This window comes from Pedobacter riviphilus (assembly GCF_014692875.1).
In the GTDB taxonomy this organism is placed as follows: domain Bacteria; phylum Bacteroidota; class Bacteroidia; order Sphingobacteriales; family Sphingobacteriaceae; genus Pedobacter; species Pedobacter riviphilus.
Map to the genome: position 1 here is coordinate 5131105 of NZ_CP061171.1, position 57671 is coordinate 5188775.

A 57671-nucleotide genomic window follows, 5' to 3' on the forward strand; every position below is an offset into this window, starting at 1 on the left:
CATCTTTAGGGTAGTATTTCGTTAACAGATAAACGAAAACCGAACCCATTAACAGGTAAAAAATACAGCAAATAATATAACCCCAGGGCATAAAATTAAAGTTCAGAAAACCTAAGAAACCGGGAACAGCTAAAATAATACCGATGAGCAGAACACTTACGATAAGTCTTTTGTTATTAAGAAACTGGTTCTTTTTATTGATAATAGAGAGTACTGCCGTTGAGACGATGAATATCAACGGAAATAAGAGAAAGCGAATAAAAAATGATTGAACGTCCATTAAATTTGATAGATGTGATGTACTGCAAATATAGTATCTTTAGTATTTGATTATAATCCTAATTTTTTTCGATAATACAAATTTAACCTATAACAAATAAGCAAGCTTAAAGTTTAAATGAAAAAAGAAACTTTGATTAATAACGAACTCTTTACAGATTACAAGGCGGTGGCTCATGCTGCCGATTTAATAGAGCGTAAGGTGATAGATGCCGATCGTATTGAAGTTATTCCTGTAGGCCCTGATAAGCGCGCTTTTGCAAAGGATATTGAAAATACAACTACCTACTATACAGAAAAAAGAAGGCACGATCGTATCCGCATCAATACCAATAGAGAGAGTTTATACGATATGCTGCCTGAAGGACTTTTTCATAAGCCGCCAACAGGCAGTGCCGGGATGGATGAAGAATCGATGATTAAGGATATCAGGGATAGGAGAGAAGAAGAAAAACACGCCAGGTTGTTTTTTACTCCATTTGATGCTGAAATTAATCATGTAAGGATTATGACCGAGCTTTATGAAAACAGGCTCGATAAAAAAACTACTTATTCGGATTTAAGCCAGATATTCGAATTCGGCTGGGATGAATTTAACTTGTTGAATAAAGAACAGAGTATTATTTGGATGCACCTGTTGCCCGAAATCCAACAAAAAAGAAATGATATTGCTTTTGTATCTAAGGTGCTTACTGCCTTGTTTAATTTGCCCATAAATCTTGTTGATACCACTGCCAACATTAGCCCTTTAAAAATTGCGGATGAACTGCAGATGCAACTTGGTGCCAGCGCCTTGGGCATTGATACCATTATTGGCGATAGTTTTATGCCAGAGCATGAGGCCTATAACGTTAATATTGGCCCCACCACTCCGCAAGAATTGATTGGCTTTATTCCGGGCCAAAAGAACAGGGCTATTTTGGATATGGCGATGAGTTACCTGATGCCGCTTGATGCAGAAATAAATGTTGATTTGCTTACCGCAACCGATTATCAGGAAACAGTGCTGAGTACAGATGGAGAAAGCGCTTATTTAGGGTATACTGTATATATTTAATTGCGAGAAGGAACAACAAGCATCTCTTTAAGTTTGCTTATTGAACAATAAAAATAATCGATTTCAGGTTATTTGGAAATGAGCGCTTTGTGGTTCTTGGCAATTGCAGCCCCGCTTTACGCTTTACTCCGTTACACTCCGTGTTCGCTGCAATCGGGTTTAGAAACAAAGGTTTTTGCGCCCTGCAACCCAACAAATGAAATACTGCTGTAGCCACCTAGCCCCGGTTGAAGCGTTACCCTGCAGCAACGAGGTACGAGGTGGCGAAGCGTAAAAGCGCAAAACGGGAAGGAACTTTTTGTTCTGCACAAGTATTGCGCTTCAAGTGATGTTAGTGTTTTAGGATTAGGAAATAAGCGCTTTGTGGTTTTTGGCAATTGCAGCCCCGCTTTACGCTTTACTCCGTTACACTCCGTGTTCGCTTCAATCGGGTTTAGAAACAAAGGTTTTGCGCCCTGCAGCCCAACAAATGAAATACTATTGTGGCCACTTAGCCCCGGTTGAAGCGTTACCCTGCAGCAACGAGGTACGAGGCAGCGAAGCGTAAAAGCGCAAAACGGGAAGGAACTTTTTGTTATGCATAAGTATTGCGCTTCAAGTGATGTTAGTGTTTTAGGATTAGGAAATAAGCGCTTTGTGGTTCTTGGCAATTGCAGCCCCGCTTTACGCTTTACTCCGTTGCACTCCGTGTTCGCTGCAATCAGGTTTAGAAACAAAGGTTTTTGCGCCCTGCAACCCAACAAATGAAATACTATTGTGGCCACTTAGCCCCGGTTGAAGCGTTACCCTGCAGCAACGAGGAACGAGGCAGCGAAGCGTAAAAGCGGAAAACGGGAGGAAACTTATGGCGTTGTAGAGCCCTTGCGCTCCAAATATGAAGCGCTTTTATTAATAACCTAAATTCTATATTTAAGCTGTTGATAATGAAATAACGTACTTCACGCAACTCTCAAAAACTAACCCTCTGGTTCGCTATGACGACTTTTTTATTTACCCTTAATTCGGTAACGGTTTACAAAAACTTAAACCATTTTATATACTGTTGGCTTTAATAACATGCGGTAATGTACATTCATGGTACTTCTTAAGTTTAATTTGGCCAAGGTAAGGCCAAGCAGTTCTTCCCAGTCCGGCACAGTGAGCTGCAGGTTATCTGCTGGCTCAATTATAATATCAGTGGTTTTAATAAATCCAGCATTGGGTTTATTATCCATCACAATGCCTTTGGCTAGGGTAATGCCTTTAAGCTTTTGGCCTAATTCGTATCGGCAAAAGTTAATCACATCTGCCTTGGTAATAATCCGGTCTGCAGTGGTTAGCCCATACTTATAAGCCTGTACCCTGTTGGTTGCATTCAATCTCGACCGTCCGCCTTTTGTTTGGCTTAATAAAAAGATGCTTTCTGCATTTACCTTATTGTTTTCGTATACCACTAAACGGCTACCGGCATTAATGTGGTTAGCCTCTTCAGCTTGTGTAACCCAAATATCTAAAAACAGAATATCGGCATCATCAATCGGTTTTAATACAATATAGCTTGGTAATTCTTTGATGTCTTTTAATGCCGAGCGACTCTTCTGTTCAATAAGGGCAATATTCTGTTCTAAATTTTTAAGCACGGTGCTTAAAAAATCGGGGCCATAGGCAGAAAAAGAAGCCTTCTCATCTCTGAGCAGTTCAAACAGATAATCGACCAATTCTTTTGCATTTCTGGTATCGAAGCGCTCGGTGCCCCCATACCTGATCGAGAAGGAACCGTCGCCTTTATCGTTCTCATTGGTGTATGGAATTTCGTTATAACTTTTGCCTTTATTGTCTTTCAGATTTTCTACAGCCAGCATTTGGTCTATAGCTTCGGTTTTAATCGGGATGATATTATTCATCGTTTTAAGCCGGTGTTTGATCTGGCTTAACTTTTTATTTACCACCGGAAATGCATTGGTATAGATATGAAGCTCATTCAGCATTTCCTGATTGATGGCCGCAGGAAAAACCACTTTAAGCCATTTTACTTTTTCATCAATCTGGTTTAAGCTTGCTGGCTGAAAAATGTTTGCAAAGGCAGCAGGCAGCTCCTTACTTTCATCAATATTAAAATCATTAAGATCGCCAAGGGTAATAAACCTGTTGCTATAAAACTGGAGCACATCAGCCTTAATTAGATTAAGCAACTGTTTATGCTGAAAGGGCGCTTCGTGTTTTCCGGTTAATGGCTCATCCATAAAACGTTCGGTATAGGCACTAAGCTCATTATCTTTATAGAACCATTTTCCCAAGGATAACAGATCGTAAGTGTTCTCTGGTACCGAATAGTTTTTCCAATCAAAAAATAAATTTAGTTTGTTAAAATCCATCCAGTTTTTTATCCCATTAAAACCGATGTAGATGGTGTTTTTTTCTATTGCTGATCCAGGTAAAGTATTTAAAATAGGTTGCCTGCTTAATTGTTCTACATTAAAAAGGGTAGTTCCGGTTGCGATATATTTTATAGCAGCATTTTGAACTTTTACATGATGCAAGGGGCTGAAGAAAATGTCTATTTTTTTTGCCTTATCATTTTCTTGCTGGATGTTTTTCTTAAAAGCGAACTGTGTATATGGAGAAAGGTAATCTTCGTATTCAATTGGCCTGGCGTGGACAATGGCGTGCGCAGGTAACGATGAAGTTAAATGATCGGGAGCTAAAATGCGGCTAATCTTATCGAAAATTCTATTCTCAAGATTTTTAACATCATTGGCCACATTAAAAAGTTCGTTACTTAAGGCTTCAATAATTAATTTTACAAGCGGATCAAAATCATTACTATCCTTAACGTTCCAAAAATCTTCAGCATTTTTTAAAATTCTGTTCCGGATCTCATCTTTTGATGAATAAAAAACTGGTTTCATGTGTAGAATATTTTGGGCGTTTTAGATTAAGTTGATAGCGGGCTAAGAAATAAAGCGGTGTTGAAAAAATATTTTTCTCCTGTGGTTTTTATTAGTGCCCTAACACTAATATCTACCTTTTTTTTAATCTCAGTTATCTTACGTAGCGGATATACGTTTTCTACTTCAGTAATACGGACCTCTACCTCGGTATTATATATCCGAAATTCACTATTGGTTATGGATTTTAGCAACGATTTGCGGAATTTTTCCTCCCAAATGCTCTCGCTCACGATTAACTCAAAATCCAGGTCCCATATTTCACATCCAAAATCATGATGGAATCTATGCTCTCCAAACCGGGTAAAAATAATCAATTCAATGTGGTTAGAAATCGATTTTCCTAGGTCTGTTGCCTGTAGGCCAGCACCTGAAAATACGGCGTTAAATCTGAAGGGTTTGTTGAAAAAATTTTCAGACATGGATGTTTGGCTTAAAGTTTGTTAAAAGTAAAATAAATAAAACCGTTTTAATAACCAAACAACAAATATTAAAAATTGTTATAGTACAATGTTAATTTGAAAAGGTTTGTGTGATTCTTAGTGAGGTTGATTGTCGGATTAATTATTAGGCTATTGCTATGTGAAACTATTAAATCTTTATGAAACCCATTAACGCTACCGAAATTAGGAATTCATACACCAAGTTTATTTTAAACTTTGTTTTCCTAACACTCTTCTCTATTCTTTGCATTTATCTCTTTTTTGCAGCTTCTGATTACGAGTACACGCTACTCGATAAAAAAGTAAAAGAAACCGAAAAATTATCCTATTTACGAAAAGATATCAATACCAATTTCGATCTCATTTTAGTCCGCTTTAAAGAGCTTGCCCAATACCGTGATTATAATGCAAACGAAATGAGCAAACAGAGCATTTTACTTGGCGATATTCAAACCGCCAATAACAGGATAAAAGATTTAATTACGAAGAAGACCGAATCCAGTCCCAGTTTCGACCTATATGGGAAACTGAATAACAATGTTGGCGCAATGGCCGATTTACAAGATTCTCTTATTAAATCAAGAGGTGATATTCAAAGATACAAGGAACAAATAAACGACTGCCATCGTGCAAACCAATCAGCAGCTAACAAAATTAGAAATGGTAGGTTCGGCCGATAATTAAAGATTATGATAAAACTTAGCATAAAAGAAAGACGGGAACAATTCTTGTTTTTTTTAGCCCTGTTTGTTTTTACTGTTGGGCTTTTAAGCTTTGGGATTTTTTACAGTGGTACATCCCGGTACGAAATTTCTAAAGAAGAACTTGAAGTGAAGATCCGTGAAAATGATGCCTTTGAAAATATGGTGAAAGAAACCATGCCTACTGTTGATACGACTTTTAAGCAGATTACACGCTATAACCCAAATGTGCAAGCGGTATTTTTAAAGAACGATATCCAGCTTTCGTTGGGCTCCATTAAAGCTGCGTTTGATCGAAAAGCATCAGATTCGAGATATAAAATCTTCGTTCAAACCTCACAACTGTACGACAGGTTATTTTACGATAGACAAGAACAAAATAGAAATATTACAGATATTGAACTGCACAAAAGGCAATTAGACGACTGTATTACCAACAGGCGTCAGCTGCAGCAAACAATATCTGCAAGATAAACATCCTACAACCTATAAAAAACGCTACCTATGTCTGACACAAACACCAAGCAAGTTAACTCAAATTCGCAAGGCTACGTTATCCTTTACATCCTTTTGGCTGTATTGCTCTTAACAGGCCTGATTTTTTTATTTAAAAGCTCTTTGTTCGAAAAAAGAGCCATCGATGCAAGAATCCTCAAAGATGAAATTTATTTAAACGAGGATTTAGTTTTTACTGATAATACACCTAAAGCCACTAAATGGTTATGGGAATTCGGTAATGGCGAAAAAGCGACTACAAAAACCGGTTCCTATCATTACACTAAGCCCGATACTTATATTGTACGTTTAACCGTTGATGGCGAATTACGTCAGGAATTTCCAATAACCGTGCGCGATACTGTAAAAGCAGCAGTTGTCGATAGCGTGCTCACCATAAGCGGGCCAACTGCCGGTCTGGTTAATGAAGAGATCAGGCTGGAGGGCGATGGAGAAGGAAAAGATTTCGAATGGTCTTTCGGCGAAACCGGCCGTGTAGATGTTAAAGGAAAAACCGCTTTATACACCTACCGTGCACCTGGGAAATATGTAGTACGCCTTCGATCGGATAAAGCACGTAAACCAGCTTTTTTAAATATCCTGATTACCGATCCTAATGCCGAAATAGTGGAAGATCTGGTTGCACCCGGAGATGGAGAACGTAAAACCATTGATGATATCAGAGCCCGCCTACAAGCTATTGCAAATGGTGCTGATTTTAACTCCAACTATTATTATCTCATTAACAAATACATGTGCAGCAACGAAAAAGTAACTGTAAATGTGGAGATGAACGGAAAGAAAAAGCAGACTGATATTTACTCTTATTGCATGGGCTTAACTTTTGGCGGCGAAATCGCGGTTGACGAAGCGCAGTTAACCATTAAGCCAAATTCTACCTGCGCCAGTTTGTTAAACATTAAGCAACATTCTGGAACAGTCCAGCCTGCAGCAACAGCAACTACCGATGCTCCGGCAAAAACAAAATAGATTAACATCTGAACCTAATTTTAAAGCTCATCTACAATATTATGAAAAAATATTATGCCTTATCCATCCTGTTCTTAGGAATATCGTTTGCCTATGCACAATCACCGGCATCCTTTGGCAAAAAAGTGAAATACATGCCCAAATCGTATGAAAAGCCAGCCGAAACCATAAACATTAACGATAATACCAGTAGCAGCAGTTTACCCTGGATTGTTTTTTCCGATCGCGAAGACAACTATACCACCACTGCTCCAGGTGGAAGCCTGATTATGAAAAAAATCAGCTTCATGGAACCTTTTTATGTTTCAAAGGAAGAAAACGGATACCTGAAACTGATCAAGTATAAAGCAGGAATGATCAGAGGAAGAAAAATTAACGATAAAAAGAGCGCCATCAGTTACGGCTGGATAGCAAAATCTAAACTTCTTTTGTGGCAGCGTGCTTTTTCTAACCAAAAAACAGGTTATGCCGAAAAAGCTATTGGCATTATAAACGGTAAAAACGCACTTACAGAGCCAAAATTTTATTTCGATACTACCGACTCCATTTTGGTTTACAACACACCCGAACTTAAAGACAGGCGCACCAAAGTAAGGTTGCATGAAATTGCTTATATCTATAAAAAATCAGAAGATGGCAAAAAATATCTGATCGGTTCTGATGATCAGTTGGTTGCTGATACAGCTTTAAAAAGTATTTATGGATGGGTTTCTGCTGAGGCAGTACACAGTTGGGGAGATCGGCTGTATATAACATCTGTTAAGCCTGGTAATTACGATAACGATGATTCTACTTCAACGGCTATTAAAAATGGAATAAACAATGGAACAGCTTTCGTGGTTGATCCTCTATTGCCAAGAGAAAACCTGATTTTAAGAAGTGTTCCTGTAGTTTCTGATGATGCCGGTGCGTATGCTGTGGGGATAGCAGCCGATGTTTACAATAAAAAAGACAACAAAATATTAACCATTAATGGTTCAGCACTTTCTTATCAGGATTATGTGAATCTGCGTAAAAATAAAAATAAGGTTAATGTTGTTTTTGTAGTTGATGGTGGAAGCCCGATGACGAAGTATCTTTCCGGAATGACCAATACTATTGCTTCTTTTGAAAACATAATGGGCGATTTTGGTAAAGGGACTAAAGTAAATTATGGCGGTGTAGTATACCGTGGCGAAACGGGATGCTCATTACAAGGGATTTTTGTTAGTCCGATTCAGGATGATTACCGACAGTTGATGACTTTCCTGTCTAACCAGGCAAAAAATACACTGAGGTGTAACGGCGAAATTGCCGAAGAACCTGTATTTGCGGCATTAAAGGCCGGATTAAATTTGTTTAAAACGAAAAAGAACGAAACCAATTTAATTGTTTTGGTTGGTAGTACGGGTAATGTTGGCGGTACCAATAATTATCTTATTAACGAACTGAGTGAGCAGGTTGCACTTGCCGATGCCCGAATTTTAGCACTACAAGTTTATAGCGATTTTAACCAGTCGTTTAATGATTTTGTAATTCAGTCGCGAAAACTGGTTTCAGAATCAGCTATCCGTGCTGCCGAATACAGAAAAAAAACCATGGTTAAAGGAGAAGGTTTAAAAAGCTTCCAGCCTTATAACACCAGCCTCCAGGATTCAATTTCTTATTATTTAGATTATCCTAAAAACAGTTTAATACAAGGTGGGGTGGTTTTCCCAACTAAAGGTTCAGTAAATTCAAACCAGAGCATGACCATCGCTTTGCGCCGTTTTGTGAAAGAAACCAATATGGATATCTACAACCAGATCAGCTCTTTGGATAGCGCATTCCGTTTAACAGGTATATCGCGCAAAAACTTATCAGCTGATGTAGAAGGCTTACTACCAGCGCCGGTTGGCGCAGAAGTAGCTGACCGTATGCCGCACAATGCCTTTAAATATTACAGTACCGCCAACGTATCAGCCGATGTTGTAAAAAACAACCGCTCTACGCTGCAGTATGCCATTGTATTAAATAATATGGAATACAAGCAGATTGTAGATGTTTTTTCGATTATGTTGGGGCAAAACCTACAGGCAGATCAGTCTTCTTTCAGAAGCAAACTCGTTAAAAACTACGTTAAAATGCCTAAACAGCTGTTGGGGATGAAAGTATCTTCAGGAGATATTAAAGCAATGACTTTGGCCAGCTACATCAAATTGGTAACAGGTTTACCTTTAAATAACGAGTTTTTGTCAAAATATACTGTAAACGATTTAAAAAGCACCTCTAGAATGCCCCTCGATCAGTTTGAGAGTTATATCAAGATGTTAAATCAATCGGTACAACAGATCAAAAGGGCGACACAGATTGAACAACAATTTGTATCAAACGGAAAAATATATTACTACATCACCGAAAATAATTTTAACCCGGCAGTTTTGCCTACAACCAACTAAGGGCTATGGCAGTTACAAATTTAAGCGAATCGGTTAAAACGGCCTTGCATATCGCACAGTCATTAGCAAAAGAATACAGAAATGAAACATTTTCTGCAGCTCATTTGCTCAAAGGCTTAATGCATAAAGATGTTGGCTTACGGTCGTTTATCACTTCAATTGGGAAGGATGAAGAATATATTAGTGAGTGGGCGGAAGTTCGGATTGATGAACAGACAAAATCTGCAAGTTTTAGTGATTCTGTTAGTGGTGCACCAGAAATTGCCGTTATTTTTGAAGAAGCTGATAACGTACGCATTAAATTAGGGCTGGATTTAATTACGCCTGTGTGTGTGCTGACTGCATTGGCTAAACCTGGAATCGGTTTTCAGCCCGATCAGTTAAAATCTTTTCCAATAAAGGAACGCGAAATTTTAGACCTTTATGTAAAGGATGAAGAAATTTCGAGAGCTGTTTCTCCAGGTCAGGCAACTTCATCTGTAGAAAATAAAAGTACAGGCAACGCATTATATAAATACTGTATAGATCGGTTACAGATGGTTCGCGATGGTAAAACCGATCCGATAATCGGTCGGGATAAAGAAACCAGGATGATGATGGAAATCCTTTGTCGCCGCACCAAGCCAAATGTAATTCTTACTGGCGATGCCGGTGTGGGTAAAACCGCACTTGTTGATGGATTTGCCATTGATATTGTAAACCAGAATGTGCCAGAAAGTCTTAAACCGGTACAGCTTTTTGAATTGGATCTAGGCTCGTTAATAGCAGGAGCATCTTATAAAGGAGAGATTGAAGACCGTTTAAAAAACATCATCAAAGAAATAAAACAGTTCGAAAAAGCAGTGCTCTTTATTGATGAAATCCATACGTTATTGGATAGCAAAGGCCCATTGGGTGCCGGAATTGGCAATTTGCTAAAGCCAGAACTTGCCCGGGGCGAAATCACGGTAATTGGCGCAACCACTATTGACGAATACCGCAAAATTATTGAACCTGAACAGGCTTTTAGCAGGCGGTTCGAAGTGCTTCAGGTAAATGAACCGAACGAGGAAAGCACGATAAAAATGTTGCAAAAACTGGCAGTAAAATATGAAGAACATCATATTTTAACGATCGAACCTGATGCGTTGGGCGAATGCGTTCGTTTAGCCAAGCGGTATATGAAAGATAGACGTCTCCCTGATTCTGCTTTCGATTTATTGGATAGAACCATGGCGGCAATGAAAATGATGAATGACACTTCCGATCAGGTAATTGAAAGCCTGGAAGCTGATCTGGAAACATTAAATGCCAATACGGAACAGGCGGAGACAGCGAAATTTGCAGATTATAAGTGGCTTTTTTCTTTGCTTCAAAATAAATTAAGTCCGGTTTTGTTAGGGCGGTTAACCGACGAAACGCAAACAGATACTTTCGAAACAGCGGATGAATATCAGGGTTATATCAATAGTAGCCTGCAGGAATTAAAAAAATATGCGGCAGAAAAAAGCGACCGCATTACCAAACAGGACATCGCTTCCATTGTGGCCTATAAAACAGGTATCCCAATGGGAAAACTTCAAGCTGGCGAAAAAGAAAAACTGCTCAATATGGAAGCTTACCTGAAAAAACGGGTTGTAGGGCAGGATCAGGCCCTTAAAGCGGTTTCTGATGCGATATTGGAATCGCGCAGTGGCTTAAATAAAAAAGGACAGCCCATCGGATCTTTCTTTTTACTGGGTCCAACCGGAACAGGTAAAACCGAACTGGCTAAATCAATAGCAGAATTTCTGTTTAATGATGAAAAAGCCATGATCAGGTTCGATATGTCTGAATTTAAAGAAGAACACAGTGCGGCATTGCTTTATGGTGCGCCTCCAGGATATGTGGGTTATGAGGAAGGCGGTTTGTTAGTAAACAAAATCAGGCAACAGCCTTATTCGGTATTGTTGTTTGATGAAATTGAAAAAGCTCACCCTTCTGTTTTCGATACTTTTTTGCAGATTTTGGATGAAGGCCATATGCATGACCGGTTAGGGAAAGAAGGCGATTTTAGTAATTCGCTGATTCTTTTTACCTCGAATATCGGTAGCGAATGGATAGCAGAGCAAATCAGTAAAGGCGTTATTCCGGCATCGAACCAATTGATGGAGGTAATGGCCGGACATTTCCGCCCCGAGTTTTTAGCCCGGATTTCGGAAATTGTTCCATTTGCACCGATTAATGAAAGTAATGTGGTACGCATCTTTGAAATTCAGCTGAGCAGTTTGGTGCAATCGCTGAACAAAATGGGTATCGAATTTGAAATAGCAGATGATGCCAAGAAAATGATTGCATTAGACGGTTTTACCCCAAAATATGGAGCAAGACAGCTATCGGCAGTGATCAGAAATCTTTTACGCAGGCCAATTTCGAAATACATCATTTCTGGCGAACTTAAAAAAGGATCAAAGATCCAGGTAAGCAAACATCCCGAAGAAGATACATTGAAATGGGATATTATTCAGCCAGAAGTTGTTACATTGGAACAAAAATTGAGCTAAAACGTTAACTATTATATTATTAGAATAAATTAATCGTAAATCTAAATCTACATACTATGTTTAATTATGAAATTGGTGGTAATGAGCGAAAAATCGACACCTCAGAAGCTTTCGCAGAAATTGCCCATAACAAAACGCTTTTTGTACAAAAACTTACCGATAACGACCCAATCAAACCAGAAAAGGTAGAAGGATTAAAAACGGTAAAAGAGGTATTCGAACATTACAAACCAAATGTTAAGGTAGCTTTCGAAAAGCAGGATGGATCTACCGTTGGCGAAACCCTAAGCTTTAACGATCTGGGCGATTTCGGTGTGAAAAACATAATCAACCAAAGTAACTACCTCACTAATGTTAACATTGAGAGAGAGATGTCTCTAAATGTAATTAAACAGTTAAAATCTAACAAAACCTTAAAAGCTACGCTTGATGATGAAGAAACTAAAGCTGCATTCATAAGTGCTTTAAAGAACTTTGTTGATGAACTGGAGCAAAATAAATAATCTAAACGCTGAGAAAACATGTCAAATCCTCAAGAATTAAAAACAGACCAAAATACAGCTCAGCCTGGGTTTAAACCCGCTGAAGGCAAAACCATAGAAAAAACATCGCTTAAAGATAACTTAGAAAAACTGGCCAGGGTTGGTGGTTTCGATCTGTTAGAAGCAACTGTTGACGGACTTCAGAATTTAAATCCTGAAAGAAAAGCCAGAAAGCAGATTTTTTTAACTGGTGATGAAAAAAAGAAAGAACGTGAAGAGCTGAAAAAGAAAATTCAGCTTTGGATAGATGTGCTCGAATCTTCCACCTCTGTAGCAGATATGGTTGAAAAAAGCACTGAAAAACTGAACGCCGCTGAAGAAAACTTAAATAAAAACATTGGTACAGCACTCGAAAGTACCAGAGAACTGGAGCAGGCTTATAGATCGGTGCATTTATTCTATAAAAATACCGAATCTGACAAACTGAAAAATGTGGTGCTGTTAAATGCATCAATGGACCAGATTAAAGATCTCGATAATCCTCGTTTTATTGAATATGTTGATGATGAATTAAAGCAGAATTACGATCGATTAGATCTTCGTAAAAATTATTCATTAATGGTTGTTCCAGGCTATATGGGCTCTAATAAAGTATTAGAAAGATGGGCCAAAATAGCACACAACAATAAAGCGATGCTGGTAACAGATTTTGCCGATTTAGATCAGCCTGATGATGTACTTGATTTATTTACTGCTGCTAATTTTACAGGTGGCGATGCATTTAGATCGAACGTTATCATGACCTGTAACTGGCTGGTAGGCCGCGGCAAAGTGGCAGAAGTGGGTGAGGAAGATGACCTTACCGTTCCAGGATCGGCCGCTCTTGCAGGTAAAATGTATTACACACTAATGTCGCAGGTTACCGCAGGTAAAAAACATGGTGCTATAAATGAAGTAGATGGCGTAAAATTCGATTTAAAGAAAAGTGAAATCTCTCATTTAGAACGTGTAGGTTTAGTGCCAATGGTTAATGAATACGGTAAAGTAATGGCTTTTTCGGCTAAAACCTTGTTCAATGGCGATAATATTGGTTTACAGACTTATTCAGTTGTTCGTGTATTCGATTACATTACCAAAGTATTGTTCGATTTCTTAAACAGAAGAGCTTTCGAAAACTGGACTTCTAAAACAGAACAGGATTTGCGTGGTCAGATTGTTAAGTTTTTGGATGGTATCCAGGGAGCAGATCGTTTAATCGAAAGATTTAAGATTATGCGTTTCGAAAGAGATGAACTTCAAAAAGACAGAATCCACCTTGATATCCACATTACACCGTATTTTCCGGCTAAAAGTTTTGTGGTAAAACTAGACGGCCATAAGGGTGAAGACGAGAATACAACCTGGAATACAGAGTATAACCAGCAATAGTTTTTGATTACTGAAATAAAAACCCAACCCTAGCGTTGGGTTTTTTTATGGGTTATGCATAACACTTAACAAATTCTTTATAATTTTGTAATGCATCGGCCAGATCAGATTAATCAAAAAAAATGAAGCAAGTACTTATCCTGAATGGGGATATTGAAAAAAAACGCATCTACAAATTTCCTGATTAACGCATATAAGCAAGGTGCTGAAAGTGCTGGTGCAACGGTAAGAGAGTTGGCCATCATCGACCTCATATTCAACTCGAACAAACAGTTCAATAACAGGCAAATTGCCGAGTTAGAACCCGATCTGCAAAAAGCTTTAACTGCAATTAGGCAAAGCAACCATGTGGTGCTTTTTTGCCCTGTATATGTAGATCATATTCCGGCAAAGATTAAAGGCTTTTTTGATCGCTTATTTATGCCCGACCAGATTTTTACTACCCAGCAGCAAAACGTAAACAATAATTTTAGTGGCCGTTCGGCACGGATTGTGTCTATTTTAGATGAGGCAACTTTTAAAGAATGGAAAGCAAATAAGAAAACAACTTATCTATCTATTAAAAAAGTTGTTTTTGAGAAATGCAGAATGAGCCCCGTACTTACCAATACCATTGGCGAATTACACTCTCTTGAAAATCATTATAGCCAAAAATGGGTGGCTAAAATGGAAAAATTTGGTGCGCAGCTAATTTAAAACTCAAGTAAACAAGTATTTTTTTGTCCAAAAATGCTACATATTGGGTAATATCACTACAGTTATGTAGGTTATTCGCTAGTATGCTGTATCAGTAAGACTAAAAATATCTTAAAACTTTTCCACACCTTTTCCACAATAATAATTCGTTTAACTAATCGTTTAGTGCGATTTTGGGATTTTACCTGCATTTCTAAAATAAGATTATTCACTATAGCTGAGCTATATACACAATAATTGGCTTAATTATTGGTTTATGTACAATGTAGCGGAGGCTACATAAAATCAATTTTTTTAACCTTTAAATTTTAAAACTATGGCTTTCAAAGCTAGATTAAATTTTTCGGGCAAGGAGTACGATGTGCTTCATTGTGCCTATGCGTTAAACCGCGATGTAGATGCTAAAGGAAGACCTTCTTCCGGAGTTTACGGCGGTACCATCGACATTGAGATCGAATCAACCGAAGACACCTCAATTATCGAGGCGATGGTAAACAACCAGTACAAACCTATCACAGGAACCCTTCTGATCAAAAAAACAGAGGAAGATGCCAAAATGAAAGAAGTTAACTTCGAGGATGGCTACATTGTTAAGTATTCCGAAGGGATCAACATTGTAGGCGATCACCCGATGACGCTTAAGTTCCAGATTTCAGCGAGAAAGCTTAAATTAGGCAATGCCGAGCACCTTAACGACTGGCCTAAAGCCTAGTTGGGTATAAGGCGTAAGGTTTGGGGTATTTAAATGCCTGACGCCATGCGCTCTGCTCTAAACTCATTTCATTTTCAAAAACATTAAAACTTTACTACAATGGCATTCAAAACCCGTTTAAACTTAGGATCAAAAGAATTTGATGTACTACAGTGCAGCTTTTCATTAAATAGAGATGTTGACGCAAAAGGCCGTCCATCGTCAGGTGTTTATGGTGGCACCATCCACATCGAAATCGAATCAACCGAAGATACTTCTGTAATCGAATCGATGGTTAACAACCAGTATAAACCACTTTCAGGTAACATCGTTTTCAAAAAAGGCGAAGAAGATGCAAAAATGAAAGAGCTTTCTTTTGAAGATGGCTACATTATTCAATACAACGAGGGTATTGCTGTAAACGATAATACACCTATGACATTAAGTTTCGTGGTATCGGCCCGTAAGCTAAAGCTGGGCAACGCAGAACACGAAAACGATTGGCCTAAAGCTTAATCATCAAGCATAAGGTAAACTGAAGCGACCGGTTTATATCGGTCGCTTTTAGTTCACTTATATTTTTTATCGACCTAGAACATCTAAAAATTAATACTTCAGTCTTGTGTGATCTCCACAGGGCAATCTCATCAATTAAAGCTCAATTATGTCTAACCAACGCAAATATATTGTAGTAAAAAACGATTACCATTCTGGTAAAATGTTTGGTTCGGCATCTGCACACAAAATTCATCTGAACATGCCATCTATAAAAGTGGATTCATTTTTATTGGAAAGGGCATGTATTAAAAAACTCGGCAACTGGATTTAGCTTAGGGTAATTTTTGTGATCAAGATTAATCAATATGGAAAAAAAACTCATTGCAGAAATCAATATAGAGGATAAGGAAATTACCCATTTTGCTTCCTTCAGCCTAACACAGGCTTTTAACGAACACCATTATTTCGAACTGCGTTTTAACCACGATCAAATGGGGGCACCCGGGCTGATCAGTTTAGATGATAGCCGCGATTTTGTGGGCAAAACCCTAACTGCGTCTTTTGGCCATTCGCCAGAAGGTATGCAGAATTTTGTAGGTCTGGTTTCGAAGGTAGAGCTATCGCAGAGCCATGGTTATCATGGTGTTTTAATTGTAAGTGGTTATAGTCCAACTATTTTAATCGATCGAGGTCCTGATTTGGGTTCGTATTTAGATAAGGATCTGAATGAGATTGTAAAACTGGCCACGAAAGATACACCTGCCAACGATTTAAAGGTAGTGGCCAATGCCGCCAGGAGTACATCTATCGATTATATAATTCAATATCGGGAAAGCGATTTTGCTTTTCTGAACCGTCTTTCTGCCGAATACCACGAATGGTTTTTTTACGACGGCAAACAGCTGAATTTCGGTAAGCCTAATACACAGAAAGAAATATCGTTGTTTTATGGCAGGGATGTGCAGGAAATGCAATACGCCATGGAAATTGCACCGATTAAAAATAAAAGGTTCTCCTATAATCCGAAGCAGAACGAAATGTTGTTGAGCGAGAGTACTGGCAAAGTAGATGGCACGCCTGATTTATCGCATGCTGTAAAAGCTTCGAACCTTACTTTCAGCAAAACCTTTAATCAACCTTCTTTAATCAGGGTTGATAATAACAACGATATCAAAAACCTGGTTGAAAATGAAGAAAAAGCCAATACCAGCGAACTTTTAAAAGTAACGGCCAGGGGCGATAATGCAGGATTGAGCATTGGTAGTATCGCTGAAATTACGATGAGCTTAAGGAAAGAGCTGGCTTTTACAACTGAAAGTTTGGGCAAATTTCTGATTACGGGCATTAAACACCACATCGACGAAAATGGCAAATACCACAATAATTTCGAAGGGAAAATAGCCACAACCGAGCGTTTGCTGGTGAAAAACTTTGAAAAACCACAGCCCGACATGCAACTGGCAGATGTAATCGATAATAACGATCCACAAGGCCAGGGCCGCATTAAAGTAAAATTTAAATGGGAGTGCTTAACCAACGATGTAACCGAATGGCTACGTGTGGTTACGCCTAGTGCAGGGGTTGGCGATAGGGGTAATAACCGTGGTTACTTCGCTATCCCCGAAATTGATGATCAGGTAATGATCGCTTTTGAGGAAGGTAATATAGCCCGACCAGTGGTAATGGGCAGTGTTTACCACAGTGCCAGTGTGGATAGTAGCCCGTTGATTCAAAACCACCTTAAAAGTATCATCACCAGAAGCGGGCATTTAATCGAGTTTGATGACAACCAGGAAACACAGGGCATTAAAATTACCGATATTCACAGCAACATCATCCATATCGATACGAAAGGTAATAACATTACCATTACCGCTTTGGAGAATATGACCTTAAACTGCAAGAACATGCAGATTAATGTAGGGGAAAATATGGATGTTCAGGTGGGGCAAGATCAATCGGTTTCTATTGGAAATAATCAAACCACCACGGTTAATAAGGATATCGGAACTACCGCTGGGAATAATTATTCACTTAGCGCTACGGGCGATATTCAGGAAACCTCAGATAAAAGATCAGAATTTGTTACTAAAGATTTCATCAGGCAGTCTGAAACCTCTAATGAGCTGGCAAGCGAAATTACCATGTTCAGCCAAAAAGAGAATATGAGTTTGCAAAGTGGCAAAACGGTAGAGATAAATAGTGCTGAAAAATCTAAATTATTCTAATTATGGCAATTGTAAAACAATCAAACAATATGAGAATTAAAGTTCACTCTGATTATAGTATGGTTGTGGGGCGAAAAACAGAGAAAATCGCTGATAAACTAAATATTGAAGCGATGTATAATAATTTAGTATTGGCCAGCAATAAAAAATTGTTGGTGAAGGAAATAAGTAGTTCCCATAGCACAGAGTTGACGTTTGGATTTCGTGCAAGAATATTACCTTATTAAGCCCAATATTGCTGGCGAAACCTTTAACCGGAAAAATGCTGAGTTTATTACAAGCACATAATACTTGAAAATAATTAACATGAACTAATGCTTTTTATAGTTCCGGGAATTAAAGAGTGCAAATTTTCTTCATCGAACAGAAGTTGAGAATTTGGAAATATTACGATCAAAATCGGAACCTAGTTAAAAGTATAATAAGTAAGAAGATTATCATTTCTCTTTCTTTTGGCAAGAAAACACGAGGGTGATTTTGTCATAATGGTTACATAAACAGGATTGAAGCGTAAAATATAAAATGAAGGTCTGGAACTCAGCTGAATAGAAAACTTACACTAATGGAGATAGCATGCAACATGTTCATACACACTGGATGAGCAGAGAGTAGCTATACTGGGGAAGTTTAAAAAGTGATGCACTGATTAAGATTTAACTGCAATCAGCCAACTGATACAGATATGATTAATGAAGATATATTAAACCATGTTTGATAAAGATAAAAGTATATTTTTTGATAATTTATCAAAAGTTGAGGTCAATCCAGAAACCACAACTGCAATACGTGCTCTACAAAACAGGAACTTTAAACCGCAATGGCCTGTAGGCCATAAAATGGATTATGGATTGCGAATGGAAATGTATGCAGATGAAAAAATCCACGAAATCAAATACGAATTACAGGTTGAAAGACTCGAAAATACAGTAGAAAATTTTACATGCTTTGCTATTGATCGTATGGGGCCAGTTTATATTAATGAAATTGAACCTGATTTATTAGCTGATCAGCTGGCATATAAGGTAAGCACCGCTTTTTACCCTATGAATGTAGTTTTAGATGCTCAGGGAACAGTACTTGAAATTCAAAACATTTCAGATATTAAACGCAGGTGGCAAACTGTTAAAACAGAAATAAATCAAACTTTTGAAGGCCCTATTTTAGACGAATATATGCACAGGATGGAAAAAAACATCGAAGATCCATTTGTCCTGAATCTTGCCTTTAAAGATCAGGATTGGTTTCTGAATGTTTTTTTTCTGCCAATTTATAGAAATTATCATATAGAGGATGAACCGGCTTCAGCATTATATTTTCCAATATTACCGTTCAGGAACACCGGTTATTCATCTTCTTTTGTTTTAAATCCGCACCTTAATGATCTGGGCATGATTGAAATAAACGTGAGTGGTAAAATGGAGGCCGACGAAACTGAAAATTATGCCGGAAACTATTCAAGCAGATATTTACTGCATCCGCACAATAAACAAATTTGGATGATTAAATCCATGTATACGTTCGAATCGGCAATGGACCAGAAATATGTTAAACTCGATGTTTTTTGTTTAAAGGATGATGGGCAGGAGTTGGATTTTAGTTTCGAACATACTGCAAAAAAAATAACCAGTTCAGGTTTAGCGATAGCAAATAAGAGGTCAGAAAAGAAAAGTTTCTGGAAAAGTATTTTTGGATAAATAGATATATTATGGCTGAAAAATATATTGTAGTTCAGGGAGCAGTTTGCATGTGTAATTTCGGTTCTGCCCCGGATAAATTAAAGGTGCTAACGCAGCAGAAAGAATACGTAAACGATAAAGATGGATCGAATAAACTTATTGCGACAGATAAGGATATCGGTACCACTTTCGAGAAAAATATGTTTGGCTCCTGCTCAAAGATGAATAATAAGCCTTGTACCGTTACGGTTACCAAATGGTCGGGGTTTTATACTGATACCGTATTAACCAATGGAGGTAAAATTCTATTGGAAGATAGCAAGGCCACATGCCCTATAGGAGGAACAGATTGCATTAAGGTTATTTTCCATGGACAAGTGATGGAGCCTGGCGCATCAAATTTCGAGAATTCCCCTCAGGAAGTTCAATCTGCAGTTAATCCGTTAACTACCTATGGACATGGAAAACCGGTAAGCGGCTCAGAATTTGGAGGAGAAGTGGTAAAGTAAAACGGATAGATAAAAAACTATAACTGATGCCTAGAGGAGTAAAGAAAATAGCTTTAGACGCCCATCAAGTCAGGATGAAGAACATTAGCATTCCAAATGGCTTCGTTCTGCAGGGAGGTACGCCTGTAAATTTCGTTGTATTTGAGTGGATGCCAGATACTAATACGACGGATCAATCACGTGTTCAATGGATGCTTGAAGATAAAGAACGCAAGTCTATCATTAAAAAATATCCGGGTTCAGGGCCCAGGTTGAAAAATTTTGTAATCAACAAAAAACTATCAGGTAATCAACAATATTATATTGAAGCTTCCCTTTCTGGTGAAAGAGACTATAAAAATCCTGCAGGTGTGTATGTAAGGGGGTATGCACCGCCATTGATTATTAGATCGAAATGGTCGCTAACAGAAGGTGGCGAATCATTAAAGGCTGAACCTATCCAATATGGTGATAGCGTCGTACTTTCTATAGAAACAGAAGGCTTAAATGGGAATAAACTGATTATTGATGTTTACAATCGCGTAATCGGTAAAAATATCCATGTGAAGACTTATATCGATGTACCTTGCGAAGGAGGGGAAGTAAACATTACCATTGGCGATACTAGTTTGTGGTATTCGAGAACAAATGATGTTTCGCTGCGGGAGTTTTTTATTACCGTAAAGGATCAGGATACTAAGCAATTGATTTTGGATTCAAGAAAAGATAAATACCATGCCCGCTTTTTGAGGATAGAGGGTCGCAAAATAACTAATAATGTGGCCCCGATTAGAACCAATACTGCCGGTAAGATTGGTCAACAGCCGGTAAATGGTAAACGTTACGAACCTTGCGGCTTTACTAAAATCGAAATTAATGACGGCGCCAGGTTCTTGCTTTTCGACGAAGGAAAAATAGGCTTGAAAGGGATGAAATCTGATGGTTTCTCCAAATCGATGTCGATCCATTTTGACTTTAACAAGTGGAGTATAACTTCAAAAGCTCAAACTATTTTAAATGAACTGGCAGAGTATTTATTTCAGAATCCCTATCTGCCGGTAGAATTGGGTGCCCACACAGATGTTCGCGGAACAGATGCTTTTAACGACGAATTATCTCTTAAAAGGGCAAAATCAGCAGTTGATTATCTGGTAAAAAAAGGTGTCGACGGCAGGAGAATAAGTGCCAAAGGATATGGTAAGCGTGCTTTAATATATAAAGGCCAAGATGTTACCGAAAACCAGCATGCAGAGAATAGGCGTGTAACCATTAAATTCAAAATCTTTGAAAATAATGCAGAAACAATCCTATTCGAAACCATAGGGCCAGGCCAGTCTTTAAAGAAAAAACTGACGCTTAATGTCGACAACTATACCCCACCAGAAGGATGCATATTATCTGGTGGTAAGCATCAGGCTGTAATTTTGAAAAAGATAGATAGCCAAACCAGTCCTAATACAGAATCGTTGAACGTAGTGGCGGTAGTGCAAAAAAATAAAAAGGCCGACGACATGGTTTTTTCACCTATGGATAATAAAGTGTTTGCTTTTGATTACTTTATGCCGCATTCGCAGACACCTAAGCAGTACTTTTATTACATTAATTCGTGCAGGTACTTCAGTAACAAAAGCAGGCCAACTGTTCAGGTGAATGTATATTCAGACATCCGTTGGAAGTTTAAGTTTTTTGTAAACATGTCTAGCCCACTGAATGTAGATTGGAGTAATATTCCGGTAATTAGTCAGCGCTATGAAAAATTAAAAGAAACGGCGCAAAAACTTGGCACCAGTTACGATGCCAAAACAAGTGGTATGGAGTGGGGAGTAGAATTAAATGCAGATTGGAATCACGATGGCAGCAAGTTTACCAAAAATGATAATTACACGCTCAAATTTGAGGGTAAGATCAAAGATATTTATAATATTATTACCTCAGTACGTGATATTACGCGCGCTTTAGGTACTGCGACAAAAGGTGGCGTTAGAAAAATGCCTTTTGCCGGAAAACTGCCTTTAACGGTATCTATTCTTGCACCAAAGTTTGCTGTTTCAGTAGATTGGTACCTGGCACATGGCAAAAGTAAAGGTGTAGAAACCAATAAGATTGGTACAGAATTTTTAATTGACGTATACTTTGACCCAATTATTGGGCTGGAGGTTACTTTTGATTTATTGGGTTTGGTGGTTACTGCAGCATCTGTAGCAGCAACTGGTAATACCGTGGCGGCAGATCTTTTTATGTATGCTAAAGAGTGGGCAGCAAAAGGCTTTAAATCTAAATATGCCGAAGCTAAATTGGATATGTATATCGATGCGGTATTTGTGGGGTCAATAGCCGGAGGTCTCAAAAATGGCAAGATAAATACTGCTTCAGATCAGTTCCAGGTAGAGGCAAAGATCGAATCTAAAATTGGTGTTACTTTAAAAGCAGGAATTGTTGCCAGCGCTAAAGCCATGTTTTTAGAATATGGTAAAGCATCTGTCAAAGGGGGCTTAACCGCCGAAGCCAGCGTAGCCATTCGCGGGTCCTATAATTTCCAGTGGGATACATACAAAGGCCTGTTGTTAAAACCTGGCCTGATCCTTGATCCGTGTGTTGCTAAGGTGGCCATGTTCTTGGAAGTTGGACTTTCTTATAAGGTAGTATCTACCGATTGGAAACCGATTAACATCAATGAAAACCGCACGTTTTGGAAAGCATACGATGTAATGCAAGGCATAGCTAATTTTACAGGCAGGTCGCCAGAGTTTATTATTTATAAAACAAAAGCTAATAATTACCTAATGAAAAAGTTAAATTTTATTTTGTTGATGTGCATTCCCTTTTTATTTCAATCTTGCCAAGGTCAGAATCTCGATTTGGAGAAATTATCCCTTCCAACTAAGAGCGATCAGTTAAAAACGTTAAAATTATCAAATTCTGGTGCTGGTATCGGAACCCGCGAAATACAGTATACCTCTTATGTTCCTGATGCTGAAGGAGGCATTGCTTTCGGCGGAGTGGCAATTTCTAAATCAACTTCAAATTCTGAAGCATTAGCGCGTTTTTTCTCCAAGGATGAAGGGAAAAACTTTCAGGGTTATACCCTAAACCTATTTACATCCGATGTTATGGAAAAAGTTTTAGCCTACCTCCTAAAAAATAAAAGTCAATTTAAACTTGTTTTCGACGATGGAAAAGATAGCGAAGAACGCGCAAGGGTTTTTATCGCCAATAACACTGGCAATACCTATCTAATATTGTCGAGAATAAACGGCGATGGAAAAAAAACAGGCTATATTGATGGTATCGCTAAAGGAGAAGATGCTTTACTATCATCTAGAATTGGCGGATCATTTGGCTATTATGAAGCATATCTCGAATATAAGAAACATAAATCAGGTAATTTAAGCTACTTAGATTTCCTTCGTGAAACCAATAACGATTTATATAAACAGAGCAATAACTTAAAACAATAATCATGTCTAAACCCTATTATCTTTTGGAGTTTTCTGTATCTGCATGTAGGTTTATTGTTGAAATTAACGACCTCGAAGTACTGAATCTGTCTGTTGAAGATGGGATGAGCAGCATGCTGCCACTTAATCATGGCATTTTTAAATCTGGAAATCAGAAAGTAAAGATCACCTTAGAGTCGCTCGAAGAAGGAGTTTTTAATCTAGAACCAAGTACTAGCTTTAAAATTATCGAATATAGTGCTGGCCATACCCTAGAATTTAAGAACGATATAAAGGCCTTTACCCCTGATTTTAAAGATAATGGCAAGAAACATTCGTACGAAGCTCAAACTAGCTTTAATTCGGTAATGCCATATCAGATTGAATCCTGGACAGAAGGGGTCAATTTAACAGATATCAATAAGCTAGAAGAGAGACTAGACAATTTTTATGCAACTGTTAAATCGATCTTTAAAAGAAAAGAGTATGTTAAAATAAGAGAAATCTTTTCTAAAAAAGAGAACAACATTGCATCTATGATGTACCTTAATCAGGAGCAATCAGAGGCCCGCTTAAATTCGATATTTCAGGATATGGAAAATGGCTTTGAGTTTGATGACAGCATCGTAGCAATACCTTATTTTCTAAAAAATGGAAAAGTTGTTTCATTTAGGAATCCATTGGGAAGTCCGGCAATCAAATTGGTGAATCCAGAATTGGGAGAAGAAATATATGTAGAGTTGAACGTGATGATGGATAAGTCAAAAATGGCTTTTGAAGTAATCTGATCTCTTGTTATAGTTATAATCTGTAGGCAGGCAAATTAGCGATCTCAAATTATTATAAGCGGTATTAAAATGCCGGAGTATGCTGATTTAAATAAGAATAACGGTTTGATGCTTGAAAGCTAATAACCCCTAGTGTTAAATGTTGAAGGAGTTCAAGCATTTATTTAAATAGCTTGCACATAATGGTAAATGAGTTTTATGTCAAATGTTAAGTTCGGTGATTATCAACCAAAGGATGAGCCTAAAGATACCTTACAATACGTTTATTATACACGTGAGGGAGAATATCTTGGAGGGATTGCAGGGAGTGCTAAAATATTTACAACAACCAAAGAGAAATATGATCAGGCTGTAGCTGCAAAAAGTTGGGAACCTTTAAATGTAGATCTGGTTAAGTATGATGGTAAAGCACTCTCACATTCAGATTTTCGTTACATTGCCTACATCGTGAGTCATGAATCGGGTAATGCCGATATAAAAGAACTCAGATGTGTAGCCTTTACCAGCCGTAATAGGGCTGTTTCTACCAAAAAAACATGGCGCTCACTACTTGCTTCAGGTTACTCTTCTGTACCAAATAAGAAAGAACTACCGGATAAAAATGATGAAAAATCAAAACTGGCTAGATATGCTGTACTAGATGTTTGTTTCGGCGTAAAAGATATTACAGATGGAGCCGAATTTTGGGATGGAACTGATTTTCTAGCGTGGGGCAATTCGGAAACAAATCCCTACAATAAACTGGGACAGAATAAATTCGATGAATATAAATTTGTGGAAATTCCGAAGGCAATTTACGACGATTTTGTAGCTGCTAACGGAACATCAGCAAGGTACAAAGACAAAGGTAATCATGATGAAAATGCAGATCAGGGCACGCACGAGCACCTTAAAAAGAAAGTTAAAAAGCCAGTGCTGGGACCAGATGGCAAACAGTTAAAAGGTGCTGATGGTAAACCACAGTTTAAGGAAGTTGAAGTGCCTGATAGAATTAAATATGACATTCCATCAGCCGATTTTGAAGATCAGCAATATTGGGGCAGCGGAAACTTTTATTACGATACCAATGTGAAAACCACGAATGGTATTTCTGCAACCATTACTGCTGGAAAAAGTATTTTTTGGAAAATAACGCCAACCCGTTTAACAGCTGCAACAACAAAATAAATATGAACAAACTGATATCTTCCATTATTCTCCATTTTTTGCTTGTATGTAGTGTAATGGCTCAACAGCCGCAAAAACCGGCAGCGATTTGTAATGGAATTTTACTAACTCGATTGACAGAGGTCAAATCTGAGGGAGAGGAAGAAAAGGATACGAGTAAAATCCTATATGTACAAAATAGTTTAAAAGATAGCCTGTTCGTATATAAAATAGCAGATGGCATACTCTCTGAAGCGACCGCCTATAGCTTATCTGGCGATAGTAAGGGTCTTTACCTGCATGCTAAATCCATATTAAATGGCGAAAGAAGTATTGAGCCGTTAAAGATTACCTTTTCCGATTCAAAACATACCTTACTTGTTAATCAAGATGAGTATAGATTATTTCCTGAGTTTTATGCCAAGGTTAAACAGCAGGTAGGTATGAAACATTCCATCCTTAGCCTTTTCAATCTTTTGGAAGACTACTTAGAAGATTATTCCATCAGGGATATTTATATGCCTTTATTATCCAATAATAACGAACAATGGGGGAAAAGCATTTTGGAATCCAAAATTATTACAAAGCGAAGCCAATCTGATCTTAAGGATATCTGGAGTTATAAGTATCAGTACAACCGTTCAGGTAAATTGGAATTAGTTAAGGGAACATCGGCAGATGAAATACATTTTAGTAAAAAAATGAGTTACCTTAATCCACGCTTGATTGAAATGAGCATTTATCGAAATACCGAAGACCGGCAGATTATATCCCGTAAAGCAACCTACAATCCTTTAAAACTTAACCTGCTCAAATTAACAGATCATGTTGAAATAACGGGAAAAGATACAGCGGTAATAATAACTACAACCATCAGCAGGAAAATTATAGGAAAACTAAAATCCTTGCGGATGTCGCAAGCTGAGATAATCAGGTTGGTAACTTTAAATAAATAGTTAGTTAAAATTTCATAGCAAGCTGGTAAATAATCAATTCAAAAGTTTAGTGCATTACCAATAATACTATTGTCGCAAAATGTAACATCTTGTCCGGAAATACTACAATATTTTAGGTTATTGTTTGTAGTAAAAATCAGACTTCAGTTTTTTTAAAAAAAATACATTTTTTTCTTTTGTTGAAATCTGCATTTACATCACTTTTGACCGTGTTTTTTGGAAATGGCCTGGCTGTTATTCTTTTAAAATGAGCTACATACACAATAATTGGCTTAATTATTGGTTTATATACAATGTAGCGGAGGCTACATAAATCAATTTTTTAACCTTAAAATTTTAAAACTATGGCTTTCAAAGCTAGATTAAACTTTTCAGGCAAGGAGTACGATGTGCTTCATTGTGCCTATGCGTTAAACCGTGATGTAGATGCTAAGGGAAGACCTTCTTCCGGAGTTTACGGCGGTACCATCGACATTGAGATCGAATCAACCGAAGACACCTCAATTATCGAGGCGATGGTAAACAACCAGTACAAACCTATTACAGGAACCCTTCTGATCAAAAAAACAGAGGAAGATGCCAAAATGAAAGAAGTTAACTTCGAGGATGGCTACATTGTTAAGTATTCCGAAGGGATCAACATTGTAGGCGATCATCCGATGACGCTTAAGTTCCAGATTTCAGCGAGGAAGCTTAAATTAGGCAATGCCGAGCACCTTAACGACTGGCCTAAAGCCTAGTTGGGTATAAGGCGTAAGGTTAGGGATATTTAAACGCCTGACGCCATGTGCTCTGCTCTAAACTCATTTCATTTTCAAAAACATTAAAACTTTACTACAATGGCATTCAAAACCCGTTTAAACTTAGGATCAAAAGAATTTGATGTACTACAGTGCAGCTTTTCATTAAATAGAGATGTTGACGCAAAAGGCCGTCCTTCATCAGGTGTTTATGGTGGCACCATCCATATCGAAATCGAATCAACCGAAGATACTTCGGTAATCGAATCGATGGTTAACAACCAGTATAAACCACTTTCAGGTAACATCGTTTTCAAAAAAGGCGAAGAAGATGCAAAAATGAAAGAGCTTTCTTTTGAAGATGGCTACATTATTCAATACAACGAGGGTATTGCTGTAAACGATAATACACCTATGACATTAAGTTTCGTGGTATCGGCCCGTAAGCTAAAGCTGGGCAACGCAGAACACGAAAACGATTGGCCTAAGGCCTAATTCGATCTAAATCGTTATTGGTTTCCGGCAAGGCTGGTGCTAATAACGATTTTTTGTTTTGGGGCGTGATTAAAAGAGCTACCTATGGCTACCGATTTAGAATACATTAACCTGTTTAATCATTGTATAATTTCTCCGTTAAAATCTGCAGAGATCAACCGTATTATTGACAATAAAATATTAAACAATAAGTCAAGATATCAGGCGGTAAGAAATAAACTACTTAATTTGACCGAATATACTTATCGCAGTACCTGCTTTTTAACTAAACCGGAAGACAGTTTTCTCAAAAAGAATCCGAAAATTGAAAATGGTTTTTTCAGCAGGTTATTTTCAGATGCAGGCCTTTATTCTGAAACTACTGGTATACCATGGTATTTTATTGCATGTGTCCATTATAGGGAAAGCAATTCCAATTTTACCAAGCACCTGCACAATGGCGACCCATTAAGCGGTTTTACCAGGCAGCACCCTGCAAACCGGCCTAAAATTAATCACGGTCCACCATTTACTTTTGAGGAAAGTGCTGTTGATGCCCTGAAGTTACGTGGTTTGGATAAAGAAACCGTTTGGTCATTACCTAAAGTTTTACTGCGTTTAGAGCAATATAACGGTATAGCGAAAGCTTATCAAAGTAATAACATCAACTCGCCATATCTGTGGGGTGGCTCTAACCTCTATACTAAAGGAGGTTTTCCAAGGGATCATGTTTTTAGCGTTGATTATGTAAATAAGCAGATTGGAACAGCTGTTATTTTAAAGGCAATGGAAAATAGGGGAATAATCAATATACCGAGGCAGTAATATGAAAGTATCAGGCATCTTATTTTTTTCTCTGGCTTTTCTGCTGTTTTCTTGCGGGGCGAAGCATGATAAGCAGCAACTTGTAGGAGCCAAAGACACGGCTATTGTTACAAATCCAAAATTAGACTCAGTTCCTGCCGAAATACATACGCTCGAAAATCTGGCGACCCATATGATGGATTCAGGAGAAGGTTATAGGAATGATGGTAGTACAAAGGCTGAGCAGGTATTTATAAAAGCATTTATTGAAGCCTTAAAAAAGCCAGGGGCATTTGAAACCAACTTCGCCAGCTTAAAAAAACACGATATTCAAGTGCTCACTGCAGATGATGGCAGACTTAGGATATTTTATTGGCTTTCTCCCTATTCAGGCTCTATGTGGCATGTACAAAATATTATTCAATATAAGGATGAAAATAATGCATTAACAGCCCTTTCATTTAACAATCTTTATGAGGATAAAGATGACGACGGCAGTCCTACTCCTTTTTTTGATCACATTTACGCGTTGAATACATCTCCCCAAAAAACCTATCTCTTTATCGGGTACGGACAAATGAGTGGCACCGAACCATATACAGCAAGCCATACGCTGGTGATTGACCATGCGAAATTTAGTATCAATAAAGCATTATTCAAAATAGGCAAAGTGGTTAAAACACAATTATTCGCATCTGCAGAACTTAAGGAAGATCAGGATAAAGAAAAGCTATTGGCCGAGTTGGCTATAACCTATAATTCCAAAGATAAGACCATTAGTTATCCCGAGGTAAATGAAACAAAAAACGGTTCGGTTCTTACTGGAAAAAGAAACGTTTTAATCTTTCGTGATGGAATGTTCAAGTAGGCACAAACTATTATTTAGTTGATATGGAAAAGAAATTAATCACTGAAATTAACATAGAAAATAAGGCAATTACCCATTTTGCCTCATTTAGTTTAAAACAGGCTTTTAATGCTCATCATTATTTCGAGCTGCGGTTTAACCACGATCAGATGGGCGCTCCTGGCATGATCAGTCTGAATGACAGTCGCGATTTTGTAGGTAAAACCTTAACCGCATCATTTGGATATGATGCTGGTAGTTTGCAAGGCTTTGCTGGTCTGGTAACCAAAGTAGAGCTCGCGCAAAGCCATGGGTATCATGGCGTGTTGATTGTGAGTGGTTACAGCCCAACCATTCTGATCGATCGGGGACCAGATTTAGGTTCTTATCTCGATAAGGATTTGAATACTATTGTAAATCTTGCTACCTCAGATGTACCTTCAAACGATATTAAAATTGTGGCCAACGCAGCCAGAAAAGAGCCTATTGATTATTTGATCCAATATAGGGAAAGTGATTTTGATTTTCTGAACAGGCTTTCAGGCGAATACCATGAGTGGTTTTACTATGATGGTAAACAACTTAATTTTGGTAAACCAGATGACCAGAAAGAAGTTGCCCTGATTTACGGTCGCGATGTACAGAATCTACAATATGCAATGGAAATTGCACCGATCAAGAATAAACGTTTTGCCTATAACCCAAAACAGGATGAGATGCTACAGAGCGAAAGTAGTGGGCAGGGCAATGGATCGCCTGATCTGATGCACGCCATACAAGTTTCTAACGCGATGTATAGCAAAACCTTCAATCAACCATCTCTTATCCGGGTAGACAATAGCAATGATATTAAAAACCATGTTCAAAACGAAGAAAAGGCACACATCAGCAATTTATTGAAGGTAAATGCAAGCGGAGACAATGCTGCTTTGAGCATTGGCAGTATCGCCGAAATTATGATGAGCGTGAGAAAAGAACTCTCCTTCTCTACAGAAAGCATGGGCAAGTTTCTGATTACCAGTATCAATCATGATATTGATGGCACAGGTAAATATTATAACACTTTCGAAGGTGTGGTAGCGACAACAGAGCGTATTTTGGTAAAAAACTACAGTAAGCCAAGCCCAGATATGCAGCTGGCAGATGTAATAGACAATGCAGATCCGCAGGGGCAGGGCCGTATCAAAGTGAAATTTAAGTGGGAATGTAAAACCAATGATGTAACGGAGTGGCTGCGGGTAATTACGCCAGATGCCGGAAGCAGCGATAAAGTGAGCAAAAACAGGGGTTTTGTGTTTATCCCCGAAATCGGCGATCAGGTAGCTTTAACTTTCGAAGAAGGCAATATTGCCAGGCCAATTGTACTGGGCTCGGTATTTCATGGCAAAAGTGGAAGCGGTGGCAGTGCCAGCAATAATAGCAAAAGTTTAACTTCTAAAAGCGGACATACCCTAACCATGGATGACGGTGCAGGTATGGTAATGAAAGATAAGGACAGCAATTTTATCGAGCTTGATGGGGCTGGTAAAGCAGTTTTCGAAACCAAAGAATCGATCCTGATTACATGTGGGGAGAGCAGCATTTTTATGGATAAAACAGGAAAGATCATCATTAAAGGGAAGGATATTTTAACACTTGGAGAAAACATCGGAAATTCTGCTACAACCAGTATTGGCATAGGTGTGGGGCCAGAAGATGGAACACCAACTTCTGGTATTGGGATAGAATCACAAACCTTGGATATTGGTACTAAAACGCTTTCGATGAGTGGCGAAACAGAGGCCAATCTGGCTTCGAAAAAGATTAATGTGGGAGGCGAAAGTGAGACAAATATCAGCAGTGGAAAGATTAATCTAAACTAATTTCGACCCTAAAGTTCAATGAATCCGATACAACTGGAACTGTTTAAAATAGATAAACAATGGCAACAAGTAGTAAGGCAACATCCATCAGAAACCCTGTTTTTATGCCTTGGAGAGCGGCATGAGGTAAACCTATTTGAATCATATTTTAAATACCAATTAACAGAAGAAAGCAGAACCAATGATATGTTTCTGCTCCATTATCAGGAGTTCCAGAACAAAAATGATTACGGTAGAAGTTTGGTTAAAGAATGGAAAGAGATTTTTGACTTATGGCAGAAGGATACAAAGGCTGGTGTTGTTTGGGATGTTGAAACAGGTGAAGGGGATAAAAATTATAAAACCGATGCTTATTTCCCTGTTAGGGCTTTAGTACGGTTGTGCAATCTCTACCCCGATTTAAAATTAAAGAAGATATATGTTCAACTGGCACCAACTTCCATCCATGATGTAGCTGGGCTATCTGAATGGATTAACGAATGGTGCAGCTGTATTAAAGCATTTGATAATCATGATATTAAACTGGTTTATACCGAGCACCATATACATCGTACTTTAAAAAAATTAAAACAGGGAACCGAATTCAGGATCAATATTGACGTTAGCCAGTTGATGCAGAATGCCGCGGCACACACCAACCGAGAGAAGAATGATCCTGAAGCCGATTACCAGCAGCAGATACTGATTGCCAGTAATTATTTAAGTAAAGGCAAACACGAGCAGGCCAATGCAATTCTGGAACGGGCAATTGTTATCGCTCAAAAACAAGGACTGCATGAAGCAGTAGTGGCCGCAAGGATTATGCTCGCACAGAGTTTAGCTGTAAAAAACAAAAAAAACGAAGCACGTCAACAATACGAAATGGCATTGGCCCGTGCAGGAGCAAATACGCTGTTGAGTGCACATATCCACATGAGCTATGGTAGTTTCTTACTGGCGCATTCGGGTAAAGATGAGGCTAAAAAGTATTTTGAAAAGGCAATTAAAATAGCAGAAATTATAGAGAACGATTTTATAGCAATGGAATGTACCCGATTGCTCGGGCAGCTTTCTGATAGTAAAATAACAGGCTCTGCAAAAGCAATGGGTTATTATTTGAGGTGTTTAGAAATTGCCCGGAAAATGCCGATTGAAAAACGGCGACAAAGTTCGATGGCTTATACCGCATCGATCATGTTAAAAAAATATGGAGAAGAAAGTCCAGAAGGTAAAAAACTAGATAGGGATATGCAGCAGGATTATGGAGAAGACTGGAAGTCGATGGCAGAAGTGCCAAAAAATCATGCTAATCCTTTATCGTAAAAAATATACGGATGAAAAAAGTAAAAGCGAGTAAACCGAATATGTCTACCGATAGGTCAATCAGCCTGTCTGCAAGCTTAACTAAAGCCGAACCAAAAGCTGTTGGTGGTGGAGGTGGTGTTGCCACAGGGAGTAACCCTCCTGCAGCAAAAAGTAGTTTGAAGCTTGTAAAGGCCAAAAAGCCTACAATGGCCAATACAGCAGTACAGCATGTAAGCAAACATTTTGATGTGGTATTGGCAATCGATTTTCACTGGACAACCATTCCCATCCCGCCATCTTTCGGCTTTATTCCCTTGCCCTTACCCCATCCTTTTATTGGTATGGTGTTCGATCCGATGGATTACCTGCATTTTAACATTCCCATTCCAAAATTTGCGCAAGGTTTAATCGGTGCGGCCAGTATCCCCATGGGGGGCTCCATTTATGTTCATGGCAGGCATAAAGCTACCACTACCACTACCGTAATGGGTGTTTTGTTGCCATTTAGACATATCAGTTCTATTCCAGTATATTTTATTGTAAATATACCTGGCTCACCACATGAAGGAGAAGTGTATTGGGGCTCTACTACAGTGAAAGGGCAGGGATCCGAAATGAGTGGTTCTAATCCGGGGCAGGTACTTACCTGCTGGTGTCCACCAATGGGTTTAAAACCCTTGCCAACTGTACCAGGAAAACTGAAGAAAACCCATTGGCTTATTTCGCTTTTTACAGCGATTTATTAAGTATGTACGTACAGATTAATACCGGTAAACCTGTGTTGGTTGGTGGCACATTTGCACCACATAATTATACGCTGAAAGAATATTTAATGCGTTTTGCAGCCATTGGTATTATGAGAGGGCTTACCAAATTAGGAGGAGCTTTAGCAAAAGGGGCTTTAAAGGGTGTAAATAAACTTCTCCAGCGGATGTTGGGTAAAACAAATCCATTATCAAAAAAACTTTGCCATTGGGGTTTAGAGCCGGTTAATTTTGTTACCGGGGCTATGTTTTTCGAATGGACCGATTTCGAGCTTCCTGGGGGCCAAACACTGGCTTGGAATAATGTATGGCGTAGCGATAAGTCATATGCGGGCATGTTGGGCAATCAGGTATACAATAATTACGATCTTTATATTTATCCTGATCCTGAAGCTGGAATTGTAGGTTTTAACCACCCAACCGAAAATATGGTAATGCCGCTGCCTTATATTGAGGCATATTCAGGTAAACAGTACGACCGTGCCCAGAAATTCTGGATGGAAAGACCTGATGAAAATACCTGGATACTCACCATCGGTCAGGATATTTATACTTATACACTTTTTAGCGATGGACCGGATGGAGATATCTATCGTATAAACCAGATTGGGTATACAAACGGTACCAGCCTCAGATTTTATTATCAAAAACAGCTTTTAACACGGATTGTAGAAAACTCAGGCCGTGTACTCGAAATGCAGCATAACGAGGCTGGTACGGCAATTAAAGCGGTTTACTATCAATATAAAAATACCAGCGACCTGTTGGTGAGTTATGATTACGACGAGCGTGGCAACATGATCAAAGTGTATGATCAGGCTGGTAAAGCCATTAGCTTTGAATACGATGAGTTTAACCGTGTGGTTAAAAGAACCAACCGGAACGGAATGGTTTATTTTTGGCGTTATGATGAAGAAGGCCGGGTAATCCATACTGAAGGTAGAGATGGCGTTATGAGTGGATCGTTACGTTATTTTCCGGAAGAAGGGTATAACGAGGTGTACTATCGCGATGGTAAAGTAGAACGTTATTACTATGACGAAAATGATCTGGTTTACAAAAAGGTTGACGGCATGGGCGGCGAAACCTGGTTTGAGCATAATCGTTACAACGAAGAAAAAATGGTTTCCAGTCCTGAGGGTAAGGTTATCGGCTATGAATACGACGATCGTGGAAACATTGTTACATACCATACCACAGATGGCGAGCGGTACCAATACGCATACGATGAAAACAATAACCTGATTCTGCGTAGCGATCCTGCTGGATCGAACGAAACATGGCTGTACAATGAACAGAACCAATTGCTTAAACATGTTCAAAAAGACGATCGTATAATCGATTTTTATTATACCGAAGGACAGAAATTACCAGTATTTTGCCGCGATAATGATGGCTACGAAGTTCATTGGACCTATAACAGTTTAAATCAACTGATCGAATCAGTTTCGGGCGAAGGTAATAGCCGTCGCTGGACCTATGATGATTATGGGCGATTGATCCGTTTTAGTCCAGATGGTGATCAAACTACGATCTGGGAACGTGATGAAATGGGGCGGGTAATCTCAGTTAAAGATTTTGGAGAAGTGGCCTTTCGCTTCGAATACGACGCCTACGATCTGCCGGTTTACGCTACTGATGGCCGAGATGAATGGCACATGACCTATACCCCAATGGGCAGCCTAAAAACACAAAAAAGAAGTAGCCATTTATCCCATCAAAATATTCGGACACTTCATTTTACTTATGATAAGTGGGAAAACTTAAAAGCCATTACCAACGAAAAAGGCGAAGAATATATCTTTTTAAGAGATGCGAATGATAATGTGGTGACAGAAATCGGCTTTGATGGGCAAGAGCAACAATATATCCGTAACCACGATGGACAGGTTATTAAAACCATACAGGCCGATGGTAAGGCCATTTACCACAATTATGACCTAAGTGGCCGATTGGTATATAGCAGCTATGAAGATGGTACTTACGAGGCCTTTCAATACAATAAACTAGGTTTGCTTATTGCCGCAGAGAACGAACTTTCTTCGGTTAATTTTATACGGAACCCACTGGGCATGATTACCCAGGAAATACAGGATGGTTACCAGATTAATTATCAATATGATGCTTTTGGCAATCTAACTAGTTTAAAAAGCTCATTAGGAGCCGATATTAAATATGATTATGACGACATTGGTTATCTGAATGGTATTGTAGCTCAAAGTGGCGGATCAGCCGAATGGACGGTAAATATTGGTCGCAATAAAAACGGACAGGAAACCAGTCGTAGTTTAAGCGGAGGGATTAGGGCTACATTCGATTATGATCACGAAGGTCATCCAGTTAGTCAAAAGGTTGAAGCCAGTCATTCCATCACTGCTTTTAAACAGTATGGCTGGGGTCCAAACGATAAACTCAACAGTTGTTTAAACAGCATTACTGGTGGAAGCATTAATTACAGGTATGATACTTTTGGCAGCCTGTCATCAGCAAGTTATACCGATGATGGTAAGGTGATCTATAAAAATCCTGATGAAGTAGGAAATTTATATAAAACCACCGACCGGATCGACAGGCGATACGATAAAGGAGGAAAGTTGCTTAAAGATGATCAATGGTATTACCGTTACGATGCAAAAGGCAACCTCTTGCAAAAAAGCAAGCGTAATATTATCGGCCTGAAAAAGCAAGAAGCTGCTAAAGCAGAAGATAATGGTTTATTTGGTAAAAAATTAAACTGGGGAATGGCCAACCCCGATCTTCCCGAAGCTGACGCATTGGATATCTTAGCAGATTCTGAACCCGATTTGCCAGAATGGAAAGAAGGCGACTGGGCTTATGCCTGGATGGCTAACGGCATGATGAAGGCAGTTAAAAATCCACATGGTGAGATCACCAGTTTCGAATACGATGCCTTAGGCAGAAGGAAAGCCAAAATTGTTAAAAATACGGTCTACCGATATGTGTGGGATGGCAATTTACTGCTCCACGAATGGCATTATCCTTTAAAAGAACGGCCAAACTTAGTAGTTAATGAGGATGGCCTGCTTAGCTACGATAAAACAGAACCGCTTGGAAGTGATTTAATTACCTGGGTATATGATCAGAATAAATTTACCCCAAGTGCCAAAATCGTTAACGGGCAGCATTATTCTATTATTAGTGATTATTTAGGAACACCTGTGCAAGCTTATGACGATGCAGGTAAAAAAGTGTGGGATTGCGAAATTGATATTTATGGAAAAATACGTAAACTTAGCGGCAGTAGGGAATTTGTGCCATTTAGGTATCAAGGGCAGTATGAGGATGTAGAAACGGGGTTGTATTATAATAGGTTTCGGTATTATGATCCGGAGCAAGGCAATTATATCTCTCAGGATCCAATTGGTTTGTCGGGTGGTAATCCTACCATTTATGGCTATGTATTTGATAGTAATTATGAATTAGATGTATTTGGCTTAAAAACCTTTCAGCAGGCATTAGGTGATTACGGTGAAAAATGGGTGAAAGAGGCATTACAAAATTCGAACAAGTATTCACGTGTATTTCAAGTTCAAAATGCTTCTGGCCATGGTATTGATGTTGTGGGTATGCGCCATGATGGAAAATTTGATATTTTTGAAGTAAAAACCAATATCTCAGGAAACGTAGGTAATTTATCTGACAGGCAATTAAATTCTGACTTCTTTATCAAAAACATATTGGAGAAAGATAATATTACTGATTTTGGATTATCTCGGCAGCAAGCTAACAGTATATTGAATAACATCGGAGATAAAAGAGTTGTGGATGTATTTGTTGGCCGGGGAGCGAAAGGTAGATTCAAAGTAAAAAGCGCGTTGGTATCAGACTGGGATGAAGTTTCTCGCACTCAAAAAGCTAAAGGCACATGCCATTAATAAAAAAAGAAGTTTATGTATAGCACAAAAGAATTCAAAAATTTTTTTCAGAAAGTACTCAAGTCATCACAGGATGAAGAACCATTCATTAAAGAGTTTGTTGAAGATTTTCTTCATAAAAATGCCAGAACTTTTCAAAAGAAAATGGTTGTGTGGGACGAAGAAGAGGTAGTGGATTATGATTTATTGTATGTACTCTCTTCTTATTCATATCGATTTAAAATTCCGGAAGGAATATTAAATTTTATTGAGAAAAATAATGAAGACGCCTTTGTCGTATTATTAAAATCGTATTTTACTGATCTATTACTTCAGACTTGTGCTTACAAAAACAATCAATTCGTTAACAGTGTTTTACATACCGATTTGGCATTGAGTACACTTCTATCATTGGGCTATTTTCCTAATAAAACCGAAGTTTTAGCTAAGCATTTATTGAATTTTCTTGAATCCAATAAAGCCAAATTGGAGATTTATCCTCAAAATTTAGATTTTGGTTTTAAAAGCACATTATATTTAGTATCTGTATTGCTAAAGGATGCGGGTTATTTGGATTATTTTGAAAAGATTACTCATTTTTTAAAAACACCCGAAAAATCTTATGAATTTGCTTATAAAAACCTTTATTCCACAGACAATGAAGCGATTAATAGATGGGTTAATGAATTAGCTGATTTTCACATTAAGAACAGTAAGGATGATTTAACAATGCCTTTCAATCGCGAAAGATGGCAATATTTTCCAATAGAAATTATAGCACTCCTACAATTACGTTCACAACGGGGTCTACCGACTGATTTTATTACCCACCCACTATTAAAAGATTTTCTGCCTTTTATAGCACAAAAGCTGCCCGTTCCATTGGATGAAACCACCCAAAAACTGGAAAAACGGATTTTGGAGGAATAGAAATGATGTTAAAAATTGCTAAAGAGTGTAAGCTAAACCTTATCCTTTAGCAATAATTTAATTACGTTCTTTAATGCGGGGTTACGGTTAGATTCTTTCCAGATCATATATAGCTCCGTTCTTTGCGGAATATGGGTAAGCTCTACAAACTTCACATTTTCCTGATAGCCATATTGCAGGGCGGTGGGCACAATTGCAATACCCAAACCTTCTTCTACCAGTTTGTAAATGGTGAGTGCATTAACTGATTTGTGGTAGGTTTTGGGTTTAAAACCATGATCTTCACAGATACTCATCATCAGGTCGTAATAGAAAGGGCTGTCATCGCTCGAGAAAAAAATGAAAGGCTCATCACCGAGCTTTTTTACTGCTTCAAAACTTGCCTTTTTCATAGGATGACTTTTAGGCAATACCAGCGAAAAGGTATCCTGATGCATCATATGTTTAGAAATGCCAGGTTTAAACTGCTGAATCCGCACAAAGCCTACATCGAGCATATCTTTTTCTAATAACTCAATTTGTAATTTATTAGGCATTTCATCCAGATTGGTTCTGATTTCAGGAAAATCTTTGTTCAGCTTAAATATAACTTCAGGTACAATTTTTTGTGCCGCCGAACCTAAAAAACCAATGCGGAGCTCGCCTTGTTTGCCCTCATTAATATTGCTGATCTGTTTTTTAATGTTTTCAATATGTCCGAACAAAAAATCAACCTCTTCTTTCAGGTAAACGCCTGCTTCGGTAAGCGTTACCTTTTTCTTATTACGGTCGAACAATGGAGCATTAAAAATTTCCTCCATCTGTTTAATCTGCCGACTTAGTCCCGGTTGCGAAATAAACAGGCGGTCGGCAGCCTTTCTAAACTTCAGTTCCTCGGCCAAAACCTGAAAATATTTTAAGTGCCTAAGCTCTATCTGATAACTCATGGTTATTACATGATGATGTAATTGGTATTTATAGGTATCAAATATAGGGCTTATTTTTGTTTAAAACCTTTTTGACATGAGTGAGCAACAGATTTTTAATTACGGAACAGATCATTTAACCGCTAAATTAGCGCTAGCCATCAGCAATGGCCAAGTAAAGGGAGTATTGAGTCAGCGCACCCGCAATAAAGTGTTGGAAAGTAGTAAGGTAGTTGAGCGGATAGCGATTTCGGGTAAAGCCGTTTACGGCATCAATACGGGTTTCGGACCATTGTGTACCTCCATGATTTCGGCGGTTGATACCCGTAAATTACAAGAAAATATTCTGAGAAGCCATGCCGTTGGTGTAGGTGAGCCTATAGATAGTGAAATATCAAAACTAATGTTGGTATTAAAACTACAGGCTTTAGCTCAGGGATACTCAGGCATTAAAATCGAAACACTCGATCGAATGATCTGGTTTTTAGAGATCGGTGCTACACCAGTAGTGCCTAAACAAGGTTCTGTTGGCGCTTCTGGCGATCTTGCCCCTTTATCTCATCTTTTTTTGCCTTTAATTGGCTTAGGAAAGGTTCACCACAAAGGTAAAATTATTGCCACAGCACAGCTCTTACAAGAATATCAGGTGAGTCCACTGCAATTGGGTCCAAAAGAAGGCTTGGCGCTAATTAATGGCACCCAGTTTATTGCAGCACATGCCGTTAAAGTGGTACAGCGATTAGAAAACGTGCTGGCTTCAGCAGATATTATTTCGGCTATGATGATTGAAGGACTTCAAGGTTCTGAAAAGCCTTTTCATGCGCAGCTTCACCAGCTTAGGCCTTATCCGGCAAATATAGCGGTGGCCGAACAAGTGCGTAAACTGTTGCAAGGTTCTGAAATTATGAAATCGCATGCCGATTGTGCCAAAGTACAGGATCCATATTCGTTAAGATGTATTCCACAGGTGCATGGCACCTCCAGAACAGCGTGGATGCATTTAAAAGAAACTTTAGAAATCGAACTAAATTCGGTAACCGATAACCCTGTTATTTTTAATGACGATTTAACGATCAGTGGTGGTAATTTTCATGGTCAGCCATTGGCACTACCACTCGATTATGCCTGTTTGGCGGCCTCAGAAATCGGAAACATCAGCGACCGCCGGATTTATCTTTCCTTAGAAGGAAATACGCCAGGTGTGCCTAAACTCTTGATGCAGGAAACCGGATTAAATTCTGGTTTTATGATCGTTCAATATACCTCGGCGGCCTTGGCCAGCGAAAATAAAGGGCTTTGTTTCCCGGCCAGTGCCGATAGTATTCCCACTTCTTTAGGCCAGGAAGATCATGTGAGTATGGGTTCGATCAGTGGACGTAAAGCCCTACAGGTAATCGAAAATGTGGAGAAAATCCTGGGGATTGAACTGTTCTGTGCTGCACAGGCTATTGATTATCATCATCCATTAAAACCAGGCAAAATACTGGCTGCGGTACACGATTTTGTGCGTACTGAAATCGATCATTTCGAGGAAGATCAGATTATGTACGATAAGATGGAAAATGCCATTCAAATGGTACAACAAGGTAAAATTGTTGCCGTTGCTAGCAAGGCCGAATCCAACATTAAATTAAGCGTTTAAAATTACAAAATATGGATTTTAAAGCACAGATATTGGCGGGTATTCCTTCAGCATTACCGGCAAAAAAAAACAGGAATACCGCATTAAGCCACGCACCAGTAAGGAAGGATGTTTTAACAGTAGCGGAAAAAAAACTGAGCATTAAAAATGCTTTGCGTTATTTCCCAAAAACATGGCACCAAGAGCTTGCACAAGAATTTTTAGCCGAATTGGAAAACTACGGACACATTTATATGTACCGTTTTATGCCCGATTATGCCATTTATGCGAGAGATATAGTTGCATATCCATGCCGTACTATCCATGCCGCGGCAATTATGCTCATGATTCAGAATAATCTAGATCCGGCAATTGCACAACATCCTGAAGAACTTATTACTTATGGCGGAAACGGAAGCGTATTCCAAAATTGGGCGCAGTATCTTTTAACCATGCAATACCTCGCCACGATGACCGATCAGCAAACGCTGAATATTTATAGTGGGCATCCACAGGGATTATTTCCATCAAGTATCGCTGCACCTCGGGTAGTGGTAACCAATGGAATGATGGTGCCGAATTATTCTTCGCCCGAAGATCTTGAAAAGTTTAATGCTTTAGGTGTAACCCAATACGGACAGATGACGGCAGGTTCGTACATGTACATAGGGCCTCAGGGCATTGTTCATGGCACAGCCATTACCTTAATGAATGCTTTCCGTAAAAAAGGTTTTTATGGGCAAGATACGGCAGGGAAAATATTCCTTACTGCGGGTTTAGGTGGCATGAGCGGTGCACAAACCAAGGCAGGTAATATTGTAGGCTGTATTACCGTGTGCGCAGAGGTAAATCCCCAGGCCGCAACCAAAAGGCATCAACAAGGTTGGGTAGATGAGCTGATTGATAACTTAGATGAACTGGTTAACCGTGTGATACTTGCCCAAAAAGGGAGGGAAACGGTATCCTTGGCCTACATTGGTAATGTTGTTGATGTTTGGGAGCGATTTGATCAGGAAGATATCGAAGTTGCCATTGGTTCTGATCAAACTTCACTGCATAATCCATATGCTGGCGGTTATTATCCTGTTGGTTTAAGTTTTGTTGAGGCAAATGAAATGATGGCCAATGTGCCTGGCCAGTTTAAAGTATATGTTCAGAATTCATTAAAAAGGCAAGCAACAAGTATTAACAAACATACCGCCAAGGGGACTTATTTTTTCGATTATGGAAATGCTTTTTTATTAGAGTGCAGTAGGGCAGGTGCCGATGTAATGTCATCCAATGGGGTGGATTTTAAATACCCATCCTATGTAGAGGATATTTTAGGGCCATTGTGTTTCGATTATGGTTTTGGTCCGTTTAGGTGGGTTTGTGCCTCAGGGAACGAAAAGGATCTCGATTTAACCGATCAAATGGCAAAAGAGGTAATGGAGGAGATTAAGCTTAGTGCTCCAGAAGAAATACAGCAACAATTGCAGGATAATATCAATTGGATCAGTGCAGCAAAAGAAAATAAACTTGTGGTAGGTTCAAAAGCCCGGATTTTGTATGCAGATGCTGAAGGTAGGGCGAAAATTGCGATGAGGTTTAATGAAGCGATTAATGCCGGCCAATTATCAGCCCCAGTTATCCTAGGGAGAGATCACCACGATGTAAGCGGAACGGATTCTCCTTTTAGGGAAACCAGCAATATTTATGATGGAAGCAGATTTACTGCAGATATGGCTATCCACAATGTAATTGGCGATAGTTTTAGAGGAGCAACATGGGTTTCGATCCATAACGGCGGTGGAGTTGGTTGGGGAGAAGTAATAAACGGCGGCTTCGGAATGGTGTTGGATGGAAGCGAACAAGCAGCCGAAAAACTGCAAAATATGCTTTTTTACGATGTAAACAATGGAATTGCCAGAAGAAGCTGGGCACGTAATAAAGAAGCCCGCTTTGCTATCGAACGCGAAATGGCACGTACGGATACCTTGAAGATTACGTTACCCAATCTGGTTGATGATAATTTGTTGGATGGATTGGAAATAGGTTAAGGTTTTACAAAAGAAAAATGCCTTTTTTGTCATTCTTCAATATAAACTATATACTAACCATAACCTCTTTAAAAAGGTTTTTAATGATGTGAATTTCTGATGCATACTGCGTATTTTTTCTACAACCAAAGTATAAGGTATTGGTCAGTTTTGAAGTACCTTCCCAAATTACCTTTACTTTTTCTTCTTCAACTTCTTTCTTGCAAAGAAAATCGGGTATAATAGCCAAGCCTTTTCCACCAGATAAGCAGCGGACAATTGAGTTAAGGTTAGGCACAATATAGTTTGGGCGGAAATCTGCGTGTTTGCCAAAGTTAAGTTGCCAGAAACGTAAAAGGTGTTCCATATCGCCAGCGGTTCCGTACCATTTCTGCTGTTTTAACCATGTTTCCATCCCGGCTAAATCGTTCTTTTTAACCAACGAATCAAAAGTTTTCCCATCAGTTTCTATTCCACCTACTAAAACGATGGTTTCGGAAGAAAAAGCCTCATGTTCTACATTGGGAGAATTACCTTTTTGCGGGGTAATAATCAGATCTAAAATGCCTTTATCTAATTGATCGAGCATTTCAGGGTACTCTCCAAAACGGATAATTACATTAAAAGGTAAGGTTGAAATATATTGCTCGAGTGTAATCTGAAAAGTTTCGAAACACATGCCTACGCTAATGGTTGGCGTATGTTTCTCCGTACTTTTTTGAAAGTGTTTTTCCGCATCCTCGAGTTTGGTTAGCGGCTCCACAATAAAATTGTACAATACTTTTCCTTTTTCGGTAGGGATCATCTTCCTGCCTGTACGCTCGAACAACTTGTAACCAACATAACTTTCTAAAGAACTTAAATGCAAACTTACCCCAGGCTGCGAAATAAACAGATTTTCTGCTGCACCAGTTAAGGTTCCAGTTTTATAGATTGCTTTAAAACTTCTGTACCATTCTAAATTAACCATAATCTTAGTATTATAATTCTGATACAAATCTATGAATTAACTTGTTTTAATAATAGGTATAGGCGCTGTAATTTTGTGTTATCAAAATAGAAAAACGAAATGACAAAAATATTCATTATTAACGGAGGGCAAAAATTTGGTCATTCCGGTGGCAGGTTTAACGAGACGATAGCTAATGCTACTGCCGATTTCTTTTCTTCACTGGAAGAATTTGAAGTAAAAACAACCAATATTAACCACGATTACGACCCTAAGGAAGAAGTGGAGAAATATGTATGGGCGGACGTTGTAATTTATCATACCCCAATCTGGTGGTTTCAGTTGCCACATGGGTTTAAAAAATACATCGATGTGGTATTTACCGAAGGCCATAAAAAAGGAATTTATATTAGCGACGGCCGTAAGGCTGATAATCCAACCCGAAATTATGGTACAGGCGGCATGTTACACGGACGGAAATATATGGTAACATCATCATGGAATGCACCGAAAGAGGCTTTTACCTTACCAGAAGAATTTTTTATGGAAACCAGTGTGGATGATGGCGTATTGTTCGGTTTCCACAGAATGAATGCATTTACCGGAATGGAACGGATAGATGGCATCCATTTTCATGATGTAGAAAAGAATGCAGATATTAGGAGTGCACTTAAATTGCATCAAGAACACTTAACCCAAAATTTTTTAAATACAGCAGTATATGAGCATTTATCTAACAGCAATTGTTAAAAGTAAAAAAGAAACCACAGCGGCATTAAGAACCATGCTGCTTGATATGGTTGCAAATTCGCGTAAAGAAGAAGCCTGTATCCAATACGATCTGCACGAATCTGCAGTTGATAATACTTTTATTTTTCAGGAGGAATGGAAAGATCAGGCAGGTTTAGATCTGCACAATAAGCAGCCATATATTTTAGATTTTGTAGCGCAAGCTGATAAGTTGACAGACAATATTGTCATCTATAAAACAGAAAAACTGGCCTGATTACAATTTTGCCCGCCTAGCTGTTAACGAAGAACCTGCAGAAGCAATTACAACAAAAGCTACAGCAAAACACTCTTTTAAAGTGAGGTATTCTTGTAGAAAAACGAGCGCGGCTAATGAGGCCATAGCAGGTTCGAGGCTCATTAAAATACTGAAAGTACGGGCAGGGAGCTGCTTAAGGGCCCTCATTTCTAGGGTAAAGGGAATAGCGCTTGATAGTAGAGCAAGTGCTGCTCCTAACCCTATTAATTTAGGATTCAACGTGTTTAAACCACCGCCATAAATACCAAAGGGTATAATTACTATTGTAGCAAATAACATCCCTATGGCAACGGCATCGCCACCTTTCATTATTTTTGAAATTCTACCTCCTAAAATAATATAACCTGCCCAGAATACACCAGCCAAAAGTGCCAGGAGCACGCCCGCTAAATTTAGCCCTGTACCCGTCCACGGTGTAATTAATACAATACCGGTAGCAGCAAGTACCACCCAAAGAAAATCAACAGGTTTCTTCGATCCGAAAATGGCAAGTCCTAAGGGGCCAACGAATTCTAAAGTTACCCCTAAGCCAATCGGGATACGGGCAATAGCCATATAAAAAATCATATTCATTACCCCTAAACAAACACCATACAGGATAACGTATTTCCACTGTTTGGCATTTAGTTTAAATAGGTTTGGTCTAAAGGCGATTAGTAAGATTACTGCAGATAAGCCGATGCGTAAAGATGCTGTTGCAGCAGCGCCAATTTGTGGAAAAAGCCCTTTTGCAATTGCCGCACCACATTGTACACTGATAATTGATAATAAAACAGCAGGTATGGGCGGGATATTGATTTTGCTTTTCATCTTGGGCTCGTAAATGAGGCGCAAAATTAAGGAATTATAAAGTTGTAAACGCTTAATAAACTAATTTATAGCCCTGCCCCCTAATATTAATAATGAAAATAGATGGATCATCCTTTAAATATTTCCTAAGTTTCGTTATAAATACATCAAGGCTTCTACCTGAGAAATAATCATTATTGCTCCATAATGCATTCAAAATTACATTACGCTCTAACATGTTGTTTTTATTGAGCAAAAGCATTTGTAATATTTCAGCTTCGCGGGTGGTCAAGGTTCTTTGACTATTCGCTATAGTTAAAACACCTTTTGGATAATAAAATTGATAGTTGCCTATTTTGATGGGCTGTTTTTCAATATTCTCAGGTTCAATAACAAGTCGGTTTCGGCTTAATAATGCTTTTATCCTGATGGTGAGTTCTTCTATACTAAAAGGCTTTTTTAAATAGTCGTTTCCGCCGCTTTCGAAACCCATAACCACATCGGTAGGAAGCGATTTTGACGTTAAAAATATAATCGGCGTTACCATATCAATCTGTCTCAGGTGTTTTGCAATCGAGAAACCATCGCCATCAGGGAGCATTACATCTAATATTAATATATCAGGTTTTAATTTATGGTATTGGCTAATGGTTTCCTTAGCGGTTAAAGTATGTATAACTTCAAATCCTTTTAAGGCTAATGTTTCTTTAACTATTTCGGCAAGTGCGGGCTCGTCTTCTACAAAGAGAATTTTATTTAAAGTGGCCATCCCAATGTGATTTTAGTTCCTTGACCTAGTTTACTTTCAATTTTATACCAGCCATTATGTAGATGCATGATCTGCTTCACATAATTTAACCCTAATCCATGCCCTTTTACCGGATGACTATTTCCGGTACTTACCCGATAGAATTTCTCGAACACCACAGAAATGTCTTTTTCAGCTATTCCAATACCATTGTCTTCAACTTGCATGGTTAGAAAATTGTCTTTCTTTTGAACAGTTACGCTAATCAGGGGTTTTTCATCCGCATACTTTATTGCATTATCTATAATGTTGTTTATTGCATGCTGAAACTGAGTAGGATCAACATTTATCTCATTTAGTTGACTATCATTTTTATAATTGATAGAAATCCTTTTCTCGGCTTTCATTTCATGAAGGTGTATAATCTCCATTATTTTATCATCAAAAAAAACTTTTTCTTTTAATAAGGTAGATTTACCATCCTCATAAATGGCAATATTTAATACTTTATCAACCAAGATATTCAATCGTTCAATTTCATTTTTTGCATGGATCAGATATCGGTTATATTTATCATCATCGTTACGGATTACTGGGTTATTCAAGGCTTCAATGGCAACCGAGACCGTTGATATAGGTGTTTTGAATTCGTGGGTAATATTGCTGATAAAATCGTTTTTGATGATGGATAGTCTTTTCTCCCAAAAAAGCCTTTTTAATAGGATGACCATACAGCCCGATACTATAACGATCATAGCAAACGAAGAAAACAGAAGTAAGGCCATTCTAGAAAGAATGTAAGCCGATGGACTTTTGAACATTGCCCTTACATAGCGTTGATTGTCGGTGTAACGGTAGGTTTGAAATGCCCTGGTAACAAAAGCATAATCAAGCTTTTTTATACCCTTATTGTTGGTGCTGTCAACCTTTTTAACGATAAAGCTATAAGGTGTTGCAATATTCCTTGCTTTTAAATAAATGTTAAATGCAGGCCTTAAACGAGCGGTGTCGAATTGGTATTTATTGGCCTGTTCATTCATAAAAAGACCAAGCTTTTGCGTTCTATAATAAATGGTATGTGTTTCCAAATCTTCTTCTCTCATTAAGAGTGCAAGGTGGCCAGCAACATGTTTGCGTACACTGGTATCACTTTTGTTTTTTGGAAGTGCCTTACTATAATCTGATAAGCTAAATGAAGATGAAAATTTATCTTTCTCATTACCTTTTGCACTTACCGTGTAGATATATTTTTTGTCTTTTTTATCAAATCTGGCACTAATCAAAAAAGCATTGGTATCTAAAAGTTTTTGTTCAATAATGTTTTGAATCGTATCGCAGCGTAAGTCGAGCTCTTTTTTTATTCCATCTTCGAAAGCAAGGTTAACTTCCTTTTCAAAATCTTTTAAAGTCGTTTTGTAATAGTTAACAATCCAATATACCTGCAACGATAAAAGTGCCACCATTACCGAAAAACAGATTGTAATTAAAATATTGGCACTTTTTCGCATCATCAAATGTATGTTAAATCCCTAAATCTAAATATTGCATTAACATAATATAACCTAAAATAACATCTCCGATAACTGAGTTTAAAATTGGTTTTGCTCAATTTTGGTTAAACAAAAAATTATGAAAGCAATATTTTTTAATCTATTATTATCTATATGTACATATAGTGCGCTAGCACAGGGTGTTCAGATCAAAGCTGGCGATCAATTCCCGGATGTATTGATCAAAAACTTAATCAACTCCCCTGTTAAAGCTATTCAGCTTGGACAAAAACACGATAATAAGATTTATATCTTAAACTTATGGGGCACCTGGTGTAGTCCTTGCATTCCCGAAATGGACGCTCTGGCCAAACTACAGTTGCGTAATCCAGGAAGCATTCAGGTAATTGGCATTTCTAACGAAAAGCCTTCTAGGCTCCAAAATTACCTAATAAAAAAAACATCAAAGGTTTGGCTCTGTAGTGATACGTCCGAATTTTTTTACAAGCTGTTTGCATTTGCATACGTAGGGCAAAGTGCAATTGTGGATGCTAAAGGTAAGGTTGTAGCCCTGGTTAAAAGTGATTCGATTAACCAGAAAATGATAGATCGGTTAGTAAAAGGATTAACAATAAAATCTACGGCAGAAATCAAGGAGAAACCTGTAAATAACCACGATGATATTTTTGCTGTTGACTCTACCTTAATCCACAGTTTTACCCTACGTGGTTATATAAAGGGCCAACATTCGGGCAGTAGGCGGTATACGGGTAAAAGCGCTTTCGATGGCCGTAGGATTAGCTTTACCAATGCTTCGATGGCTTCCTTGTATAAAGATGCTTATGGTATAGTTTCTGAAAAACAATTGATTTACGAACTTCCGGAAAAAGAAGTTTCTGATTTTGATAACAAAGAGACACTCTATTCTTTAGACTTGTTGGTTAAACCCGAGGAAAGGGATAGTTTAATGGTCATCCTACAAAATAAACTTCGGGTATTGCTCCCGGTTAAGGCGAGGATAGAATATAGGCTAATGCCTGTTTATACATTAATCAATAAAAACTTTAAGCAAAAAGAATCAAGTGATGAAAAACTGAGCTATAGTTTTAGTGGGCAAGGTTACGATGGTCAGGGCGCTACCTTAGCCAATTTTGCCAACGATTATCTAAGTAATGAATTTAGTTTACCCGTTGTAGATGAAACAGGCTTAACAAAGCGGTACAATATCAAAACAAATGTAGCCATGAGAAATAGAGAAAGTATTCTGAAATCGATTAATGATATCGGATTAGACGTGGTTAAACAGGACAGAAAGATGAAAGTTCTGGTTTTTTACAAATAGAAAGTGGTCCTGCTAACCGGACCACCTTTAAAATTTTATTAGCTGAATAATTCCTGTTCGTCTCTATTTTCGGTAGGAATCTTTTTTAGGAAATCATCAAACGATGGTCCTTCATTGTCTGAATAAATGCCATAAGCGTCTAATATATATCCAATATTTTTATCCTGATCTTCCAGTAGGTAAAGCACAGAGTTATCTGCCGGGTCTGAATCTCCTTCAAACCGATAAGTTTTAACAATGGTTAAATCCTCGGGTTTATAAATTTTTCCGAGCGATTTACTTTGCATCTTACCATGATCAGACATTTTTAATTCGTTATCTTTTCCTTTCAGCCTCAATTTCTCCAAAATTTGACTTAAAGTGTTCATTGCAATTGGCTGTTCCATAGTTATAAGATTTTATACTGGTTAAACAAGTGGCATTCGAAATGGTTTTGCTATCCTTCTTTTTAAAGCAAACTAAATGATTGTCAATCTGTTTCTTATGTGAACTAATTTTTTGTAAAATGAAAAAATATCTTTTTAGCTTAGCTATAGCAGGCGTAGCACTTATAAGTGCTTGCGCTAAAACCGACAAAGAAGTTGCCCAGGCTACATTGACCGAAACAGCAGATAATACCAAAACCATTGGAACAGCAAAGTTTTACGAACTGAGTGACGGAAAAATTAAGATGGATATCGAGATGAATTTTGCAGCACGTGCAGATAGTAATGTTGCGGTCCACTTTCACGAACATGGCGATTGCGGTAATATGGGCGAAAATACACATGGCCACTGGAACCCAACGAAAGAAGCTCATGGCAAATGGGGATCTGCCGCTTACCACAGCGGAGATATTGGCAACATTATGTTAGATCATAAAGGCCATGCAACCCTTTCGGTTACTACCGATAGATGGAGCATTAAAGATGGAGATGTTAAAAATATTATCGGTCGTGGAATAATTGTACATGGTGGTACTGATGATTATACTACACAACCAACCGGTAACTCAGGTCCGCGGGTGGGCTGTGGTGTAATTGAAGCAGTGAAGTAAAGTTTTAATTTAGTTTGATCGCCATTTCGAGCGGAGTGCAATGTAGTTGAGGAATCTATTAAAGATCTCCCCATTTCACTACGTTTCAGTCGAGATGGCGATTTTCTGTTGGAGTCTTTAAGCGGTTAAATTTTTAACCGCTTTTTTATGCAATTTGATTCCGCTTGTCATCATCATTAAAAACCTAAATTATTATGGCAACACTAAACGAATCTCAAAGTGGCAAGGCTGCAGGAAGAACCAACAAGACAACACCAAGGGTAGATCTTACTGCAATGGTAGATCTGATGTTTTTATTGACTGCATTTTTTATGCTCACTACTTCATTAGGATCTTTAAATGCGGCAGATATTGCGAAGCCCGATAAAACGGATATCAATATCGTAGAAAATTATCCCGAGTCACGTACCATGACCATTCTGCTTGGTAAAAACAATAAGGCTGTTTGCTACATGGGCACAATAGAAAAGGCAAACATGAAAGTTGCCTCGGTAGCTAACATTCAGAAAGAAATTTTTGCAAATGAGAAACTTGTAGCTAAAACACATCACAATAATCCATCAAAGTATATGATCGTGATTATCAAACCTGGCAAAACCGCCAAGTTCCAGAATTTTGTAGATGTAATTGACGAAATGAAGATTGCCAATATTAAATCATACGCCATTGACGACGATCATATTGTAGAAAAAGAGATCGCATTTATGAAAATAAATGGTCTTTAAATGGTCGGTTCTTACTGTAACTATACTTAAAATAGAGCGAATAAAAAGAATATAAAGCGTTTTAATGTTAATGAATAAATTGAATAGGGTAAATTGTACACTATGCTTTTACTAAACACTTGGTTTTTGGCCACTTTAAGGGTGTTTTTTAACAGTATTATAGAAATGTTAGGTTTGTGTTAGATGTTTAATACTACATCTGTATAGCTAATATTATTACATTCGTCGAAGTGTTTGGCCAAGCATCAGGCGCATCCCGAAAAGCCTTTAAAAGAGTAGGATCTTAAAACTCAAAAAAAATCTAGTATGAAAAGTTTAGAATTAAAAAATCTTGGTGTTAAAGAAATGAACACAACTGAAATGTCTCAAGTTGAAGGTGGTGGTATTATTAATAATACATTAAACGAACTTTTAACTTCTCTTGCAGGAACTTTAAATGCAGTTGGTGCAGACACTTCAGCATTTTTAAGCAAAACAGTAACCAATGTTTTGAAACTTGTTTGGAGTCTATAAGCAATTTATTGCGTCCGCTGTTCTGGTTTTCAGAATAGCGGATGCTTTACGATTTCAATATTATGGCGCTAACCAGCTACTCTACAGAAAGAATTTCAAATACCGCTCTCGTTTACCGTTCTCAAATTAGTAAATCAAGCCAGTTAATTTATGTTGTTGCGGTGGCAGCCATTTTAATTGTTTTGATTGCCCTTCCCTTTATTAAAATACCCATTAGTATAAATGGTACAGGTATTTTACAATCAACCATCGAAAAAACAGAACTTATTGTCCCGGTTAATGGCCGGTTGATACAATATCGCCTCTCGGATAATAAAAGACTTAAACAAGGTGATACGCTTTTAGCTATTGATGCCGGTTTACCCAAGCAGCAGGATGCTTTGGTTGAAACGCGAAAAAATCAGATCGCCCAATTTTTACAGGATATCCGTACGTTACTCTCGTTTAATGGCGGCTCATCGAGCTTACAAACGGGGCAATATGTGGCATCCTGGCAACAATATGTGCAAGAATTAAAAAACGCAGGTATTGCGAAAAGACAGGCCGCCAGCACCTTTGCGCGTTACAATAAACTTTATCAGAACAAAGTGCTAACGCAATCAGAATATGAAAAATACAAATACGAACTCGAGCAGGCCGAATCGGTTTACTTAATGGTACGTACTAAATATAAAACGCAATGGCAAACGGAAGCCAATGGTTACCGCAACGAACTGCGCCAGCTTTCTGGGCAGCAGGCAGAACTTAACGAGCAGAAAAAACAATATGTACTACGTGCGCCGATTGATGGTTCTGTGCAGAGTTTAATCGGCTTGCAAAATGGTGCGTATGTATTTGCGAACCAAAAAATAGGAGAGGTTTCACCAGATGCCGGCTTGGCCGCTTATTGTTACATCAACCCTTCAGATATCGGCCTCATTAGAAAAGGACAGGAAGTGCACTTCCAGATTAATGCTTATAATTATAATCAGTGGGGTTTGGCAATAGGGAAAGTGATTGATATTTCAGATGATATTGTTATTTTAAATGGTAACCAGCCTGCTTTTAAAGTAAAGTGTTTAATGGATAAAAATTTTCTGATGTTAAAGAATGGTTATAAAGGATACCTCAAAAAAGGAATGAATTTTACCGCCCGCTTTAAAGTAACAGACCGTAGTTTATACCAATTACTTTACGATAAGGTAGATGATTGGGTTAATCCAAACTTAATCCAAAAAACATAAAGGCAATGAGTACAAAGGTTAAGCAACGAGATATAACAGATTGTGGTGCGGCTTGTCTGGCTTCAATTGCTGCTCATTATAAGCTGGATTTGGCCGTTGCCCGCATCAGGCAGCTGGCCGGAACCGATAAAAAAGGTACGACCGTTTTAGGACTTGTAGAAGCGGCTCAGAAATTAGGATTTGAAGCGAAAGGGGTAAAAGCACCTTTCGATAGTTTGTTTAAAATACCTACGCCCGCTATAGCACATATCATTGTGAATGATATCCTTCAGCATTATGTAGTGATTTATAAAGTAAATGGCAAGTTTATAGAGGTGATGGACCCTATAGATGGGAAAGTGCACCGTAAAACACATGATGAATTCAAAAAGGAGTGGACTGGTGCTTTAGTCTTATTGTTGCCATCAGAAGATTTTCAGATCGGCAATGAAAAAAAATCAATCCAGGGTAGATTTTGGAGTTTGATTAAACCGCACAAAGGCATTCTGACGCAAGTTTTATTTGGTGCTATTGTTTATACTGTACTGGGTTTATCAACCTCTATTTTTGTTCAGAAGCTAGTCGATTTTGTGCTGGTAGATGGTAACCATAACCTGCTAAACCTCATGAGTATAGCCATGATGGTTATTCTGATGGTACAGTTGTTTATTGGCTCGGCAAAAACAATTTTTACCTTAAAAACTGGTCAGCTAATCGATTCGCAGCTTATTTTAGGCTACTACAAACACCTGCTCCGTTTGCCACAGCAGTTTTTTGATACCATGCGGGTGGGCGAAATTATTTCGAGGATTAATGATGCCGTAAAAATCAGAACGTTTTTAAATGATGTATGCGTAAATTTTGTAGTCAACATTTTTATTGTTTTCTTCTCGTTCATCATGATGTTTACGTACTACTGGAAATTGGCACTCATTACGCTTACCGTTATCCCGCTGTATCTGATTATTTATGCAATTACCGATAAATTTAACAAACGTACGCAACGGAGGTTGATGGAAGATGCTGCCGAGCTCGAATCTCAATTGGTAGAAAGCTTAAACGCGGTAGGTACCATTAAACGTTTCGGCTTAGAAGATCATGCCAACGACAAAACCGAAACCCGTTTCATTAAATTGCTCCAGGCAGGCTTTAAATCGAATATTAATGCTGTTGTATCGGGTACTTCTACCGAGTTTATCTCACGCATGATTACAATTGTATTGCTTTGGGTAGGTGCAGGTTACGTATTAAGCAATTCGATTACACCAGGAGAATTACTGTCGTTTTATACTTTGATCGGTTATTTTACGGGACCAGTTTCCTCTTTAATCGGAATGAATAAAACCGTACAAGATGCTGTTATTGCGGCCGATAGGCTGTTCGAAATTATGGACCTGGAACGTGAAAGTGATGAGAACCAAATTGAATTAAGTACTGATAAAGTTGGCGATATACACTTCGAAAACGTTTCTTTCCGCTATGGGGCGAGGTTGCCCGTTTTCGAGAACCTAAATTTAACCATTCCACAGGGTAAATTTACAGCCATTGTGGGCGAGAGCGGATCAGGGAAATCAACTTTAATGTCTATCCTACAGAATATTTATCCTATTCAGGCGGGCAATGTGCGCATAGGTAAATACGATCTCAAATACATTACCAATTCGTCGCTTCGTAGAATGGTATCGGTAGTGCCCCAGCAGATTGATTTATTTGCAGGTAATGTAATCGATAATATTGCTATTGGCGAAGAAGAACCCGATATGCAAAGGATTATTGATATTGCCACTAAATTGGGTTTAATTGGTTTTATTGAGGCTTTACCTAAAGGATTTCAAACTTATTTGGGTGAAAATGGTACATCATTATCGGGCGGGCAAAGGCAGCGTATTGCCATTGCAAGGGCTTTATATCGCGATCCTGAAATTCTGATTTTAGATGAGGCCACCTCATCGCTAGATTCGGTTTCTGAGCAGCATGTACAACGGATGATCGAACTTTTAAAAGAAGAGCATAAAACGGTAATTGTAATAACCCACCGATCGAGTACACTGAATAATGCCGATAAAATTATTGTATTGGATAAAGGTGTAGTGGTAGAGCAGGGCAGCCACCAGGAACTGAAATACCATTTGGCCTAACTAACGAAGTTAGGAGGGTACGAGTGTTAGGAAACTTCGTTAGTTTAGCGGAGGGAGAAAGCCTAGATATTTATATTGTTTTTTTTGGAAAGCAATTGCAGTAAGTCTTTTTAATGTTCGTCCTGCTTTTTGCTTGTAGTCCCGATTAGAAAAAAATCGGGAGCTACCGCGTCAATCAGGTTTGGGTAGGTTAGGCTTTTGCTACTATTAACGGAGGTCTGCACAGTTCGAGAGTATTTATTTCTTAGTAAGATTTCTTTCCCAAGAACCACCAGCCCAGGTTAACTAAACCCGGACAGGAGCGAACACCGAACGCCGTGAGGTAAAGCGGATGGCGGGGCTTTCGGAACCGATGTGCGCAGAACCCTGCTTTTCAAAAAAAACGCTTGGATACTTATGAATTCTGCTATTGCCGTTAGCCCTTGTCGACTTCGTAAGTCTAAAACAAGAAAAGGCGTTCTGCATATTTGCAAAACGCCTTTTTCTATAAAATTATTTGAAGAATTAAATGCCGAAAGCAGCTTTAACCTGATCTACGTAATCTAATTTTTCCCAGGTAAACAAATCAACAGTAACTGTTTTTTCTTCACCGTTTGGTGTTCTGAAAGTTTTGGTAACTGTTTCTGGTGTGCGGCCCATGTGCCCATAAGCAGCCGTTTCGCTGTAAATTGGGTTTCTTAATTTTAAACGTTGCTCAATAAAATAAGGGCGCATATCGAAAATCGATTCTACAATTTTAGCAATCTCGCCATCCGTTTTTCCTACTTTACCAGTGCCATAAGTATTGATATAAATACCCATTGGTTTAGCAACACCGATAGCGTATGATACCTGAACTAAAATTTCGTCGGCTACACCAGCTGCCACTAAGTTTTTAGCAATATGGCGTGTAGCATAAGCTGCACTTCTATCTACCTTACTTGGATCTTTACCAGAGAAAGCACCACCGCCATGTGCACCTTTACCGCCGTAAGTATCAACAATAATTTTTCTTCCCGTTAAACCAGTATCGCCATGCGGACCGCCGATTACAAATTTACCGGTTGGGTTAATGTGGTATTCAATTTTATCATTAAATAAATGTGCGTAAGCAGGGTTGGCTTTTATAATTCTTGGAATCAGAATATTCACTAAGTCAGTTTTGATTTTAGCCAACATTGCGGCCTCTTCATCAAAATCATCGTGCTGTGTAGAAATTACAATCGCATCGATACGCACTGGTTTGTTGTTATCGTCGTACTCTAAAGTAACCTGGCTTTTTGCATCAGGGCGTAAATAAGTAATTTCGTTATTTTCGCGGCGTAAAACAGCTAATTCCTGTAATAACTTATGAGAAAGATTTAATGCCAAAGGCATGTAGTCTTCGGTTTCGTTCGTAGCATAACCAAACATCATACCCTGATCGCCAGCACCTTGTTCTTCTTTGTTGCTTCTGTCTACACCTTGGTTAATATCTTGAGATTGCTCGTGTATTGCCGATAAAATTCCGCAAGAGTTGGCCTCAAACATATACTCGCTTTTGGTGTAACCAATTTTCTTAATTACATCGCGGGCAATTTGTTGTACATCTAAATATGTTTTAGATTTTACCTCACCAGCCAAAATAACCTGACCAGTAGTTACCAAAGTTTCGCAAGCAACCTTTGATTCTGGATCGAAAGCTAAAAAGTTATCAATTAATGCATCCGAAATTTGATCGGCGATTTTATCCGGGTGGCCTTCAGAAACAGATTCTGATGTAAATAAATATGACATTTATTAAATAAATTAATGGTAAATAAACAAATTAATACTTGCCAAACCCCTTGGAAACAGGTGTTTAAATGATTGAAAGGAGGCATTAGCAATTTTTTTAAGTGGTTGCAATCCGGTCCCGAGGTGTCGGGATAGCAAATCAATCCACTTTTTTACTGGTGCAAAATTAGCATATTTTCTTTATTTCAAAAATTATAGATTATTTTGTGCATTCATTCTTACACTTTGCACACAAAGATTAATATCCTCTTTATTATAAACCCTATCTCTGGTGGGAGAGGGAAGTTGCGCATCCCCGATTTTATTGATCAATATCTGGATAAGGAAAAATTTAGCCCAAACTTTGTTTTTAGCGAATATGTTGGTCATGCCGGCGAACTGGCAGATGAAGCGGCGACTAAAAATTTTGATGTAATCGTAGCTGCAGGTGGCGATGGTACCATTAACGAGGTAGCCAGTAAAGTGTTAAAACACCATAAAATTTTAGGGATTTTACCGCTTGGATCGGGAAATGGCCTCGCCAGGTTTTTAAGGATATCGAAAAATTTAAGATATGCACTTTCATTGATCAATAATTTTAAGGTTGATGAGATTGATACTGCAGAGTTTAATAACAAGTGTTTTTTTAATCTGGCCGGTATGGGATTTGATGCCCATTTGAGCGCTGTTTTTTCAAAAGATAAAAAACGCGGGCTTTCGGGCTATGTAAAATTGGGTTTCAAGGAGGTTTTTAATTACAAGCCTCAAACCTATCAGCTTAATATCGACGGGACTGAATACACCAAAAAAGCTTTTGCTATTAGCATTGCCAATTCGTCTCAGTATGGAAACGATGTTTATATCTCGCCAAATGCCTCGGTAAAAGACGGATTGCTTGATGTGTGCATTATTAAGCCTTTCCCGATAATAAAATTACCAATATTGGGTTATGTAATGTTGAGGGGCAAGGCAGAAAGCTCTGATATGATTGAGATTATTAAAGGAAAAAATATTAAAATTACAAGGGAAATGGCGGGTGCAGTGCACGTTGATGGCGAACCTTTGCAGATGGGAACAGCGATAGAAGCGAAGATAAAGCCACTCTCGCTCAAAGTGATTGTGCCTTAGCATGTGGCGTTTAGTGGTTGGCGGAGTATATTGCCTCGTGCGCTCAAATCTAGCCTTACTACAAATTCTTAAACTATGCACCCAAACTAATGAACCAATGGCCAGTGAGCCAATGAACCTTTTATAAAACATGAAACCAAAGAAAAACAGTTTAAGCGATCTTGGCGGAATTATGTATTCTACCAATCCGGAGTTTGAATACGAAGAAGAAGTTGATAATACCGTTACCTCGCCGAATAACCAGCAGGATTTAAGGGTAATGCTCGATAAAAAGAACCGAGGTGGTAAAGCGGTAACCTTAATTACAGGTTTTAAAGGCCGTACTGAAGATTTAGAGGTATTAGGCAAAATGCTTAAAAC

The 57671-nt window shown here is 38.4% G+C and carries 50 protein-coding genes (2 of these 50 only partly in view); 40 read left to right on the forward strand and 10 right to left on the reverse strand.

All coding sequences use genetic code 11. The annotated features are described in order from the left end of the window. Positions 1 to 280: the start of a TssN family type VI secretion system protein gene (locus H9N25_RS21105; RefSeq protein WP_190327138.1), read on the reverse strand. Its footprint begins 614 nt before the window's first position; the window shows 280 of its 894 coding nt (coding positions 1–280); its start codon is at positions 278 to 280; its stop codon lies off the left edge, out of view. 117 nt (positions 281 to 397) lie between these two features. Here H9N25_RS21105 and H9N25_RS21110 point away from each other — a divergent pair, with 117 nt between their 5' ends. Continuing rightward, positions 398 to 1336, forward strand: a complete 939-nt coding sequence (locus H9N25_RS21110; protein WP_190327139.1) for a type VI secretion system baseplate subunit TssG — start codon at positions 398 to 400, stop codon at positions 1334 to 1336. A gap of 1022 nt (positions 1337 to 2358) precedes the next feature. Here the strand turns inward: H9N25_RS21110 and H9N25_RS21115 are convergent. Both H9N25_RS21115 and H9N25_RS21120 read right to left on the reverse strand, forming a co-directional pair. Next, positions 2359 to 4224, reverse strand: coding sequence for a type VI secretion system baseplate subunit TssF (locus H9N25_RS21115; protein ID WP_190327140.1), 1866 nt, complete (start codon positions 4222 to 4224; stop codon positions 2359 to 2361). Between the two features lie 26 nt (positions 4225 to 4250). After that, complete coding sequence (locus tag H9N25_RS21120; RefSeq protein ID WP_167296062.1) at positions 4251 to 4685, reverse strand: GPW/gp25 family protein; 435 nt, start codon at positions 4683 to 4685, stop codon at positions 4251 to 4253. A gap of 179 nt (positions 4686 to 4864) precedes the next feature. Here H9N25_RS21120 and tssO (H9N25_RS21125) point away from each other — a divergent pair, with 179 nt between their 5' ends. From tssO (H9N25_RS21125) to H9N25_RS21255, 27 genes are all read left to right on the forward strand, one after another. Beyond that, complete coding sequence (tssO, locus tag H9N25_RS21125) at positions 4865 to 5386, forward strand: type VI secretion system TssO (protein ID WP_167296063.1); 522 nt, start codon at positions 4865 to 4867, stop codon at positions 5384 to 5386. A gap of 9 nt (positions 5387 to 5395) precedes the next feature. Next, positions 5396 to 5881 carry a type VI secretion system TssO gene (gene tssO, locus H9N25_RS21130; RefSeq protein ID WP_167296064.1) on the forward strand — a complete coding sequence of 162 codons (486 nt, stop codon included), beginning with the start codon at positions 5396 to 5398 and terminating at the stop codon, positions 5879 to 5881. A gap of 30 nt (positions 5882 to 5911) precedes the next feature. Next, complete coding sequence (locus H9N25_RS21135; protein WP_169502662.1) at positions 5912 to 6892, forward strand: PKD domain-containing protein; 981 nt, start codon at positions 5912 to 5914, stop codon at positions 6890 to 6892. Positions 6893 to 6933: 41 nt separating this feature from the next. Further along, a complete protein-coding gene (gene tssR / locus H9N25_RS21140; RefSeq protein WP_167296066.1) occupies positions 6934 to 9309 on the forward strand; it encodes a type VI secretion system protein TssR domain-containing protein in 2376 nt (791 codons plus the stop codon). A 5-nt stretch (positions 9310 to 9314) separates the two neighbouring features. Beyond that, positions 9315 to 11831 (forward strand): ATP-dependent Clp protease ATP-binding subunit, encoded by a 2517-nt coding sequence (locus tag H9N25_RS21145; RefSeq protein ID WP_190327141.1) that lies wholly within the window; start codon positions 9315 to 9317, stop codon positions 11829 to 11831. Between the two features lie 56 nt (positions 11832 to 11887). Next, positions 11888 to 12334, forward strand: coding sequence for a hypothetical protein (locus tag H9N25_RS21150; RefSeq protein WP_167296068.1), 447 nt, complete (start codon positions 11888 to 11890; stop codon positions 12332 to 12334). 18 nt (positions 12335 to 12352) lie between these two features. Further along, positions 12353 to 13741: a DUF5458 family protein gene (locus H9N25_RS21155; protein WP_190327142.1), complete on the forward strand. Its 1389-nt coding sequence runs from the start codon at positions 12353 to 12355 to the stop codon at positions 13739 to 13741. A gap of 153 nt (positions 13742 to 13894) precedes the next feature. After that, the gene (locus H9N25_RS21160; RefSeq protein WP_190327143.1) at positions 13895 to 14437 is read left to right on the forward strand and encodes an NAD(P)H-dependent oxidoreductase; all 543 of its coding nucleotides are present in this window, start codon (positions 13895 to 13897) and stop codon (positions 14435 to 14437) included. Positions 14438 to 14753: 316 nt separating this feature from the next. Next, complete coding sequence (tssD, locus tag H9N25_RS21165; RefSeq protein WP_025141859.1) at positions 14754 to 15149, forward strand: type VI secretion system tube protein TssD; 396 nt, start codon at positions 14754 to 14756, stop codon at positions 15147 to 15149. Positions 15150 to 15248: 99 nt separating this feature from the next. Beyond that, positions 15249 to 15644, forward strand: a complete 396-nt coding sequence (gene tssD, locus H9N25_RS21170; protein WP_167296071.1) for a type VI secretion system tube protein TssD — start codon at positions 15249 to 15251, stop codon at positions 15642 to 15644. Between the two features lie 347 nt (positions 15645 to 15991). Then, positions 15992 to 17854: a type VI secretion system Vgr family protein gene (locus tag H9N25_RS21175; protein WP_190327144.1), complete on the forward strand. Its 1863-nt coding sequence runs from the start codon at positions 15992 to 15994 to the stop codon at positions 17852 to 17854. 2 nt (positions 17855 to 17856) lie between these two features. Next, a complete protein-coding gene (locus H9N25_RS21180) occupies positions 17857 to 18081 on the forward strand; it encodes a hypothetical protein (protein ID WP_190327145.1) in 225 nt (74 codons plus the stop codon). Positions 18082 to 18561: 480 nt separating this feature from the next. Continuing rightward, positions 18562 to 19548 carry a hypothetical protein gene (locus tag H9N25_RS21185; protein ID WP_190327146.1) on the forward strand — a complete coding sequence of 329 codons (987 nt, stop codon included), beginning with the start codon at positions 18562 to 18564 and terminating at the stop codon, positions 19546 to 19548. Between the two features lie 11 nt (positions 19549 to 19559). Next, positions 19560 to 20039, forward strand: coding sequence for a DUF4280 domain-containing protein (locus tag H9N25_RS21190; protein ID WP_190327147.1), 480 nt, complete (start codon positions 19560 to 19562; stop codon positions 20037 to 20039). A gap of 26 nt (positions 20040 to 20065) precedes the next feature. Further along, a complete protein-coding gene (locus tag H9N25_RS21195; protein ID WP_190327148.1) occupies positions 20066 to 23476 on the forward strand; it encodes an OmpA family protein in 3411 nt (1136 codons plus the stop codon). 2 nt (positions 23477 to 23478) lie between these two features. Beyond that, on the forward strand, positions 23479 to 24243 hold the full coding sequence (locus H9N25_RS21200) for a hypothetical protein (protein ID WP_190327149.1): 765 nt from the start codon (positions 23479 to 23481) through the stop codon (positions 24241 to 24243). Positions 24244 to 24441: 198 nt separating this feature from the next. Beyond that, on the forward strand, positions 24442 to 25410 hold the full coding sequence (locus H9N25_RS21205) for a hypothetical protein (protein WP_167296080.1): 969 nt from the start codon (positions 24442 to 24444) through the stop codon (positions 25408 to 25410). 2 nt (positions 25411 to 25412) lie between these two features. Beyond that, a complete protein-coding gene (locus tag H9N25_RS21210; RefSeq protein ID WP_190327150.1) occupies positions 25413 to 26345 on the forward strand; it encodes a hypothetical protein in 933 nt (310 codons plus the stop codon). A 344-nt stretch (positions 26346 to 26689) separates the two neighbouring features. Beyond that, positions 26690 to 27085 (forward strand): type VI secretion system tube protein TssD, encoded by a 396-nt coding sequence (gene tssD, locus H9N25_RS21215; RefSeq protein ID WP_025141859.1) that lies wholly within the window; start codon positions 26690 to 26692, stop codon positions 27083 to 27085. A 99-nt stretch (positions 27086 to 27184) separates the two neighbouring features. Further along, positions 27185 to 27580 (forward strand): type VI secretion system tube protein TssD, encoded by a 396-nt coding sequence (tssD, locus tag H9N25_RS21220; RefSeq protein WP_167296071.1) that lies wholly within the window; start codon positions 27185 to 27187, stop codon positions 27578 to 27580. An 84-nt stretch (positions 27581 to 27664) separates the two neighbouring features. Next, on the forward strand, positions 27665 to 28384 hold the full coding sequence (locus H9N25_RS21225) for a hypothetical protein (protein WP_190327151.1): 720 nt from the start codon (positions 27665 to 27667) through the stop codon (positions 28382 to 28384). A gap of 1 nt (position 28385) precedes the next feature. Continuing rightward, positions 28386 to 29231, forward strand: a complete 846-nt coding sequence (locus H9N25_RS21230) for a hypothetical protein (RefSeq protein WP_190327152.1) — start codon at positions 28386 to 28388, stop codon at positions 29229 to 29231. 23 nt (positions 29232 to 29254) lie between these two features. Then, positions 29255 to 31072, forward strand: a complete 1818-nt coding sequence (locus H9N25_RS21235) for a type VI secretion system Vgr family protein (RefSeq protein WP_190327153.1) — start codon at positions 29255 to 29257, stop codon at positions 31070 to 31072. An 18-nt stretch (positions 31073 to 31090) separates the two neighbouring features. Next, positions 31091 to 32374, forward strand: coding sequence for a tetratricopeptide repeat protein (locus tag H9N25_RS21240; RefSeq protein WP_190327154.1), 1284 nt, complete (start codon positions 31091 to 31093; stop codon positions 32372 to 32374). A gap of 11 nt (positions 32375 to 32385) precedes the next feature. Beyond that, complete coding sequence (locus H9N25_RS21245) at positions 32386 to 33102, forward strand: hypothetical protein (RefSeq protein WP_190327155.1); 717 nt, start codon at positions 32386 to 32388, stop codon at positions 33100 to 33102. A gap of 2 nt (positions 33103 to 33104) precedes the next feature. Further along, on the forward strand, positions 33105 to 37016 hold the full coding sequence (locus tag H9N25_RS21250) for an RHS repeat-associated core domain-containing protein (RefSeq protein ID WP_190327156.1): 3912 nt from the start codon (positions 33105 to 33107) through the stop codon (positions 37014 to 37016). 15 nt (positions 37017 to 37031) lie between these two features. After that, the gene (locus H9N25_RS21255; protein WP_190327157.1) at positions 37032 to 37925 is read left to right on the forward strand and encodes a hypothetical protein; all 894 of its coding nucleotides are present in this window, start codon (positions 37032 to 37034) and stop codon (positions 37923 to 37925) included. 32 nt (positions 37926 to 37957) lie between these two features. Here H9N25_RS21255 and H9N25_RS21260 read toward each other — a convergent pair whose 3' ends face one another. Next, positions 37958 to 38851: a LysR family transcriptional regulator gene (locus tag H9N25_RS21260; RefSeq protein ID WP_167296088.1), complete on the reverse strand. Its 894-nt coding sequence runs from the start codon at positions 38849 to 38851 to the stop codon at positions 37958 to 37960. Between the two features lie 76 nt (positions 38852 to 38927). Between H9N25_RS21260 and hutH the strand changes: the two genes are divergently transcribed. Both hutH and H9N25_RS21270 read left to right on the forward strand, forming a co-directional pair. After that, a complete protein-coding gene (gene hutH / locus H9N25_RS21265) occupies positions 38928 to 40472 on the forward strand; it encodes a histidine ammonia-lyase (protein ID WP_190327158.1) in 1545 nt (514 codons plus the stop codon). 11 nt (positions 40473 to 40483) lie between these two features. After that, the gene (locus H9N25_RS21270) at positions 40484 to 42490 is read left to right on the forward strand and encodes a urocanate hydratase (protein ID WP_190327159.1); all 2007 of its coding nucleotides are present in this window, start codon (positions 40484 to 40486) and stop codon (positions 42488 to 42490) included. Between the two features lie 46 nt (positions 42491 to 42536). Here H9N25_RS21270 and H9N25_RS21275 read toward each other — a convergent pair whose 3' ends face one another. Beyond that, complete coding sequence (locus H9N25_RS21275) at positions 42537 to 43439, reverse strand: LysR family transcriptional regulator (protein ID WP_167296091.1); 903 nt, start codon at positions 43437 to 43439, stop codon at positions 42537 to 42539. A gap of 99 nt (positions 43440 to 43538) precedes the next feature. Here H9N25_RS21275 and H9N25_RS21280 point away from each other — a divergent pair, with 99 nt between their 5' ends. Both H9N25_RS21280 and H9N25_RS21285 read left to right on the forward strand, forming a co-directional pair. Further along, a complete protein-coding gene (locus H9N25_RS21280; RefSeq protein WP_167296092.1) occupies positions 43539 to 44168 on the forward strand; it encodes an NAD(P)H-dependent oxidoreductase in 630 nt (209 codons plus the stop codon). Beyond that, positions 44140 to 44424, forward strand: a complete 285-nt coding sequence (locus tag H9N25_RS21285) for a putative quinol monooxygenase (RefSeq protein ID WP_190327160.1) — start codon at positions 44140 to 44142, stop codon at positions 44422 to 44424. Before H9N25_RS21280 ends, H9N25_RS21285 begins: the two co-directional genes overlap by 29 nt. Here the strand turns inward: H9N25_RS21285 and H9N25_RS21290 are convergent, their stop codons facing one another. The 3 genes from H9N25_RS21290 to H9N25_RS21300 are packed head-to-tail and all read right to left on the reverse strand — an operon-like array spanning position 44425 to position 47514. Further along, positions 44425 to 45276, reverse strand: coding sequence for an EamA family transporter (locus tag H9N25_RS21290; protein ID WP_190327161.1), 852 nt, complete (start codon positions 45274 to 45276; stop codon positions 44425 to 44427). Positions 45277 to 45328: 52 nt separating this feature from the next. After that, on the reverse strand, positions 45329 to 46024 hold the full coding sequence (locus tag H9N25_RS21295; RefSeq protein ID WP_190327162.1) for a response regulator transcription factor: 696 nt from the start codon (positions 46022 to 46024) through the stop codon (positions 45329 to 45331). Next, on the reverse strand, positions 46012 to 47514 hold the full coding sequence (locus tag H9N25_RS21300) for a sensor histidine kinase (RefSeq protein WP_190327163.1): 1503 nt from the start codon (positions 47512 to 47514) through the stop codon (positions 46012 to 46014). Before H9N25_RS21300 ends, H9N25_RS21295 begins: the two co-directional genes overlap by 13 nt. 118 nt (positions 47515 to 47632) lie before the next feature. Between H9N25_RS21300 and H9N25_RS21305 the strand changes: the two genes are divergently transcribed. Next, the gene (locus tag H9N25_RS21305; RefSeq protein ID WP_190327164.1) at positions 47633 to 48835 is read left to right on the forward strand and encodes a redoxin domain-containing protein; all 1203 of its coding nucleotides are present in this window, start codon (positions 47633 to 47635) and stop codon (positions 48833 to 48835) included. Positions 48836 to 48873: 38 nt separating this feature from the next. Here the strand turns inward: H9N25_RS21305 and H9N25_RS21310 are convergent, their stop codons facing one another. Then, positions 48874 to 49221, reverse strand: a complete 348-nt coding sequence (locus tag H9N25_RS21310) for a hypothetical protein (RefSeq protein ID WP_167296095.1) — start codon at positions 49219 to 49221, stop codon at positions 48874 to 48876. A 119-nt stretch (positions 49222 to 49340) separates the two neighbouring features. On the opposite strand from H9N25_RS21310, the gene H9N25_RS21315 reads away from it, so the two are divergent. The 5 genes from H9N25_RS21315 (at position 49341) to H9N25_RS21335 (ending at position 54449) form a co-directional block, all read left to right on the forward strand. Then, positions 49341 to 49871, forward strand: a complete 531-nt coding sequence (locus tag H9N25_RS21315; protein ID WP_190327165.1) for a superoxide dismutase family protein — start codon at positions 49341 to 49343, stop codon at positions 49869 to 49871. Between the two features lie 194 nt (positions 49872 to 50065). Further along, positions 50066 to 50596, forward strand: coding sequence for an ExbD/TolR family protein (locus H9N25_RS21320; RefSeq protein WP_190327166.1), 531 nt, complete (start codon positions 50066 to 50068; stop codon positions 50594 to 50596). A 306-nt stretch (positions 50597 to 50902) separates the two neighbouring features. After that, the gene (locus H9N25_RS21325; RefSeq protein WP_057931632.1) at positions 50903 to 51109 is read left to right on the forward strand and encodes a bacteriocin; all 207 of its coding nucleotides are present in this window, start codon (positions 50903 to 50905) and stop codon (positions 51107 to 51109) included. 41 nt (positions 51110 to 51150) lie between these two features. Next, positions 51151 to 52332: an HlyD family secretion protein gene (locus H9N25_RS21330; RefSeq protein WP_223833465.1), complete on the forward strand. Its 1182-nt coding sequence runs from the start codon at positions 51151 to 51153 to the stop codon at positions 52330 to 52332. Positions 52333 to 52337: 5 nt separating this feature from the next. Next, positions 52338 to 54449 carry a peptidase domain-containing ABC transporter gene (locus tag H9N25_RS21335; protein ID WP_167296098.1) on the forward strand — a complete coding sequence of 704 codons (2112 nt, stop codon included), beginning with the start codon at positions 52338 to 52340 and terminating at the stop codon, positions 54447 to 54449. Positions 54450 to 54953: 504 nt separating this feature from the next. On the opposite strand, the gene metK is transcribed toward H9N25_RS21335, so the two are convergent. After that, entirely contained in the window at positions 54954 to 56204 is a 1251-nt protein-coding gene (gene metK / locus H9N25_RS21340) for a methionine adenosyltransferase (RefSeq protein WP_086548664.1), read from the reverse strand. 225 nt (positions 56205 to 56429) lie between these two features. Between metK and H9N25_RS21345 the strand changes: the two genes are divergently transcribed. Together H9N25_RS21345 and H9N25_RS21350 are read left to right on the forward strand one after the other, a co-directional pair. Further along, positions 56430 to 57311 (forward strand): diacylglycerol/lipid kinase family protein, encoded by an 882-nt coding sequence (locus H9N25_RS21345; RefSeq protein WP_223833466.1) that lies wholly within the window; start codon positions 56430 to 56432, stop codon positions 57309 to 57311. 130 nt (positions 57312 to 57441) lie between these two features. After that, positions 57442 to 57671 carry the 5' portion of a translation initiation factor gene (locus H9N25_RS21350; protein WP_190327168.1) on the forward strand. It continues 145 nt past the right edge of the window, so 230 of the gene's 375 nt are visible here — the first part of the coding sequence; the start codon lies at positions 57442 to 57444; the stop codon falls past the right edge of the window.

Excerpts from the sequence above, each read along its gene's own strand:
- H9N25_RS21110 (WP_190327139.1), top strand. The coding sequence starts at position 398 with ATGAAAAAAGAAACTTTGATTAATAACGAACTCTTTACAGATTACAAG.
- H9N25_RS21115 (WP_190327140.1), bottom strand. The coding sequence starts at position 4,224 with ATGAAACCAGTTTTTTATTCATCAAAAGATGAGATCCGGAACAGAATT.
- H9N25_RS21120 (WP_167296062.1), bottom strand. The coding sequence starts at position 4,685 with ATGTCTGAAAATTTTTTCAACAAACCCTTCAGATTTAACGCCGTATTT.
- tssO (WP_167296063.1), top strand. The coding sequence starts at position 4,865 with ATGAAACCCATTAACGCTACCGAAATTAGGAATTCATACACCAAGTTT.
- tssO (WP_167296064.1), top strand. The coding sequence starts at position 5,396 with ATGATAAAACTTAGCATAAAAGAAAGACGGGAACAATTCTTGTTTTTT.
- H9N25_RS21135 (WP_169502662.1), top strand. The coding sequence starts at position 5,912 with ATGTCTGACACAAACACCAAGCAAGTTAACTCAAATTCGCAAGGCTAC.
- tssR (WP_167296066.1), top strand. The coding sequence starts at position 6,934 with ATGAAAAAATATTATGCCTTATCCATCCTGTTCTTAGGAATATCGTTT.
- H9N25_RS21145 (WP_190327141.1), top strand. The coding sequence starts at position 9,315 with ATGGCAGTTACAAATTTAAGCGAATCGGTTAAAACGGCCTTGCATATC.
- H9N25_RS21150 (WP_167296068.1), top strand. The coding sequence starts at position 11,888 with ATGTTTAATTATGAAATTGGTGGTAATGAGCGAAAAATCGACACCTCA.
- H9N25_RS21155 (WP_190327142.1), top strand. The coding sequence starts at position 12,353 with ATGTCAAATCCTCAAGAATTAAAAACAGACCAAAATACAGCTCAGCCT.
- tssD (WP_025141859.1), top strand. The coding sequence starts at position 14,754 with ATGGCTTTCAAAGCTAGATTAAATTTTTCGGGCAAGGAGTACGATGTG.
- tssD (WP_167296071.1), top strand. The coding sequence starts at position 15,249 with ATGGCATTCAAAACCCGTTTAAACTTAGGATCAAAAGAATTTGATGTA.
- H9N25_RS21175 (WP_190327144.1), top strand. The coding sequence starts at position 15,992 with ATGGAAAAAAAACTCATTGCAGAAATCAATATAGAGGATAAGGAAATT.
- H9N25_RS21180 (WP_190327145.1), top strand. The coding sequence starts at position 17,857 with ATGGCAATTGTAAAACAATCAAACAATATGAGAATTAAAGTTCACTCT.
- H9N25_RS21185 (WP_190327146.1), top strand. The coding sequence starts at position 18,562 with ATGTTTGATAAAGATAAAAGTATATTTTTTGATAATTTATCAAAAGTT.
- H9N25_RS21190 (WP_190327147.1), top strand. The coding sequence starts at position 19,560 with ATGGCTGAAAAATATATTGTAGTTCAGGGAGCAGTTTGCATGTGTAAT.
- H9N25_RS21195 (WP_190327148.1), top strand. The coding sequence starts at position 20,066 with ATGCCTAGAGGAGTAAAGAAAATAGCTTTAGACGCCCATCAAGTCAGG.
- H9N25_RS21200 (WP_190327149.1), top strand. The coding sequence starts at position 23,479 with ATGTCTAAACCCTATTATCTTTTGGAGTTTTCTGTATCTGCATGTAGG.
- H9N25_RS21205 (WP_167296080.1), top strand. The coding sequence starts at position 24,442 with ATGTCAAATGTTAAGTTCGGTGATTATCAACCAAAGGATGAGCCTAAA.
- H9N25_RS21210 (WP_190327150.1), top strand. The coding sequence starts at position 25,413 with ATGAACAAACTGATATCTTCCATTATTCTCCATTTTTTGCTTGTATGT.
- tssD (WP_025141859.1), top strand. The coding sequence starts at position 26,690 with ATGGCTTTCAAAGCTAGATTAAACTTTTCAGGCAAGGAGTACGATGTG.
- tssD (WP_167296071.1), top strand. The coding sequence starts at position 27,185 with ATGGCATTCAAAACCCGTTTAAACTTAGGATCAAAAGAATTTGATGTA.
- H9N25_RS21225 (WP_190327151.1), top strand. The coding sequence starts at position 27,665 with ATGGCTACCGATTTAGAATACATTAACCTGTTTAATCATTGTATAATT.
- H9N25_RS21230 (WP_190327152.1), top strand. The coding sequence starts at position 28,386 with ATGAAAGTATCAGGCATCTTATTTTTTTCTCTGGCTTTTCTGCTGTTT.
- H9N25_RS21235 (WP_190327153.1), top strand. The coding sequence starts at position 29,255 with ATGGAAAAGAAATTAATCACTGAAATTAACATAGAAAATAAGGCAATT.
- H9N25_RS21240 (WP_190327154.1), top strand. The coding sequence starts at position 31,091 with ATGAATCCGATACAACTGGAACTGTTTAAAATAGATAAACAATGGCAA.
- H9N25_RS21245 (WP_190327155.1), top strand. The coding sequence starts at position 32,386 with ATGAAAAAAGTAAAAGCGAGTAAACCGAATATGTCTACCGATAGGTCA.
- H9N25_RS21250 (WP_190327156.1), top strand. The coding sequence starts at position 33,105 with ATGTACGTACAGATTAATACCGGTAAACCTGTGTTGGTTGGTGGCACA.
- H9N25_RS21255 (WP_190327157.1), top strand. The coding sequence starts at position 37,032 with ATGTATAGCACAAAAGAATTCAAAAATTTTTTTCAGAAAGTACTCAAG.
- H9N25_RS21260 (WP_167296088.1), bottom strand. The coding sequence starts at position 38,851 with ATGAGTTATCAGATAGAGCTTAGGCACTTAAAATATTTTCAGGTTTTG.
- hutH (WP_190327158.1), top strand. The coding sequence starts at position 38,928 with ATGAGTGAGCAACAGATTTTTAATTACGGAACAGATCATTTAACCGCT.
- H9N25_RS21270 (WP_190327159.1), top strand. The coding sequence starts at position 40,484 with ATGGATTTTAAAGCACAGATATTGGCGGGTATTCCTTCAGCATTACCG.
- H9N25_RS21275 (WP_167296091.1), bottom strand. The coding sequence starts at position 43,439 with ATGGTTAATTTAGAATGGTACAGAAGTTTTAAAGCAATCTATAAAACT.
- H9N25_RS21280 (WP_167296092.1), top strand. The coding sequence starts at position 43,539 with ATGACAAAAATATTCATTATTAACGGAGGGCAAAAATTTGGTCATTCC.
- H9N25_RS21285 (WP_190327160.1), top strand. The coding sequence starts at position 44,140 with ATGAGCATTTATCTAACAGCAATTGTTAAAAGTAAAAAAGAAACCACA.
- H9N25_RS21290 (WP_190327161.1), bottom strand. The coding sequence starts at position 45,276 with ATGAAAAGCAAAATCAATATCCCGCCCATACCTGCTGTTTTATTATCA.
- H9N25_RS21295 (WP_190327162.1), bottom strand. The coding sequence starts at position 46,024 with ATGGCCACTTTAAATAAAATTCTCTTTGTAGAAGACGAGCCCGCACTT.
- H9N25_RS21300 (WP_190327163.1), bottom strand. The coding sequence starts at position 47,514 with ATGATGCGAAAAAGTGCCAATATTTTAATTACAATCTGTTTTTCGGTA.
- H9N25_RS21305 (WP_190327164.1), top strand. The coding sequence starts at position 47,633 with ATGAAAGCAATATTTTTTAATCTATTATTATCTATATGTACATATAGT.
- H9N25_RS21310 (WP_167296095.1), bottom strand. The coding sequence starts at position 49,221 with ATGGAACAGCCAATTGCAATGAACACTTTAAGTCAAATTTTGGAGAAA.
- H9N25_RS21315 (WP_190327165.1), top strand. The coding sequence starts at position 49,341 with ATGAAAAAATATCTTTTTAGCTTAGCTATAGCAGGCGTAGCACTTATA.
- H9N25_RS21320 (WP_190327166.1), top strand. The coding sequence starts at position 50,066 with ATGGCAACACTAAACGAATCTCAAAGTGGCAAGGCTGCAGGAAGAACC.
- H9N25_RS21325 (WP_057931632.1), top strand. The coding sequence starts at position 50,903 with ATGAAAAGTTTAGAATTAAAAAATCTTGGTGTTAAAGAAATGAACACA.
- H9N25_RS21330 (WP_223833465.1), top strand. The coding sequence starts at position 51,151 with ATGCTTTACGATTTCAATATTATGGCGCTAACCAGCTACTCTACAGAA.
- H9N25_RS21335 (WP_167296098.1), top strand. The coding sequence starts at position 52,338 with ATGAGTACAAAGGTTAAGCAACGAGATATAACAGATTGTGGTGCGGCT.
- metK (WP_086548664.1), bottom strand. The coding sequence starts at position 56,204 with ATGTCATATTTATTTACATCAGAATCTGTTTCTGAAGGCCACCCGGAT.